At 63.1% G+C, this 57,671-nt stretch carries 54 protein-coding genes (2 of these 54 running past the window's edge); 21 read left to right on the top strand and 33 right to left on the bottom strand.

What is annotated here, in order from left to right:
- The 4 genes in view from tgt to VN934_11235 are tightly spaced (at most 30 nt apart) and all read left to right on the top strand, a layout consistent with a single transcriptional unit that may run on beyond the window.
- A protein-coding gene (gene tgt / locus VN934_11250) for a tRNA guanosine(34) transglycosylase Tgt (GenBank protein ID HXM19369.1) crosses the window boundary here: on the top strand, positions 1–239 show its final stretch. The gene continues 880 nt to the left of window position 1, outside the view; the window shows 239 of its 1,119 coding nt (coding positions 881–1,119); its start codon lies off the left edge, out of view; the stop codon is at positions 237–239.
- Positions 240–269: 30 nt separating this feature from the next.
- Positions 270–986 (top strand): YggS family pyridoxal phosphate-dependent enzyme, encoded by a 717-nt coding sequence (locus VN934_11245; protein HXM19368.1) that lies wholly within the window; start codon positions 270–272, stop codon positions 984–986.
- Between the two features lie 4 nt (positions 987–990).
- The gene (locus VN934_11240) at positions 991–1,401 is read left to right on the top strand and encodes a cell division protein SepF (GenBank protein ID HXM19367.1); all 411 of its coding nucleotides are present in this window, start codon (positions 991–993) and stop codon (positions 1,399–1,401) included.
- 22 nt (positions 1,402–1,423) lie between these two features.
- Complete coding sequence (locus VN934_11235) at positions 1,424–1,954, top strand: DivIVA domain-containing protein (GenBank protein HXM19366.1); 531 nt, start codon at positions 1,424–1,426, stop codon at positions 1,952–1,954.
- On the opposite strand, the gene VN934_11230 is transcribed toward VN934_11235, so the two are convergent.
- The 5 genes from VN934_11230 to VN934_11210 are packed head-to-tail and all read right to left on the bottom strand — an operon-like array spanning position 1,935 to position 4,632.
- Positions 1,935–2,219: a hypothetical protein gene (locus tag VN934_11230; GenBank protein ID HXM19365.1), complete on the bottom strand. Its 285-nt coding sequence runs from the start codon at positions 2,217–2,219 to the stop codon at positions 1,935–1,937. The genes VN934_11235 and VN934_11230 overlap by 20 nt on opposite strands.
- A 4-nt stretch (positions 2,220–2,223) precedes the next feature.
- Positions 2,224–3,021, bottom strand: a complete 798-nt coding sequence (locus tag VN934_11225) for a sigma-70 family RNA polymerase sigma factor (GenBank protein ID HXM19364.1) — start codon at positions 3,019–3,021, stop codon at positions 2,224–2,226.
- Complete coding sequence (locus VN934_11220) at positions 3,021–3,260, bottom strand: hypothetical protein (GenBank protein HXM19363.1); 240 nt, start codon at positions 3,258–3,260, stop codon at positions 3,021–3,023. Before VN934_11220 ends, VN934_11225 begins: the two co-directional genes overlap by 1 nt.
- Before the next feature lie 5 nt (positions 3,261–3,265).
- Positions 3,266–4,000: a flagellar hook-basal body complex protein gene (locus VN934_11215; GenBank protein HXM19362.1), complete on the bottom strand. Its 735-nt coding sequence runs from the start codon at positions 3,998–4,000 to the stop codon at positions 3,266–3,268.
- Positions 3,997–4,632: a flagellar hook-basal body complex protein gene (locus VN934_11210; protein HXM19361.1), complete on the bottom strand. Its 636-nt coding sequence runs from the start codon at positions 4,630–4,632 to the stop codon at positions 3,997–3,999. The genes VN934_11215 and VN934_11210 overlap by 4 nt, the downstream gene beginning before the upstream one ends.
- Positions 4,633–4,811: 179 nt before the next feature.
- On the opposite strand from VN934_11210, the gene VN934_11205 reads away from it, so the two are divergent.
- The 3 genes from VN934_11205 (at position 4,812) to VN934_11195 (ending at position 6,633) form a co-directional block, all read left to right on the top strand.
- The gene (locus tag VN934_11205) at positions 4,812–5,231 is read left to right on the top strand and encodes an antitoxin Xre-like helix-turn-helix domain-containing protein (GenBank protein HXM19360.1); all 420 of its coding nucleotides are present in this window, start codon (positions 4,812–4,814) and stop codon (positions 5,229–5,231) included.
- Positions 5,231–5,695 carry an RES family NAD+ phosphorylase gene (locus tag VN934_11200; protein ID HXM19359.1) on the top strand — a complete coding sequence of 155 codons (465 nt, stop codon included), beginning with the start codon at positions 5,231–5,233 and terminating at the stop codon, positions 5,693–5,695. Before VN934_11205 ends, VN934_11200 begins: the two co-directional genes overlap by 1 nt.
- 80 nt (positions 5,696–5,775) lie before the next feature.
- Positions 5,776–6,633, top strand: coding sequence for an SHOCT domain-containing protein (locus VN934_11195; GenBank protein ID HXM19358.1), 858 nt, complete (start codon positions 5,776–5,778; stop codon positions 6,631–6,633).
- On the opposite strand, the gene gpmI is transcribed toward VN934_11195, so the two are convergent.
- From gpmI to mfd, 11 genes are all read right to left on the bottom strand, one after another.
- Positions 6,634–8,157 carry a 2,3-bisphosphoglycerate-independent phosphoglycerate mutase gene (gpmI, locus tag VN934_11190; GenBank protein ID HXM19357.1) on the bottom strand — a complete coding sequence of 508 codons (1,524 nt, stop codon included), beginning with the start codon at positions 8,155–8,157 and terminating at the stop codon, positions 6,634–6,636.
- Positions 8,147–8,908 (bottom strand): triose-phosphate isomerase, encoded by a 762-nt coding sequence (tpiA, locus tag VN934_11185; GenBank protein HXM19356.1) that lies wholly within the window; start codon positions 8,906–8,908, stop codon positions 8,147–8,149. Before tpiA ends, gpmI begins: the two co-directional genes overlap by 11 nt.
- A complete protein-coding gene (locus tag VN934_11180) occupies positions 8,905–10,092 on the bottom strand; it encodes a phosphoglycerate kinase (protein HXM19355.1) in 1,188 nt (395 codons plus the stop codon). Before VN934_11180 ends, tpiA begins: the two co-directional genes overlap by 4 nt.
- On the bottom strand, positions 10,093–11,115 hold the full coding sequence (gap, locus tag VN934_11175; protein HXM19354.1) for a type I glyceraldehyde-3-phosphate dehydrogenase: 1,023 nt from the start codon (positions 11,113–11,115) through the stop codon (positions 10,093–10,095).
- A gap of 62 nt (positions 11,116–11,177) precedes the next feature.
- The gene (whiA, locus tag VN934_11170; GenBank protein ID HXM19353.1) at positions 11,178–12,038 is read right to left on the bottom strand and encodes a DNA-binding protein WhiA; all 861 of its coding nucleotides are present in this window, start codon (positions 12,036–12,038) and stop codon (positions 11,178–11,180) included.
- Between the two features lie 12 nt (positions 12,039–12,050).
- Positions 12,051–12,500, bottom strand: coding sequence for a GNAT family N-acetyltransferase (locus VN934_11165; protein ID HXM19352.1), 450 nt, complete (start codon positions 12,498–12,500; stop codon positions 12,051–12,053).
- A 2-nt stretch (positions 12,501–12,502) separates the two neighbouring features.
- Positions 12,503–13,663 (bottom strand): glycosyltransferase, encoded by a 1,161-nt coding sequence (locus VN934_11160; protein HXM19351.1) that lies wholly within the window; start codon positions 13,661–13,663, stop codon positions 12,503–12,505.
- On the bottom strand, positions 13,663–13,986 hold the full coding sequence (locus tag VN934_11155) for an RNA-binding S4 domain-containing protein (protein ID HXM19350.1): 324 nt from the start codon (positions 13,984–13,986) through the stop codon (positions 13,663–13,665). The genes VN934_11160 and VN934_11155 overlap by 1 nt, the downstream gene beginning before the upstream one ends.
- Complete coding sequence (mazG, locus tag VN934_11150) at positions 13,964–15,157, bottom strand: nucleoside triphosphate pyrophosphohydrolase (GenBank protein HXM19349.1); 1,194 nt, start codon at positions 15,155–15,157, stop codon at positions 13,964–13,966. Before mazG ends, VN934_11155 begins: the two co-directional genes overlap by 23 nt.
- 62 nt (positions 15,158–15,219) lie before the next feature.
- A complete protein-coding gene (locus tag VN934_11145; protein HXM19348.1) occupies positions 15,220–16,149 on the bottom strand; it encodes a peptidylprolyl isomerase in 930 nt (309 codons plus the stop codon).
- Positions 16,150–16,162: 13 nt separating this feature from the next.
- Positions 16,163–19,522, bottom strand: a complete 3,360-nt coding sequence (mfd, locus tag VN934_11140; protein HXM19347.1) for a transcription-repair coupling factor — start codon at positions 19,520–19,522, stop codon at positions 16,163–16,165.
- A 76-nt stretch (positions 19,523–19,598) separates the two neighbouring features.
- Between mfd and VN934_11135 the strand changes: the two genes are divergently transcribed.
- From VN934_11135 to VN934_11110, 6 genes are read left to right on the top strand one after another with little or no spacing between them, the layout of a single operon-like run.
- A complete protein-coding gene (locus tag VN934_11135) occupies positions 19,599–19,964 on the top strand; it encodes a hypothetical protein (GenBank protein ID HXM19346.1) in 366 nt (121 codons plus the stop codon).
- 3 nt (positions 19,965–19,967) lie between these two features.
- On the top strand, positions 19,968–21,125 hold the full coding sequence (locus VN934_11130; protein HXM19345.1) for a phosphopentomutase: 1,158 nt from the start codon (positions 19,968–19,970) through the stop codon (positions 21,123–21,125).
- The gene (locus tag VN934_11125) at positions 21,122–21,907 is read left to right on the top strand and encodes a sugar transferase (GenBank protein ID HXM19344.1); all 786 of its coding nucleotides are present in this window, start codon (positions 21,122–21,124) and stop codon (positions 21,905–21,907) included. The genes VN934_11130 and VN934_11125 overlap by 4 nt, the downstream gene beginning before the upstream one ends.
- Entirely contained in the window at positions 21,901–23,301 is a 1,401-nt protein-coding gene (locus tag VN934_11120; protein ID HXM19343.1) for an O-antigen ligase family protein, read from the top strand. Before VN934_11125 ends, VN934_11120 begins: the two co-directional genes overlap by 7 nt.
- Positions 23,298–25,043 (top strand): hypothetical protein, encoded by a 1,746-nt coding sequence (locus VN934_11115; protein HXM19342.1) that lies wholly within the window; start codon positions 23,298–23,300, stop codon positions 25,041–25,043. Before VN934_11120 ends, VN934_11115 begins: the two co-directional genes overlap by 4 nt.
- A complete protein-coding gene (locus tag VN934_11110) occupies positions 25,040–25,792 on the top strand; it encodes a hypothetical protein (protein ID HXM19341.1) in 753 nt (250 codons plus the stop codon). The genes VN934_11115 and VN934_11110 overlap by 4 nt, the downstream gene beginning before the upstream one ends.
- Before the next feature lie 35 nt (positions 25,793–25,827).
- On the opposite strand, the gene VN934_11105 is transcribed toward VN934_11110, so the two are convergent.
- From VN934_11105 to VN934_11045, 13 genes are all read right to left on the bottom strand, one after another.
- A complete protein-coding gene (locus VN934_11105; protein HXM19340.1) occupies positions 25,828–26,793 on the bottom strand; it encodes an NAD-dependent epimerase/dehydratase family protein in 966 nt (321 codons plus the stop codon).
- Positions 26,790–28,151, bottom strand: a complete 1,362-nt coding sequence (locus VN934_11100) for a UDP-glucose/GDP-mannose dehydrogenase family protein (GenBank protein HXM19339.1) — start codon at positions 28,149–28,151, stop codon at positions 26,790–26,792. The genes VN934_11105 and VN934_11100 overlap by 4 nt, the downstream gene beginning before the upstream one ends.
- Positions 28,152–28,215: 64 nt before the next feature.
- Positions 28,216–30,573 carry a hypothetical protein gene (locus VN934_11095; protein HXM19338.1) on the bottom strand — a complete coding sequence of 786 codons (2,358 nt, stop codon included), beginning with the start codon at positions 30,571–30,573 and terminating at the stop codon, positions 28,216–28,218.
- 68 nt (positions 30,574–30,641) lie between these two features.
- Positions 30,642–31,802 carry an acyltransferase gene (locus tag VN934_11090; GenBank protein HXM19337.1) on the bottom strand — a complete coding sequence of 387 codons (1,161 nt, stop codon included), beginning with the start codon at positions 31,800–31,802 and terminating at the stop codon, positions 30,642–30,644.
- Between the two features lie 32 nt (positions 31,803–31,834).
- The gene (locus tag VN934_11085; protein HXM19336.1) at positions 31,835–32,572 is read right to left on the bottom strand and encodes a sugar phosphate nucleotidyltransferase; all 738 of its coding nucleotides are present in this window, start codon (positions 32,570–32,572) and stop codon (positions 31,835–31,837) included.
- On the bottom strand, positions 32,569–33,582 hold the full coding sequence (gene rfbB, locus VN934_11080; GenBank protein HXM19335.1) for a dTDP-glucose 4,6-dehydratase: 1,014 nt from the start codon (positions 33,580–33,582) through the stop codon (positions 32,569–32,571). Before rfbB ends, VN934_11085 begins: the two co-directional genes overlap by 4 nt.
- A 10-nt stretch (positions 33,583–33,592) precedes the next feature.
- Positions 33,593–34,657 carry a class I SAM-dependent methyltransferase gene (locus VN934_11075; GenBank protein HXM19334.1) on the bottom strand — a complete coding sequence of 355 codons (1,065 nt, stop codon included), beginning with the start codon at positions 34,655–34,657 and terminating at the stop codon, positions 33,593–33,595.
- A 9-nt stretch (positions 34,658–34,666) separates the two neighbouring features.
- Positions 34,667–35,644, bottom strand: a complete 978-nt coding sequence (locus VN934_11070) for a class I SAM-dependent methyltransferase (GenBank protein ID HXM19333.1) — start codon at positions 35,642–35,644, stop codon at positions 34,667–34,669.
- Positions 35,641–36,879, bottom strand: coding sequence for a glycosyltransferase family 4 protein (locus tag VN934_11065; GenBank protein HXM19332.1), 1,239 nt, complete (start codon positions 36,877–36,879; stop codon positions 35,641–35,643). Before VN934_11065 ends, VN934_11070 begins: the two co-directional genes overlap by 4 nt.
- Positions 36,876–37,082 carry a hypothetical protein gene (locus tag VN934_11060; protein HXM19331.1) on the bottom strand — a complete coding sequence of 69 codons (207 nt, stop codon included), beginning with the start codon at positions 37,080–37,082 and terminating at the stop codon, positions 36,876–36,878. Before VN934_11060 ends, VN934_11065 begins: the two co-directional genes overlap by 4 nt.
- Complete coding sequence (locus VN934_11055; GenBank protein ID HXM19330.1) at positions 37,083–40,361, bottom strand: alpha-(1->3)-arabinofuranosyltransferase family protein; 3,279 nt, start codon at positions 40,359–40,361, stop codon at positions 37,083–37,085.
- Positions 40,358–41,083, bottom strand: a complete 726-nt coding sequence (locus VN934_11050) for a class I SAM-dependent methyltransferase (protein HXM19329.1) — start codon at positions 41,081–41,083, stop codon at positions 40,358–40,360. The genes VN934_11055 and VN934_11050 overlap by 4 nt, the downstream gene beginning before the upstream one ends.
- Before the next feature lie 106 nt (positions 41,084–41,189).
- Positions 41,190–42,041 (bottom strand): glycosyltransferase, encoded by an 852-nt coding sequence (locus VN934_11045; protein HXM19328.1) that lies wholly within the window; start codon positions 42,039–42,041, stop codon positions 41,190–41,192.
- Positions 42,042–42,133: 92 nt separating this feature from the next.
- Between VN934_11045 and VN934_11040 the strand changes: the two genes are divergently transcribed.
- Positions 42,134–45,721 carry an alpha-(1->3)-arabinofuranosyltransferase family protein gene (locus VN934_11040; GenBank protein ID HXM19327.1) on the top strand — a complete coding sequence of 1,196 codons (3,588 nt, stop codon included), beginning with the start codon at positions 42,134–42,136 and terminating at the stop codon, positions 45,719–45,721.
- Here VN934_11040 and VN934_11035 read toward each other — a convergent pair.
- Complete coding sequence (locus VN934_11035) at positions 45,651–46,781, bottom strand: glycosyltransferase family 4 protein (GenBank protein HXM19326.1); 1,131 nt, start codon at positions 46,779–46,781, stop codon at positions 45,651–45,653. The genes VN934_11040 and VN934_11035 overlap by 71 nt on opposite strands.
- Positions 46,782–46,809: 28 nt before the next feature.
- Positions 46,810–47,631 carry a glycosyltransferase gene (locus tag VN934_11030; protein HXM19325.1) on the bottom strand — a complete coding sequence of 274 codons (822 nt, stop codon included), beginning with the start codon at positions 47,629–47,631 and terminating at the stop codon, positions 46,810–46,812.
- Between the two features lie 304 nt (positions 47,632–47,935).
- Between VN934_11030 and VN934_11025 the strand changes: the two genes are divergently transcribed.
- The 7 genes from VN934_11025 to VN934_10995 are packed head-to-tail and all read left to right on the top strand — an operon-like array spanning position 47,936 to position 56,460.
- Entirely contained in the window at positions 47,936–48,682 is a 747-nt protein-coding gene (locus tag VN934_11025) for a class I SAM-dependent methyltransferase (GenBank protein ID HXM19324.1), read from the top strand.
- 31 nt (positions 48,683–48,713) lie between these two features.
- Positions 48,714–49,904 (top strand): glycosyltransferase, encoded by a 1,191-nt coding sequence (locus VN934_11020; GenBank protein HXM19323.1) that lies wholly within the window; start codon positions 48,714–48,716, stop codon positions 49,902–49,904.
- A gap of 1 nt (position 49,905) precedes the next feature.
- Positions 49,906–51,030 carry a glycosyltransferase family 1 protein gene (locus VN934_11015; protein HXM19322.1) on the top strand — a complete coding sequence of 375 codons (1,125 nt, stop codon included), beginning with the start codon at positions 49,906–49,908 and terminating at the stop codon, positions 51,028–51,030.
- Positions 51,031–51,060: 30 nt separating this feature from the next.
- On the top strand, positions 51,061–54,498 hold the full coding sequence (locus VN934_11010; GenBank protein ID HXM19321.1) for an alpha-(1->3)-arabinofuranosyltransferase family protein: 3,438 nt from the start codon (positions 51,061–51,063) through the stop codon (positions 54,496–54,498).
- Positions 54,482–55,237, top strand: a complete 756-nt coding sequence (locus VN934_11005) for a class I SAM-dependent methyltransferase (GenBank protein HXM19320.1) — start codon at positions 54,482–54,484, stop codon at positions 55,235–55,237. Before VN934_11010 ends, VN934_11005 begins: the two co-directional genes overlap by 17 nt.
- Positions 55,238–55,269: 32 nt before the next feature.
- Entirely contained in the window at positions 55,270–55,641 is a 372-nt protein-coding gene (locus tag VN934_11000; protein HXM19319.1) for a hypothetical protein, read from the top strand.
- A gap of 6 nt (positions 55,642–55,647) precedes the next feature.
- The gene (locus VN934_10995) at positions 55,648–56,460 is read left to right on the top strand and encodes a hypothetical protein (protein ID HXM19318.1); all 813 of its coding nucleotides are present in this window, start codon (positions 55,648–55,650) and stop codon (positions 56,458–56,460) included.
- 23 nt (positions 56,461–56,483) lie between these two features.
- Here the strand turns inward: VN934_10995 and VN934_10990 are convergent, their stop codons facing one another.
- Entirely contained in the window at positions 56,484–57,299 is an 816-nt protein-coding gene (locus VN934_10990) for a glycosyltransferase (GenBank protein ID HXM19317.1), read from the bottom strand.
- Positions 57,300–57,478: 179 nt separating this feature from the next.
- Positions 57,479–57,671, bottom strand: the end of a protein-coding gene (gene metF, locus VN934_10985; protein HXM19316.1) for a methylenetetrahydrofolate reductase [NAD(P)H]. 746 nt of this gene lie beyond the right edge of the window; 193 of the gene's 939 nt are visible here — the last part of the coding sequence; its start codon lies off the right edge, out of view; its stop codon occupies positions 57,479–57,481.

The following is a 57,671-nucleotide window of genomic DNA, read 5'->3' as shown; positions in this document are numbered from 1 at the left end:
TCTCACCGCTCGATCCCGAGTGCGACTGCTCGACGTGCGCGACGTTCACGCGCGCGTACATCGCGCATTGCTTTCGAGCGAACGAGATGCTCGCGCCCCGGCTCGTCAGCGTGCACAACATCGCCATGCTTTCTCAATTGAGTCGCGCCGCGCGAGCCGCCATCGTACAGGGGCGCTTCGGGGCGTGGCGCGAGGCCGTAGCCGCCAAGCTCGCGCAGGGACTCCCGAGCGAAGGATAAGCGGTCCGCAGATTGGAACGTATCGAACGCGTGAGTGATGCCGGAGCCCGTGATCGCGCCGATCGCGTGGCTGACAGGCTGGCGGCGGTGCGTGCGCGCATCGAACGCGCGTGTGCGCAGGCCGGTCGCCGACCTTCCGACGTCACGATCCTCGCGGTGACCAAAGGCTTTGGTTCGGAGGCGATTCAGGCGGCACTCGACGCGAGCATCGCCGACATAGGCGAGAACTATTTCCAGGAAGCGCAGGCGAAGTTCGCCGGCGTTGCGTGGCCGTCGTCGCCCGTACGGCGCCACTTCATCGGCAGTATCCAGCGGAACAAGGCCCGTCGCATCGCCGGGCTCTTCGACATGGTGCAGACCGTCGACCGCGCCGATATCGCCGAGGCTCTCGACGCCGGCGCCGAGAACGCAGGCAAGGTCCTCGACGTGCTCGTGCAGTTGAACGTCTCGGCCGACGACCGCAACGGCGTCAAACCTAGCGAATGCGCACAACTGGTCGCGGCAATCGAACGGCTCAAGCATCTGCGCCTGCGCGGCGTCATGGCGGTCGGACCACTCGATCCGTCGACGGTCGCTCCCGCGTTCGCCGACGCCGGCAAGATCTTCGACGACCTCGCCGCGCGCAAACCCGGCGTGGACACGCTCTCGCTCGGTATGAGCGAGGACATCGAAGAGGCGATCGCCGCGGGATCGACGTTGCTGCGGCTCGGCACAGCGCTGTTCGGGCCGCGCCCCGTTAAAGGATGAAGACATGGGTGTTTGGTCGAGCGTAACGAGTTTCTTGGGGTTCCGAGACTCCGACGACGAGTTCGATGAGGAATTGTTCGACGAGCACGGCCGCCCCAAAGTCGTTTCGTTCAATGATGTCAAGGGCGGGCGGAACAAGATCGGCGTTTCGGTCTTCCACCCGCGCCATTATGAAGACGTGACCGAGATCGCGGACAATCTGCGCTCGCGGCTGCTCGTGGTCCTTAATTTGGTCGGCGCCGATCGCGCGCTGAGCCAAAGGCTGATCGACTTCTTGAGCGGCGTCGTCTATACGCTGGACGGCAAGATGCAACGATTGTCGGAGGGGATCTTCCTCTTCGTTCCCAGTCACGTGCAGATCAACGCGCGTGAACCGGACGTGACCGCGGCGACCGGCACCTACGAGGCTTGGTAATGCAATGCGGAGGCCTGAGGACGTGAAGATCACCCCGGTCGATATCCAGCATAAACAGTTCAAGAAGTCGCTGCAGGGCTATGCGCGCGAGGAGGTCGACGCCTATCTCGATGACGTCATCGAATCGCTGGAGCACGAGATCGAGGAGCGCACGAAGCTCGAGGCGAGCGTCGCCGAACTCAAAGAAAAGCTGGCCCATTTCATAGCCATGGATGAAAGCCTACGGAACACGCTTGTGCTCGCGCAGCGCACCGCTGACGAAGTCAAGGCATCGGCGCACAAGGAAGTCGACCTCATCAAGCAGCGCGGCAAGATCGATCTCGATCAAGAGCTCGCGGACATGCGCCGGCGCATCGCCGACGCCAAGAACGAGATGCAGCGCGTCCTCGACCAGACGGCGTTGGTGAAGCAGGACCTCAAGGCATTTCTCGCGCGCCACCAGGCACTGGTGGAAGAGGCGGGCATCTCCCACGACGGCGCCACGGACCACTTGCTTCCGCGTCTTCCGATCGATTCCGAGAACGCCGCGGAGGCTAGCGAAGCAGCGGACTAGCCCCGAAACCGTAGATCCCCGCTTCGAACACGATCGTGCGGCCATTCAGCACGAGCCGCCGGCTCACGTTGAGAAGCGCGTTGATGATGAGCGCGCGCACGGCGAGCCCGGCGCGGATGAGCGCGCGTGCCCGCAAGCTCAGGTCGATGCGATCCAGTCCGCCGCGGCCGGCGACCGCGGCGACAGCCGCATCGAGGGATTCGACCACTTCGAGCGCCGCCAGCGGGCGCGTTTCCATGAGTTCGGCAGCGCCGCCCGGACGCATGTCGTTACGCTTCCAGCGATCGGCCGGTCAAGGCGCTTTTCAGATCGGATAGCGCCCGTGCGTGCAGTTGCGATACCCGTTGCTTGCTGATACCGAGCCGCTGACCGATTTCGCGGAACGTGATGCTGCGTCCGTAAAACGACGCCACGATGTAGCGCTCGCGGTCGGGCAGCTCCGTCACCGCGCGGCCGATATCGCCGCGCGTGATCCGCTCCGTCACCACGGCGGCCGGGTTCGGAGACTCGCACGCAATGCGGTCGCCGAGGCGCGGACCTTCCTCTCCCGGCTGCACTGAAGCGTCTAGTGACGCGGGCGCTGCGCTGCGCAGCGCCAAGTGGATGGAGGCCAGTCGCCGCTGGTCGAGTCCGGCGCCGCGAGCCGCAGCCTTGTCGTCGGGCGCCTTGCCTTCGCCTTGCGCGAGCCGCCAGCGCGCCGCGTCGAGCACGCGCGCGTCGCGCCGGACGCGCTCGGGCACGATATCCATACGCCGAAGACCGTTGAGCATCGCGCCGCGGATGAGCCGCGCGGCCCACGTCTCGAACGAGGCGCCGAACGAGGGGTCGAAGCGCTCGATCGCGCGGAGCAGACCGACGCAGCCGTCGCCGATGAGGTCGTCCGCAGTGAAATGCGTGGGTAGACGGCGCAGCAGACTCGTGGCCAGTCGCCGGACCAGAGGCATGGCGAGGTCGCAAATCCGTTCTCGCTCGTGCGGGCAGCGCGATTTGACGAAATGGAGCGCGCATGCTTCGAGCGTCGGGTCACGCGGAAACGGGGGCGCGGCCGGAGCAAGCCCGAGACCCATCAGCGCTCCAGCGAACGCGCGAGTTCGCGGCCGATTCCGAGGCCGCTGCCGCGAGCCAGCGCGCTAGCCATGGCGTCGACGAAAAACGCCTGCATGAGGTTATCGCGCGACGTGCCGTCCGCCGCGTCTTCGTCATCGGCGCCCATGTGCGCGCGCTTTCCGACGCCGGCCTCGCTTAGCAACTGGCGAAGCATGCCGGCCTCGAATTCGCGGCACGCGGCGGCGAGCGACACGTTCACCGGGCCTAGCCTCGCTCCAGGTTGTTGGCGAGCCGCAGCATCTCGTCTGCGGCCTGCACGCTTTTGGCGTTGGCTTCGTAAGCGCGCTGCGCGGTGAGCACCGCCATCATCGCGCCCACCACGCTGACGTTCGAGCGTTCCAAGAAGCGCTGCTTGATGAGACCGAAGCCGCCCGTGCCGGGCACACCGCGATAGAGCGCCCCCGCGCCAGGCGTGGCGTGGAAGAGCGAATCGAGACCGAAGCGCAGGCCCGGATTCTGCGCGAACGCGCAAAGCTGGATCTGGCCGGCTTCGACCGCGTCTTGCTTGCCTGCCACTTTAGCGCGGACGCGCCCGCTTGCGTCGACGCTCATCGACACCGTGCCGGGCGGAAGCTTCACATGCGCAAGAACGGCGCCGTTGCCGAGCCGCAAGTGCCCAGCGGCGTCCGGCGTGAAGTTGCCTGCTCGCGTGAACGCCGAACGTCCCCCGAAAGCTTCTACCTCGAAGAGACCCTCGCCGTCGATCGCCAAATCGTGCTCGTTGTTGGTCGAATCGAGCCGGCCTTGTACGAAAAGTTTTTGCGTCCGCTCCGCTGCGCTCGCGAGGGCGGCGCCATCGGGCGTGACGAGCGCGGCGAACTCGGGCCGGTCTGCGCGGAAGCCCGGCGTGTCGAGGTTGGAGAGATTGGCGGCGACGGCGTCGAGCACGGCTTGCTGTGCCGCCATGCCGGCCGCACCCGCCGCGAGCGCGCGGTTCACGGGCGCACCGCCGGCACGTCGGTGACGGCGCGTCGCAGCGATTCGTCGGCGCGCTGCGCGCTTTTCTGATTGGCTTCGTACGCACGCTCGGCGCCGACGAGCGCGGTCATCTCGGCGATCGGGTCGACCCCGGAATCTTCAAGGTAACCGGCTCGCACTTGCGCTGCGCCGCGCGTCAAAGGATGCCGCTCGTCGACGACTCGCAGCCGGTCGAGGACCTGACCGCCTCTGACGATCCGCCCATCTGAATCGACGTGGGCCCCGCGCGGAAAACGCGCCGGCCCGAGCGCTCCGAGCGCGCGGCGTCCGCGCGCATCGCACAGATAGCCTGACGGATCCACCTGGAGGCGGCCATCGCGCGAATACTCGACCCCTGAGGCGGCGGCGAACGCGAAGGCGCCTGGACCGACCAAGGCAAGATCGGTTGGCACGCCGGTCCGACGCAGGCCGCCTTGCGAGGTCGAAGCGACGATCGTGGATTCAAGCCGTTCGCCAAAGCCGGCGAGCACGGCGCGTCGCGGCCGATAACCGACCGTGCCGGCATTGGCAAGGTTTTCGGCGATCGCGTCGAGCTTGGCGCTTTGGGCGCGCATCCCGGTAGCCGCGCTGGCGAGGGCCTCGGGAACGTCCATCGCGTGCCTCCAAGATTTTCCGAGCTAGCGCTCGGAACGCTACATTTAATCGCGTGAAGAAGGGTGATATGGGCGACAGGCTACGCGCCGACCATTGCCGGCCCGCTTCTGAGATGTGTCCAAGACGTGAACGGGGGGTTTTGACAAATGGCTTTAAAGATGAGACAATTGTCCTTACCATGGCGCAGACGAAAGCACCGGCAATCTCCTGGCTGCTCGCCGGGAACAAGGCTAAGGATCTGAGCCAAGCGGCCCGCGAAGGGGTGTCTCCTCGCGCGCTCGAGCGGCTGGCGGAAACCGGCGGGCTATCGCGACAGGAACTCGCAGGCGCGCTGGGAGTTTCAATCCGAACCCTCGACCGTCATAAGCAAAAGGGTTCGCGGCTCGGCGCGAGTGAGTCCGATCGGGCCGTGCGCCTCGCGCACGTGCTGAACCACGCGTTCGACGTCTTCGGCAATCGCGAGAGCGTCGCCGATTGGCTCCACGGCAAGATCCGCGCGCTCGGTCATCGGCGCCCGGTCGAGTTCCTCGACACGCATGCCGGCATCACCGAAGTCGACCACATTCTCGGGCGCATCGACCACGGCATCATCGGTTAGTGCAGGTCTGGCGCTTGGTCCGCCGGCCCTACCTCGCCGACGCGTTCATCGGGGAGGGGGCGCGGCGCGAAGGCGGTCGCTGGAACAGCCTGGGTGTGCCGGTCGTGTACGCGAGCGCGACGCTGGCCCTCGCTCTGCTGGAGCATCTGGTACACGCGGGCGGCATACGGCTGCCGACCGACACGGTTGCCATTCCGGTCGACATCCCGGCGCGCATCAGCGTGGAGAGAATCGAGGCAGCGCGATTACCGCGGCATTGGCGGCAGGACTTCCCCATTCCAAAGGAACTGCAAGCGATGGGCGACGCATGGGTGAAACGCAAGATCTCGGCCGTCATGGAAGTTCCGAGCGCGATCGTGCCGAGCGAGCATAATTATCTCTTGAACCCGGCGCACCCCGACTTCAAGCTCGTCAAGATCGGGAAAGCGCAGTCTTTCGGCATCGACACGCGGCTGCTCTCGTAGCGTCGCGGGTCGGGAGGGTCAAGGGAGAGCCTCGCGCGACGTCGCACTTCCACAGACGCCGGAGGTGCTGTTAGCTCGCGATGATCGTTCTGCGCCTGATGGGATGGCTGTTCCTCATCATCGGTCTCGTCATCCTCGGCCTCATGCTGAACTCGGACATCCAGTACGCGGTGAGCGGACACGCCGCCGGCTGCGGATTCTTGCACGGCCACTGTCTACCCGGCCAGCGCGCCAATCTTTACACGTTCACGTTCATCGGCGCGCTCTTCGCGATCATCGGCTGGGTGTTCGTAGCCATCGACAAAGCGATGCTCAACGCCGCGCAGCACCGCGAGCATCTGCTGCATTTCGGCACGCAGGGCCAGGCGACGATCACCGACGTCCAAGACACGGGCGTCACCATCAACAATAGCCCTCGCCTGCGCGTCACCGCGCGTATCGAAGCGCAAGGCGAAGCGCCGTTTGAAGTCAGCAAAGCGATGCTGTTCTCGCGCGTCGCCTTTCCTCGCATCGGCGAAGTATGGAGCGTGCGCTTCGATCCCAACAACCATCAGGATTTCACCTTCGCACCGACCCAATCGTTCGTGACCGCGCCTGACGCGACGAACGCACCGCCGCAGCAAAATGTGGCCAACACGGTCAGCGCCGCGATCTCGCTGCGCTTCGCGCTCGGGGATCCCGCGCTCAAGGATCGCTTGCGGCAGGCGCACAGCGCGGAAGAAGCGCGCGAGATCCTGCGCTCGGTTCTCGGTCCCCAAGTGGACGCGATGAAGATCGGATTCCAGAGCAAAGATTCGGCGACTGCGGGCGCGGGCGCCGCGCCGAACGCGATGGATATCGTCGGTCAGTTGGAGCGGCTGACCATACTACGGGATAAGGGGGCGCTCACTCCCGAAGAATTCGAGACCGAAAAACGCAAGATCCTCGGCGAAACGTGATCAAGGTTTTAGGAGCGAGCGGCAGGTCATCTCTGCCGGCTGTTTGAGGTCCATGAGTGCGCAGATCGTGGGCGCGACGTCGCACAACTTTCCCCCGCCGTCAAGCCCGCGGCGTCCGTCTTTCGAAACCAGGATGAGCGGCACCGGGTTGGCGGTATGCGCGGTCAGCTCTTGGCCGGTCGCAAAATCGATTTTGGCTTCCGCGTTGCCGTGGTCCGCCGTGACCAGCATGATCGACCCTGCATCGAGCACTGCGCGTTCGATCCGGCTGAGGCACCCATCGACCACCTCGAGCCCCTCGATGATGGCGTCCCACTTGCCGGTGTGACCGACCATATCGGGATTCGCGAGATTCATGACGATGAGCGCGTAGCTCCGCGACGCGATGGCCTCAACAGCTTTCGCCGTGATCTCGCGCGCGCGCATGGCGGGCAGACGATCGTAGGTGCCGACGTCGCGAGCCGATGGCACGAGGACTCGGTCCTCCAGCGGAAACGGCTCTTCGCGCCCGCCGCTGAAGAAATAGGTCACGTGCGCGTACTTCTCCGTCTCGGCCAAGCGCAGCTGCGCCAAGCCCGCGTCGCTGACCACTTCGCCCAACGTGTGGGTCTCGAAGACGCGCCCGAACATCACGGGGTTCTTAAAGGTCTCGTCGTAGAGCGTCATGATCGCGAAGACGAAGTCGTTGAAACGCTTGACCGGAAACTCCGCGAAATCCGGCTGTGAGAACGCGCGCGTCAACTGGCGCGCGCGATCCGGCCGGAAGTTGAAGAAGAAGCAGCCGTCGCCGTCCTTGACGAGCGGCGCGGGCGCGCCGATGATGGTCGGTTTGACGAATTCATCGGACTCGTCGCGCGCATAGGCGTCCGCCAAAGCTTTCGTTGCGCTTGCCGCAGCCAGCGCTTTGCCGCTGACCAACGCGTCGTACGCCACCTGCGTTCGCTCCCAACGCTTGTCGCGATCCATCGCGTAGAAGCGCCCGCAGACGAGCGAGATCGCCGCGTCCGGCAACTCGCGGCACTTGGCCTCGACCTCTGCAAGGTATGCGCCGGCGCTGCGCGGCGGCGTGTCACGGCCGTCCAAAAACGCAGCGACGCGCACGCGCACGCCGGCGGACCTGGCCGCGTCGAGCACCGCATATAGATGCTTGAGCGACGAGTGCACGCCGCCGGGCGACACCAGCCCCATGACGTGCAGGGTCCCGCTCGTGCGCTTCACCTGCGCCAGCAGATCGACCAGCACGGGATTGGTGAAGAAGGCCCCCGTGTCGATGGCGTGATCGATGCGCGTGATGCTCTGATAGACCACGCGCCCCGCGCCCAGATTCAGATGTCCTACTTCGCTATTGCCTTGCTGGCCCGCAGGCAGCCCCACCGCTTCGCCGCCCGCGCCGATCTCCGTGTACGGATACGCGGCAGCGATGCGTCGATAGTTGGGCATGCGCGCAGCAGCGATCGCATTGCCGCGAGTCTCCTTGGTTATGCCGAAGCCGTCGAGAATGCACAGGACGACTTTAGCGGGCATCGACGCCCTTCAGGCCGTTGCCGACCAACTGCGCAAACGCCCGCGGATCCAAACTGGCCGAACCGACCAGTCCGCCGTCGATGTTCTTCTGCCGGCACAGCGCCTCGGCGTTTTCCGGCTTCATCGACCCGCCGTAGAGGATCACCGCATCGGCCAGCCCGCCTGCGGCATGTCGAATCACGTCGATCGTGGCGTTGGCCGATTCCGGCGTATCCGCTAACCCGGTGCCGATCGCCCAGATCGGCTCGTATGCGATGACGATGGAAGCGCGCTGCTTGTCCGACAGGTGTCCAAGGCCCGCGGCGATCTGCGCGTTGACGCGCTCCACCGTCCGTCCGGCCTGATTCTCCTCGAGCGTCTCGCCCACGCATACGATTGGGGTGATCTCCTGCGTCAGCAGCGCTGAGATCTTGCGCGCCACCATCTCGTCGGTCTCGCCGAACAGGCGCCGCCGCTCGGAGTGTCCGACGATGCAGTAGTCCACGAGCTGATGCAGCATGCGCGCGCTGACCTCGCCGGTGAACGCACCCTTGGGCTCCCAGTAGCAATTCTGCGCGCCGAGGCTTATATTATCGGAATCCTCCAACTCCTCGGCGAGCGTCTCAAGACACACGAACGGCGCGCACAACGCGATGTCCGCCTCTTCGCCCAATCCCTCCGCGAGCGGCAGGAACACGCGGGCGTAGTCCCGCGCGGTCTCGGGATCCAGATACATCTTCCAGTTCGCGGCGAAGAACGGCCCTCGACTCACGCGCGAGTGGAACTCCGCAGGGCAGCCACGCCGGGCAGTTCTTTGCCCTCGATGTACTCGAGCGTGGCGCCGCCCCCGGTCGAGATATGCGTCATCTTGTCGGCGAAACCGAGTTTGTGGGCCGCCGCGGCCGAGTCGCCCCCGCCGACGACCGACACCGCTCCCGAATCGACGATCGCCTGCCCCACCGCCTCGGTGCCCGCGGCGAACGCGTCGAATTCGAACACGCCCATCGGCCCGTTCCACAGCACCGTCTTGGCGCCGAGGATGACGCCGCGATAGTGCTCCGCCGTCGTCGGGCCGATGTCGAGGATCATCTCGTCCGCGCGGATCTGGTCCACGTCCGCGAAGCGAGAGTCCGCCTCGGCCGACAACTCCTTGGCCACCACCGCGTCGTCGGGCAGATGGACGTCCACCTTTGCTGCCTCGTGCTCGATTGTGCGGACGATGGCTTTGGCCGGCTCGAGATCGGCGTCGCGCAGAGATTTTCCGACGTCGAACCCTTGCGCCGCCAACAGCGTATTGGCCATGCCGCCGCCGAACACCAAAGAATCGCACAGCTCCATCAGCCGGGTGACGACTCCGAGCTTGTCCGAGATCTTCGCCCCGCCCAGCACCGCGACGAACGGGCGAGCGGGATGCTGCAGGATGCTGTCGAGCACGTCGAGCTCGCGCTCGAGCAGCGGGCCCATATAGGAAGGAAGATATTGGGTGACGCCGACCGTGGAGGCGTGCGCGCGGTGCGCCGTGCCGAACGCGTCGTTGACGTAGGCGTCGCCGAGCGATGCCAGTTCCCGTGCGAACTGCGGATCGTTCTTCTCTTCCTCGGGATGGAAGCGCAAGTTCTCGAGCAACAGGACGTCGCCGTCTTGCAGCGCGGCAGCGGCCGCTTGCGCCAGCGGTCCGATGCAATCGGGGACGGTTTTCACTTCGACCCCGAGCGCTTTGGAAAGTGCGCGCGCGACCGGCGCCATGCGCAGCGACTCAACGACCTTGCCATCTGGGCGGTCTAGATGCGACATCACAATCACGCGGGCGCCGCGCTCGCACAAGTTGCGCAGCGTGGGCACGGCCGCGGCGATGCGCGTGTCGTCGGCCACGGCGCCGTCTGCGAGCGGCACGTTGAGATCTTCGCGGACCAGGATGCGCTTGCCGCGGACGTCGAGCTCCGAAATGCCCCGCATCTAGCGCGCCGCGACCGGCTCTTTCTCGAGCACGAACTTCACGAGGTCGGCGATGCGGCACGAGTAGCCCCACTCGTTGTCGTACCACGCGACGACTTTGACCAGCGTCTCGCCGATGACCGTGGTGGACAAGCTATCCACGATCGAAGAGCGCGAATCGCCTTTGAAGTCGGTGGAGACGAGCGGCTCGTCGGTGACCCCGAGAATGCCTTTCATGCGTCCGGATTCGTACGTGCGGAACAGCGCGTTGAGCGCATCCTTGGTGGTCGGCTTCTCGACGAGCGCTACCAGGTCGACGATAGAAACGGTCGGCGTCGGCACGCGCAGGGAGAAGCCGTCCATCTTGCCCTTGACCTCGGGCACGACCAAGTGCAGCGCCTTGGCGGCGCCGGTCGAGGTCGGGATGATGTTGAGCGCAGCCGCGCGGGCGCGGCGCAGATCCTCATGCGGATAATCGAGGAGGCGCTGGTCAGTGGTGTAGGAGTGGATCGTGGTCATCGTGCCCTTGAGGATGCCGAGCTCGTCCTGGAGGATCTTCACCGGGGGCGCCAAGCAGTTGGTCGTGCACGACGCGTTGGAGATGATGTTGTGCTTATCCGGATCGTACTTGTCGTCGTTGACGCCCAGCACGATCGTGATGTCCTCATTCTTGGCTGGCGCCGAGATGATGACGCGCTTTGCGCCGGCGTCGCGATGCGCCTTCGCCTTAGTCGCGTCGGTGAAGAAGCCGGTCGATTCGATGACGAGGTCGATGCCTAAGTCTTTCCATGGCAAGCGCGCGGGGTCGCGTTCGGCGAGGTACTTGATGTTCCGGCCATCGACGGTGATCCGGCCCTCGTCGTGCGTCACGGTGCCTGGATATCTGCCATAGGTCGAATCGAAGCGGAACAGATGCGCTGCGGTTTTCGTGTCGGTCAGATCGTTGACCGCGACGATTTCGATCGCCGGGTGACGCTCGATCAGGGCGCGCAAGCTCTGCCGGCCGATGCGCCCGAAGCCGTTGATGGCGACGCGGGAGTTCACGAAGAAAATCCTCCAGGGACGTAGGGGCGGCGGTTTTCAATAAATGTGGAAGCGGACCTTTATCAAACGCGCAGAGCCTGGACTCTCTTTCCGGCGATCTGCGCGAGCGCGCGGAACCGATAGGCCATGCTCGCCTTGGTGACCGGCGGTCGGGCTCTTTTCGCGAGCTCGGCGAGCGTGCGATCCGGGTAAGCGATCCGCAAGCGCGCGGCCTCTCGCACCGCGGCGCTCAAGCGCTGCAGGCCGAGCCGGCGCACGACGCGCAGCGCGACGTCGAGCTGTCTCGCGCTTGACGTCGCGGCGCGCGCCGCATTAGCCGCCTCGCTGTTCACACGCCGCCGGATGGCGTTCTTGGTCGAACGCCGCGCCAGAAGATCCTCCAGCTCGAGCACCGCGCGCGCGGCGCCCAAGTGTCCGAGCAGTTCGGCGACGCTTGAGGCTCCCTTCACGTACACGAGAGGTCGTCCGCGGCGACGGGTCACGCCGGCGTCGACGCCGAGGGATGCAAGCGCTCTCGCTAGCGCGCGCGCATCATCATCGCGCCGGCAGAAAAACTCCAGATGATAGTCGCGATGCGGATCGGTGACGGAACCGCACGCGAGAAACGCTCCGCGAAGCCAGGCTCGCCGGCAGCAGAGACGCGACGGCTCCGAATTGTGGTCTGCGGAAGGCGTCACGCCGCCGACGACGATTTGGGCGTGCGCGCGGAAGCGCGCGCTGGTCGTATGCGATGCGTGCAGATCGAGACCGGCCGAGCGGGCCGCGCGCAGCGCCGCGCGCGCCACCGCGCTGCGTTCGGTTACGACGATGCGCGATGGGCCCCCGCCGGAGAAGCGCGCCAGCGCGCGCAAGAACGACATCGGGCAGCACGGCCGTTCGAACCGCACCGCGGCGATCTCGTCCTTAGCGTCACCGGAGAACATGGTTAAGGGGAGTCATCTTTCGACGTCGATGCGGTAGGTGATCAGATCCGTCTTCACCGCCACCTTATCGTAGAGGCCGCGCGCGCGAAGATTGTCCGGCGTGGTGACCCAGCGGATGTGGCTCCAACCGCGCGCGCGTGTGATCTCCGCCAGCTTGCCGAGCAATGCGCGGACCACGCCGCTGCCGCGGAATTCCTCGCGCACGTACAGGTCGTCGAGATAACAGGCCTCGTTGCCATCGAGCGTGCGTGGGAAGGGCCGGAAGATCGCAAAGCCGACCGCGCTGCCTTCGCGCTCGGCGAGCAGACATTCGACCCGGTGCGTGCCGTGCATGATCCATTCCCAGACGACGCGGGCGATCGGGTCGGTGACGGGGAGCTGCACGGCGCGCGCGTAGGCGCCGTACATCGAACTCCACGCGTCGAAATCGCCGGGAGCGGGCGCGCGCAGGATCAGCGACACGCCTACGTCGCTGCCGCGCGCCGCGGCGCGAGATCGAAGTAGCGGCGTTCGAGCAGGGCGGTGAGCGCATCGACCGAGTGCGGCGCGGCAGCGGCCTTAGCTGCGGTGCAGCGCCGGGCGCGCTCAGCCTCGCCGGCGGCGAGCAAAGCGAAGAGCGCCGCGCCGAAGGCGGTCGCGTGCGGTGGGACCAACGTGCCGGCATCTCCGCTCACGACCTCGCGCGAGACCGGGCAGTCCGTCGCGACCACGGGCACGCCGTGCGCCATGGCTTCGAGCAGCACCAGCCCTTGCGTCTCCGTCGTTGATCCGAAGACGAACGCGTCGGCCGCGCGGTAGTATGCGCCGAGCGTCGTCTGATCGAGGAGTCCGGTGAACTCGATGCGATCGGCGCACGGCAGCGCTGCGGCGTGCTCGCGCAACACCGCCTCATGCGGTCCGCCGCCGACGATGATCAAGCGCGCGCCGGGAATGCGCGCCGCCGCAATGGCGAAGGCATCGAGCACCAGATCGACGTTTTTCTCCTTGCCGAGCCGGCCGACGAACAGCGCGAGCGGCGTGCCCTTAGCACGAACGCGCGCGACGGTTGCATCGTTCGTGCCTTCGAACGATTCCAGATCGACCCCGGTCGAGATGATGTCGATCGGGCGCTCGACGCCGTAGGAGAGCAGCAGATCGCGGATGCCCGCGGTGGGGGCGATCACGCCGTCGCAGCGGTTGGAGAACTCGCGCGAGACCCACACCGCTTGGGCGCGCGTGAGGCCTTGATGCTGCGGCAGGTAGTGCGCGTACTCGGTCCAGCGCGTGTGATAGGTGAAGAAGAGCGGCGCCTTGCGGAACTGGGCGAGATATGCGCCCAAACATCCGATGAAGAACATCGAGTGCACGTGGACGACGTCGAACGGCATGCGCGGCAGCGTAGCGACCAACTTCGCGGGCAGCGGAAACGCCATGCGGAACTGAGGATAGAAAGGGAACGGCGCTGAGCGCAGGCGGAAAACATCGTCGCTTTCGGAAGCATCCTCGTGCGCCGGCGCCACCACGATCACACGGTGTCCTCGGCGGCGCAGGGCGCGCGCAGTGCCCACGATCGACGTCACCACGCCGTTGATCTCGGGCAGATACGAGTCGGTGAACATGCCGATGAAAAGCGGGCGCGCGAGCATCACGAATTCCGGGTTTCGCCGGGACCGCCGCTTTTGACGTCCGTTGTGTAGTGCCGGGGCTTTAGCCCCGGTTTGACGTCGGACAAGAGCGTATAGAGCGACTCGGCACGCACGCGCGCGCCCGGCCGCTCCGGCACCGCCTCGATGCGCACCCTCACGTCGCGCGATGCGTAATGGATGAGCAATTCGTCGCCTACCTTCACCTGATGCGACGCCTTCACCGGCCGGTCGCCGCACTCGATGCGCCGGGCGTCCAGCGCCTCTTTCGCTTCGGTGCGCCGCTTCGCGAGGCGCGAGACTTTAAGGAACTTGTCCAGCCGCATGATCCTTCGCGCGCTTCCACAGCACGTCGAGGTCTTCGAGGCTGCGACCGGCCAGTGCCGTGGCGCCGCCGCCTGCCATGCGCTCCATCTCAGCAAAGCGCTCGCGGAACTTGACGTTGGCGCCGCGCAGCGCGGCTTCTGAGTCGACGCCTAGCCGCCGGCTCAAATTGACGATGGTGAAGAGCACGTCTCCCAACTCTTCGCGGATGTGCGCGGATTCGCCGCTTTCCACCGCGGTGTCCAACTCGTGCAGCTCTTCAGCCACCTTCTCGACCACGCCGTCGGTCTTCGGCCAATCGAAGCCGACCGTGGCCGCCTTTTCCTGCAGCCGCTGCGAGCTGAGCAGCGACGGCAGACTCTTAGGGATGCCGTCGAGGAGCGACTCGCGGTGCTTCATGGCCGCCTCTTGCGTCTTGATCAGCTCCCACGACTTCATCTGTTCTTGCGACGTCGAGATGCTCGCGTCGCCGAACACGTGCGGATGACGCCGGATCATCTTGTTCGACAGCGCGTTGATGACGTCGGCCACCGTGAATTGACCTTTCTCGGCCGCGATCTGCGCGTGAAAGACGATCTGGAGAAGAAGGTCGCCCAGTTCCTCGCAGAGTTTTTTAGGGTCGGTCTCATCGACCGCCTCGACCACTTCGTGCGCTTCTTCGATGAGGTACGGCAATAGCGTCTGGTGCGTCTGTTCGCGATCCCACGGGCAGCACGCGCGCAGCCGGGTCATGATCTCGACCAGTTCATCCCAGGTGTGGTGGATGTCGACCGGCGGCAACGGCAAAAGCGGCGACGCCGCGGCTGCGGAGAGCGCCGCGCGTGGCATGCCGGGGATGAGCTCGATCAGGATCTGCCGCTCGTCGAGCGCCCGCAGCAGGTGTGGGAGGCCGGGAAAATCGAGCATCGGATGGCCGGGGACGCCGAGCGCCGCATCGCCCTCGGCGGCGTAGTCGACTGCAGCCTCCACCGCCTCGGGCACGCCTCGCAGGAGCGCGCCGCCGTCGAAGGGCGTGTCCTCGACCGGCACGCCTTTGCTCTTGAGATGTTCGGCAAGCGCGGGCGGCGCGCCGCACAGCACGACGCGCGGCGCGGCCGATAGCCGCCGCAGCGCACCGAGCGTCAACAGACTTGCGTCGCTCGGCCCGAGACCGACGATGGCCAGCGTGGGCATGCAAAAAAATTCGCGAGCGGACCCGGAAGGTCCGCCCGCGCGTCGTTTCGGCCCGGCGTGCGCTATTTAGGCTTGGTGGTCGCGGGAGCGGCGGTCACCGGGGGTGCAGCCGGAACCACGGGCGCCGGTGACGGGAACAGATCCGAGAAGCGCGGGTCGTCGATCTCGATCTTCGCGCTCGTGCGCAGCGTCTGGAGGAACGGCGTCATCTGCAGCGACTCCTGTTGCTGCTTCACTTGGTCGATCACGTTCTGCTTCGTCAAGGGCTTTGTCTCGATCACCTTGATGACGTGCCAACCGAAGGGCGTCTGGACCGGATCGCTTATCTGCCCGGGTTTGAGTTTGAAGGCCGCCGCTTGGAACGCAGGCACCATCTGACCCGGACCAAACGTCCCGAGATCGCCGCCCTTGGTCTTGCTGCCCTTGTCCTGCGAATACTGCGCCGCCAGGGCCGCGAAGTCGGCGCCCTTTTTGAGCTGCGCTTCGATGGCGTCGGCCTGAGCCTTGGTCGTCACGAGGATGTGCGCCGCGTGCACCTGCGCGGTTTGCCCGAGCGTGAGCTTGTTGGCCTTGATGTAGTCGTTGATCTGCGCGTCGGTCACGTTGATCTGCTGATCCACCGCCGCTTTCACGAGCAGTTGCTCGCGGATCACTTTATGCGCGTCGTCCAAACTCATGCCTTGCTGTTTCAGCATGGTCTCGAACTGGCCGGCGGGGAAATGGGAACGGATCTCGTCGAGCTTTGTCTCGACGTCTTTGTCCGCAACAACGATGTTATGCTGTGTGGCGTATTGGAAGATCAACTTCTGTTGGACGAGTTGCGCAAGCGTGTTCTTGCCGACCTGACCCTCGAGCTTGTCGTCGAGCTCACCCTTAGTGATCTTCTCACCGTTCACCACTGCGATGGCTTTGGAATCGCCGCACGCCGTCACGAACAGCGCGGCGCTGAGCGCCAACGCGAGCGACGCGAGCGTCGCAAACCTGAACTTCATGTATCCTCCTAGATTAGAGCGCCGCCACGACTTCACGAACCGTCGTCAGCAGCCCGTCGCCCGTCTGCCCGTGCGCGGGGAAGTGTGCCACAATCAAGCACCCTTTAGTGAAACGGAAGTTTCCTTGAGTGAGGGACGTCAGAGTCGGAAGAGCACTTTCAGAGAGTGAAAAATGGCGCCCGACCTCGAGCGTCAGTTGACGATGTTCGAGCGACAGTTTTTCCACTCCTTTCGCGGCGGCAAGCACGCGAAGTTTCGTCAGCTCGAGCAGCGCGGCGACCTCTTTTGGATGCGCGCCGAAGCGATCGCGCAGTTCCTCGGCCACCGCGTCGACCTCAGCGGTGCTGCGCGCCGCTGCGAGCCGCTGATAGAGCGCGAATTTCTGACTCGCGCCGCGCACATACTCGCGCGGGATGTACGCGCTCACACGGACGTCCAGCACCGGTGGATTAGTCTCTAGCCCCCCTCGATGTAGTGCCGGGGCTTTAGCCCCGGATTGTTCTGATATCGCTTCTTGCAAGATCTGCGTGTAGGTGTCAAAGCCGACCTGCGCGATGAAGCCGCTTTGCGCGTGGCCGAGCAGATTGCCGGCGCCCCGTATCTCGAGATCGCGCATGGCGAGGCGCAACCCCGACCCGAGATGCGCGAACTCGCGGATCGCTTCCAAGCGCGCCTCTGCCTGTTCGCTGAGCGACCGATGCGGCTGGTACAGCATGTACGCGTAGGCTTGGTGGGCGCCGCGCCCCACGCGACCACGCAGTTGGTACAGTTGCGCGAGCCCGAAATGGTCCGCGTTGTTGATCACGATCGTGTTGGCGTTGCGGATATCGAGACCGTTTTCGATGATCGTGGTGGAGACGAGCACGTCGAATTCGCCTTCGACGAACGCGATCATCACGTCCTCAAGCTCGCGCGCCTCCATCTGACCGTGGCCGATGCGGATGCGCGCGCGCGGCACGAGCTTGGCCAACGCGTCGCGGACGCCGTAGATCGTCTCGATCCGGTTGTGCACGAAAAAAACCTGGCCGCCGCGATCGAGTTCTTGTTGGATCGCGGACGCGATGAGCGCGTCGCTCGTCGGCGCGACGACCGTCTTGACCGCGAGCCTGTCGGCCGGCGGCGTTTGGATGAGCGACAGATCGCGCACGCCCACCATCGACATGTGCAGCGTACGCGGGATCGGCGTGGCTGAAAGCGTGAGCACATCCACCGAACGGCGCAGCTCTTTGAGTTTCTCCTTGTGCGCGACGCCGAAGCGCTGCTCTTCGTCTACGACGACGAGGCCGAGGCGCTTGAAGCCGACGTCGCGCTGCAGCAGGCGATGCGTGCCGATGACGATGTCGACGCTGCCGTCGAGCAGCCCGGCCAAGGTCTGTTTCTGCTCGCTTGGCGAGCGCAAGCGCGAGAGCATCTCCACGCGCACCGGGAACGCGGCGAAGCGCTCGGAAAATGTGCGGAAGTGCTGCGCGCCCAGCACCGTGGTCGGCACGAGCACGGCTACTTGGCGTTGATCCATGACGGCCTTGAACGCGGCGCGCATCGCGACTTCGGTCTTACCGTAGCCCACATCGCCGGCGACGAGCCGATCCATCGGACGAGCCCGCTCCATGTCTTCCTTGACGGACAGCACGGTCGAATGCTGATCGGGCGTTTCATCGTAGGGGAATGATTCCTCGAGCTCCGCCTGCCACGGCGTGTCAGGAGCGGAGGCGTGGCCTTGCGCCGTTTCTCGCTCGGCGTACAAGCGCACCAAACCCTCGGCGATCTTCTCGACCGCGTCGCGCACTCGGGAGCGCGTGCGCTGCCAATCGCTGCCGCCCATCTTCGAGAGCCGAGGACCGGCACCGTCGCCGGCTTGATAACGGCGCACCAAGTGCATCATCTCGACCGGCACATAAAGCCGGTCGTCGCCGGCGTACTTGAGCGCAAGAAAATCGCGGCCCACGCCCTCGACCTCGATGTGCTCCAGGCCGAGATATTGCCCGATGCCGTGGTGGGCGTGGACGAAATACTCGCCGGCGACGAGATCAGCATCGGTGATCGGCACGCCTTCTTTCGCGGCTCGCTGCTTTTGGCGGCGCGCCGCATGGCCGAAGAGCTCGGCATCGCCGAGCACGGCGAGCCCGAGAGCGGGGCTAGAGAAACCTTCGTCGATGACGCCGTCGGCCACCACCACCCGGCCGCCGTCACCTCGGGCCCAGTGCGCCGGGACCGGCCCTACAGGGACGTCATGCTCGTCGAGCACCTCTTTGATCCGGCGATGGCCTACCGAGACGACGGCGATCAACTCGCCCGCGGCGACGCGCTTTCGCACGTCCTCCACAAACCTGTCCATGCTTCTATTGAAGAGGGGCGACGCTTGCGTGGGGATCGCGACCGTGAGATCAGGTTCGCGCGTGACGCGCACGCCCAACGAAGCGAAGTTGACCACGGCGTGCGACTTCAAGCGCTCGGCGATCGCGTCGAGGGAGAAATCCGAGCTGGGGCTCGGAACGCTACCTCCGAGCTTCGCTCGGAACGCTACATTTGGGTCATCTTCGGGGGCGTCGGCGGCGGCGACGGTCGAGTCGTCGCGCTCAACGTTCAGCCCTTGATCCACCGCGCGGATCAATTCCGGATCGTCCACCGCAAATATCGCATCGTCTGCATACACGCCGATGAAAGCTGCGTCGGCCGCAAGCGCCTCTTCGTCCCACGGCTCGATGACGATCGAATCCACCGCCGCGATCGAGCGCTGGTCGGAAAGTGCGAACGTGCGCGCTGACTCGAGCTGGTCGCCGAAAAATTCCATGCGGATGGGTGCATCCGCGGTGGCGGGAAAACAATCGACGATGCCGCCGCGCACCGCGAACTCGCCGGCCGCCGCGACCATCTCGACCCGTTCGTAGCCCAGCGCCACGAGCCGCTCGAGCAACAGCTCCCACGCCATGACGCCGCCGGTGCGAAGCGTCAGCGCGCCATCGCGCCAACGCGCGGGTGCCGGCAAGCGCTGACGAAGGGCCGCGTGCGAGACGCAGAAGATGCCCGGCCGCCCTGCCGCAAGCGCCGCAAGCGTTTCGATCCGTTCGCTGCGCTCCGTCGGGCTCGGCGACGCATCGGCGCGCGCGCGCGGTCGCAGCACGTTCACCGCGCCGGGCGCGTCTTCCAAATAGAATGCCGCGTCATTGGCGACGCGATCTGCGGCATCCGGCGTGGCGGTCCATACGATCACTTGTCCGCCGCTATTGCGCCACAGCGACGCCAACACGCAGGCGCGCGCGCCGCTGGAGGTCTCGCGCATGTCAAGCGCCGCACGCGCGCGCAGCGCGGCAGCAACAGGACTTAGGGATTCCGTTCCACCGATGAGGCCTGAGATGAGGGGACCGAGGGACACGGGCAACCAATTACCTCCGGAAAGCGTTCGTGGCCGGATCGCGCTGCGACCCGGCCCTTTTGGGTAGAATACAGATATGAATTTCGCTGCGGCCGGTCTGGTCGCCTCGCTGCTCGTGGCCATCGCGTTGCCGCCGGGCGTCATCGAAGCGTCCGACCGGGACCCGGTACGCATCACATCCGTGTCGCTTTCGGCGCAGACGCTGCATTCCGGTGACGTCGTCGTGGCACACGTCGTCACGACCAGCAATGCCGCCGCCGTCACGGCGCAAGTCGGCACCTTCCGCGTGCTGATCCCGAAAACAAAGCCGGGGATCTTTGAATCAGCGATGGTCGTGCCCCGCGTGCCGTTCATCTTTCGTACCACGCACCAGATCATCTTCACGGCGATCCGCACCGACGGCGCCAGCGTCTCGCGTTCTCTTTCGATCAAGCTGCGTTAGCGCGTGGCAGGTCCGTCCGCCATCGTTGTGGTCATCGACTCCGGCGGCGTCGGCGCCGCCGAAGACGCCGCGAAATTTTCCGACGATAGTCGCGTCAACACGCTTGGCAATACCGCGACCGCGGCGCACGGTCTCAAACTGCCGACGCTTCAACGCCTTGGGCTCGGCTGCCTCACGCGCATCGCCGGCGTCGAGCCGACGCAGTCGCCGCTCGCGTCGTGGGCGCGCCTTCGCGAAGCGAGCAACGGCAAGGACACGATCACCGGTCATTGGGAGATGATGGGCATCGTGGTGCGCAACGCTTTCCCGACGTATCCGAAAGGTTTTCCGGCGGACGTGATCGAGCGCTTCGAAGCGATCGTAGGTCGAAAGGTGCTCGGCAACAAGACCGCGTCGGGCACCGAGGTCATCGAAGAGCTTGGTCCGGAGCACATGAAGAGCGGCCGGCCCATCGTATACACGTCGGCGGACTCCGTCTTCCAGATCGCGACGCACGAGAGCATCGTGCCACTGCCGATGTTGTACGAATGGTGCATCGGTGCGCGCGGGATCCTGACCGGGCCGGATCGGGTCAATCGCGTCATCGCTCGGCCGTTCGCAGGTGAGCCGGGACGTTTCGTTCGCACCGCCGGACGCCGCGACTACGCCGTGCCGCCGCCGAGCCCCAGCATCCTCGATTTGCTGACGCAAGCGGGTGTGCCGACGAGCGGGGTGGGGAAGATACAAGACATCTACTGCTGCCAGGGTATTGCAGCGGGGGGCCGAACTGCGGACAACCAGGAAGGAATCGCCAAGACCGTCGAGTGGCTCAATGCGGGACAGGGCGGTTTTTGCTTTACCAACCTCAACGACTTCGACTCCAAATACGGCCACCGACGCGACCCCGACGGCTACGCCAAGGCCCTCCTCGCGCTCGACAAAAGTTTGCCGGAAATCTTGAATAGATTGAAGACTGGAGACCGCCTGATCATCACGGCCGACCATGGATGCGACCCCACCGCTCCAGGCTCGGACCATACCCGTGAATTCGCGCCGTTGCTCGATTATCGGCCCGGCGTCAAAAGCCAAGCTTTGGGGGAGATCGATTCGTTCGCACAAGTCGGCTGGCGCGTCTTGGAGACGTTCGGATTGCCGCGACCTGCGGAGCCGCTGTTCGTATGAACATCGGGCCGTTGGCGCGCAGCGACGCGGAGCGCGCGCAGCAGATGTCCGCACTGGCCGCGCTCGCAAGCAGCGCGCAGTCCGGGGCTAAAGCCCCGGCACTACAAAACGTTAACGGACACGTCAGCAACGGTGCGAGCCGCAGCGCCCACTGGCTCAACGCCGAGCGTCGTGTGCCGGCGGCATGGCATGTCTTCAAGCGCGTATCCGACATCGCGTTGAGCGTGGCGATGCTCGCCGTGCTTTCACCGCTGTTCGCGGTGATCGCCCTTGCGATCAAACTGTCGTCGCGCGGGCCCGTCCTGTTCTCGCAGACGCGCGTCGGCAGATCCGGGCGTGAGTTCCGCTTCTACAAGTTCCGCACGATGGTGGACGGGGCACACCTGTTGCACGATCACGCCGCGCACCTGAACGAACGCGACGGCCCCGCGCTGAAGATCTCGAATGACCCGCGCGTGCACGATGTCGGCTGGTTTCTGCGCCGCAGCAGTCTTGACGAACTGCCGCAGCTCTGGAACGTGCTGCGCGGCGACATGAGTTTTGTCGGTCCCCGCCCCGGATTGCCCAAAGAGGTCCAAAGCTATCAGCCGCATTACTTGCAGCGGCTCACGGTGCTGCCCGGCATCACCGGCCTGTGGCAAGTGAGCGGGCGCGCGAACGTTTCGTTCCGCCGCTGGATGGCGATGGACGTTTGGTACGTGCGGCACTGGTCGCCGCTCGTCGACTTTTGGATCCTGGCCAAGACGGTGCCGGCGGTCATCCGCGGGGAAGGCGCGTGGTAAGCTTACTCCAGCTGCTCCCCCCCGTCGTCGATCAGACTCTCCAACGCACCCCTCTTACGGCACTCTCCGCTATCGTGTTCGCGCTGGTGGGGCTCGGCGCGCTCTACGTCACCCTGCGGCGGCCGCCGCTGGCGCTCGGACTGCTCGCCTTCGCGATCCCCTTCGCTTTTTATCGCGACATCGGCAGCGTCACCACGCTGACCGCCGAGAAGATGATCGTGCTGGGCGTCGCGATCGGTCTGCTGATCAAGGGTGCACCGCTCGCGCCGAAATCGCCGGCGGTCAGACGCATCCTGCTGGCCGGTCTGCTGGTATTGGCTGCGATCGCGCTGTCCGCGACGCACGCAACGTTCATCACGCCCGTCGTGCGCGAGACCCTCAAGCAACTCGAGTATCTGCTGATCTTCTGGTGCGGCGCGAACCTGGCGCTCATGTACAAAGAGTCCGGGACTTGGTTCGAAGCCGGCGTCGTCGGTGCATCGCTCCTGGTCGTAGGAGTGGCGGCGGCGCAGGCGATCTTCGGCGGCGCGCCGTCGGGCATCATCGTCAACAATCACGCGTTGCCCCGCGTGGCGGGCACGTTGGAAGGGCCCAACCAGCTGGCCGGTTTTCTGGAAGTCGGGCTGCCCGTGCTGTTCTTATCCCCGCTGCTGATGCAAGACAGGCTGCGGGTCGTGCGCTGGATCGCAATCGCCCTTGCGGTCGCAGTTATGATCCTCACGCAATCGCGCGCGGGCATGGCCATCGCGCTGTTGGTCTACGCGGCGCTGTGGCTGATCGATCGGCGCGCGGCGCGCGCCACGCTTGCGCCCTTTGCCATCGGCGCGCTCGCCGGGCTCGGCGTCGCGCTGTGGTGGTATTGGGGGGTCGCGCATGACATCGCCTCCGCGCTGTTGCGGCTCGTGCTGTACATGTGGCCGCAAGATCCCGGCGGCGTCGGCACGCGCAACGAATTGTGGCAGGCGGCGATCACGCTGTTCCAAAGGCAGCCGGTGTTCGGCGTCGGCGCGGGCAATTTCGAGCTGCTGCTTCCGACCGTTGGGTTGAACGGCGTGCAGACGCATGCGAACAGCCTATGGTTGCAGACCTTGGCCGAACAGGGCGTCGTGGGGCTGGCGGCGTTCGTCGCGTTCACGATCGTCGCGCTGCGCGAGTGGGTCATCGGCATGAGCCAATCGTGGCTCGCGCGCGCCGCGCTGCTCGCGACGGCCGGCCTGCTGCTGCACCAGGTCTTCGACTACCTGTTCTTCTTCCCGAAGGTCGGATTGCTGTGGTGGCTGCTGCTGGGAGTCGCCGCCGCGCACGTGACGGCGCTTCAGAGTCAGACCGCGCCCGCGCACCGACCCGCACCGCAAACGCAGGCGCTGGAAAAACAAGCCGACCCCGTCGCATGACGCGAGTCATGCTTGCCGCCGCGGTCGCGCTTGCAGCGCAAGCCGCGACGAGCGTTCTCGCTGCGCAAGAGCCGCAACCCCTCACGTCCATGCCGATCGCGGTGTCGGCCGCGCGCGTCGAGTACTTCGGCGACGCCGCCATCATCCAAGCACGGGGTCACGTGCAAGTGAGCATGGGCAACGGCGTGCGCGTCGAGGGCGATGCCTTCTCCATGGACTTGTCGCTGCATCGCTTCTTGGTGGTCGGGCACGTGCGCTTGACCACGCCCTCGGGGGAGATGGACGGAGCCGCCTACGCCGCATTTCTGCCATTCCGGCGCGAGTACTTCGTGCCGCTCGACCCCGCCGCCGATCGCTGGACGTTCTTCAACGGCGACTACGCGAACCCGTCCAAGGGGCGCGTGATGCCGGGCGACGCATTCTTCCTGCCCGACCTGTCATCGCAGCGGCCGTACATCGTCGCCGATCAAGTGACGATCGACCCGACCGCCTATGCGAAGTTCTCGCCGGCTACGTTCCGCCTGCTCGACGGGGCGCTGACGACGATCCCGCTGCCGCCGTACGTCTACAATTTCTCGCAGAACCAGCATTTCGGCATCAACGCGCTGACCGGCGCGAGCATCGACGTGCCGTACAACTTCGCAGGCTCAGCCTCGTCGCTGGACGCCGTGCATTTCCGCTATGATCCGCAGCGTAAGTCGTATGGCTCGTTCGAGCATCACTCGGTGTTCGGCGCCGGCTACGCGGTGTTGAGTCTGAACCCGGCCACGCAACCCTTCAAACAGTGGAACCTGCTCGCGTACGACCGATCGAGTCCGGCCAGCGCGATCTCTCTGGAGACGCAACTTTTCACCTATCAATACGGGCTGATCCGGCCGCTGGACTCCAACGGCTTCGCCGACGTCATCTACACGCAGGCGCTCCGGCAATCATCGGCTCGGCTGGAACTCACGCAAGCGTACTCGAGTCTGCTGGCGCAGCCGGCGCTCGGCTATTACGGCGATCCATCGCACCCATGGATACCAAATCATCCGTTCACGGCAGGCGTGGAATGGTCGGGCTTCGATCAGCACATCGGTCGAACGGGATTATCGTATCGCCTCACGTCGGGACTTGGCATGCAGCACGACGTCTTCGGCATCCGCAGCACCGGCGCGAAGCAAGCCACGTCGGAGTATGTCTCCGGCGCGATCTACACACCGACATATCCGGGGCCGTTCGGCACTGGTCTGAACGCGCGTTACCAAATCGCGCATGCCTGGCTCAGCTTTCCCAACACGATCGACGAACAGGTCTTCACCGGCACGATCAGCCGCCGTCTGGCGCGCAATCTGGTATTCATCGGCTCGACGGTCATCGACTCGAGCAGCACGCGCGATCCGAACGCGACGTTCATCTCGCCCAACGCGTCGACCGGATTGGCTCCGCAGCCGTTTTCCACGTCTGGGTTGCCGTTCGTCCTGAACGAGGCCCCCGGTTCCCCGGGGGCGACCAACCGCGTGTACGGCATGACCTTCGCGTTGACGCCGTCGCCGGATTTCCAATTCACGTTCGGCGCTTCGAAGTCGGCGTTCTCACCGGTGCAGACCCAGTTCAGCAACGCCCCGCCCCGCTATCAGCTCACTGGAGACGTGCGCACGCGCATCACGCGCACGTTGTTCATCGACGTCCAGCGCGGCTACAACTTCGGGTGGTCCGGTTTGTGGTGGACGCCATACACGTTCGTGGTGAGCGCGCAGTGATACAATACGCGATCCTCATGCTCTTCATGATCCTACCGACGCCGATACCGCAGCCTTCGCAGACAGCGCCGCCGGACATCGTAGCGCCCACGAGCACTCCGGTGCCGCTGCTCGTCAACGGACAAGTGATCGACTTCGAGCGCGGCTACATCGTCTTCTCGAGCGGCGATGCGTTCAAACTCGCCGCAAACGTCAGCCTGGTGGACGAAGCCACGGGCGCTGCGCCCTCATACGCGATCGCGCCCGGCCTGTTCGCCGTCGCCTATCTGGATACGGAAAGCGCGTCGGTCACGTCGGTCCACTTCGCGCGCAAACCCTTGCCGCAAGGCACGCCCGCGGCGGACGTGCCTCGCAAATATGTCGCGCAACTCTCGCCGTCGCAGCCCAATCCGGACCTTGCGCCGCGCGCCGCGACCTTTCAGAGCAAGCTCTCCAAGGACACGCTGGTGCGCATCACGGTCCAGGTCCCGCCGAACACGCCATTCACCGATGACGTGTACATCACAACCGACACGAGCGGCTGGAATCCGCAAGCCATCAAGATGCAAAAGGCCGACGGGCTGCACTACTACATCGAAGTGCGCTTGAAGACCGGGACCGAGTTCCACTTCTTGTTCACGCGTGGCTCTTGGAAATCGGCGGAGCGCGATCGCGCCGGGCTCGAGCGCAAGCCGCGCAGCCTGGTCATCGAAGGCGCCGATGCGATGCGCGTGGATCCGACCGTCTATCGCTGGGCCGACTTGAACTAGGCCTATGTGGTATGCCGGACTTCAGTCTGGCCTGATTATGTGGTATGCCAGACTTTAGTCTGGCCCTTTGTGAACGCGATCGTCGCGCGCAAACCGTCCTCGAGCGAGACGTGGGGCTCCCAACCGAGCAGCTCGCGCGCCCGGCTGATATCCGGGCAGCGGCGCGCCGGATCGTCCAGCGGCAGCGGCTTATTGACGACTTTGAGCGGAACGCCGGCGAGCCGGCTCACGATCTCCGCGAGCTCGCGCACGTTGCGCTCGTCCGGATTGCCGAGGTTGACCGCAATTCCGCTAGTCAGTTCGGACGCGGCGCACCGGACCACACCCTCGACCAGATCATCGATGTAACAGTACGAGCGCGTTTGCGAACCGTCGCCCTGAATCGTCAAGGGCTCGGCGCGCAGCGCCTGATCGATGAAAGTCGGTACGACTCGGCCGTCCTTGCGCCGCATGCGCGGCCCATACGTGTTGAAGATGCGCACGATACGGGCGTCGAGACCGCGCTCCCGGACATACGCCATCACGAGCGCCTCTCCGAAACGCTTCGATTCGTCGTAGCAAGAGCGCGGGCCGAGCGGGTTCACGTTGCCCCAATACGACTCGGCTTGCGGATGCTGCAGGGGATCGCCGTACACTTCGGAGGTCGATGCATAGACGAGCCGCGCTTTCATCGCTAGCGCCGCGAGGCAGCAGGCCTCGGTGCCGCGGCTATTCACCGCCAGCGTCTTGAATGGGTTCGTCGCATAGTCGACCGGGCTAGCGGGCGATGCGAAATGGAGAACGAGCTCGGCGCCCCCGTCCGGCTGCATGAGTTGGGGGTCCCCTGACGCGACGTCACCTCGCACGAATCGAAAGCGCGGATTCTTGCACGCACCCCGCAAGTTGTCTTCGCTGCCGGTCAACAGGCTATCGATACCAAGCACTTCGGCGCCGTCGCGCAGGTATCGGTCCACCAGATGCGAGCCGACGAATCCGGCCGCGCCGGTGACCACCACGTTCACGGCATGGTTCGACGGATCGAAGTGCCGTCGACCTGCGCCTCGGGTTGGGCGTGGAACGGAGCGGCGCGCCCGATGCCGCAATAGACGAAGCCTTCCGCCACGACCTTGCTGGGTTCGTAGATATTGCGCGCGTCGAAGATGACGCGGCCGGCCATCAGTTTCCGCAACACCGCGAAATCGAGCTGCTTGTATTCGTTCCAGTCCGTCGCGATGACGAGCGCGTCTGCGTCGCGGGTGGCCTCGTAATGAGCGCTCGCATAGCGCACGGAGTCGCGCAGCACCGCCTTCGCCTTGGCGATCGCGACCGGATCGTGAACCGTCACCGTCGCGCCCTGGGCGACGAGCCTCTGCGCCAGCGCCAGCGCGGGCGACTCGCGCACGTCATCGGTGTTCGGCTTGAATGACAGGCCGAAGAGCGCGATGCGTTTGCCCTTCACGCCTTCTAAAAGTTCGTTCAAGCGCGCCATCACGCCATCGATCTGGGCCGTGTTGGTCTCGAGCGCGGCGCGCAGCATGCGCGGTTCGACGTGGGATGCCTCGGCGATCTGCCGCAACGCTAGCACGTCCTTCGGGAAACACGAGCCGCCGAAGCCGAGCCCCGCGTTCATGAACGCAACGCCGATGCGTTTGTCGCTGCCCGCCCCGAGCACCACCTCCTTGACGTCCGCGCCGACCTGCTCGCAGATGTTCGCGATCTCGTTGATGAAGGAGACCTTGGTCGCCAAAAAGGCGTTGGCGGTGAGTTTGATCATCTCGGCGGTGCGCGGGTCGGTCACGATGATCGGCGCCTCCAGCGGCGCGTAGAGGTCGCGCAGTTCGGCTTCTGCCCGCTCGTCCTCGACGCCGATGACGATGCGGTCCGGATGCATGAAGTCGGCGATCGCGCTGCCCTCGCGCAAGAACTCCGGATTGGCGACGATGGTGACCTTATGCTTCGAAGCCTTCGCCTCGTCGATGACGGCGGCGACGACGTCTGCGGTCTGCACCGGCACGGTGGACTTGTTGACGACGATGACGGGCCCATCGAGCGACAGCGCGATGTCGCGCGCCGCGGCGTGCACGCTGCGCAGATCGATCTGGCCGTTTTCGAGCAGCGGCGTGCCCACCGCGATGAAGATCATCTGCGCGCCATGCAACGCCTCCTTCGGCGCGTCCGAGAACGTCAGCCGCTCGGCATGCTGGTTGCTTAGCACCATCTCCAGCAGACCGGGCTCGAAGAAGGGCAAGCGTCCCTGACGCAGCGCTTTGATCTTCGAAGGGTCGATGTCGATGCACACGACGATGTTGCCCAACTCGGCAAGACACGTCGCGGTCGTCAGGCCGACGTAGCCCGCGCCCAGCACCGCAAGTCGCCGCACCGCTTAGGCCTTCGTTGAAAATGTAGCCACGGACCTTTAGCACGGACCTCGTAGGCACGGACCTTTAGGTCCGTGTCGGCTTCGGCGTCCCTTGGAGAAAAAGGCCGGCGAGGAGCGAGAGCCACGTGAGTAGCGCGATGGCCGCGAGCGCTGCATAGACCGCGAGCGGAGCGTATCCAATAGAAAGATGTGATGGGGACGACGTAGCCGGCAGCATCCAGCCGGTCGCGTATCCGTCAACGAACACGGGCAGCCCCAGGCGGCGGCCGTCGATCGCAGCTCCCCAATTCGCGGAGTAGCCCTCGCGCAAAATGAGCAGACCGGCAGCGTGCGCGGGCAGTATTGCCTCGTAGAGGCCCCACGTTCTGTCGCTGCGCTCCGCTGGAACCTCCGTTTCAAGGGGTGGTTGTAGTGCCGAGGCTTGTAGTGCCGGGGCTTTAGCCCCGGAAACGGCCTCGGATGACTCCGGCAGGGTCGCTGATATCGCGACGATGTGCGCACCATCGCCGGACAATGTATGATACCCGGCCGATATCGGCAGCGAAAGCCATTGCGCGCTCGCTTTGATAGGCGTATTATTCAGCCGCGCTCCGCCCGGCGCGTAGATCAGCGCACGGCCCGCAGCCATGCTCATCCATTCATATGGCACCAGTGAACGCGTGAACAGCACCGGCCAGCGCGGTCCGGCTAGCGCGGCGTCTAGCTCGGCCCAGCGTTCGCCTTGCACCCAACCGCGGTTCGGCGCGTCGAGCGAGGTTTGCGGATCCTCAAGGGGCAGGAAGAGCGGCGCGGTGCCCGAGCAGCGCACGTATGCGACGTCCGGCTTCATCGCGGATCGCAGGTCGGGCTCGCAGGCTGGTTGGGTGCCGTAAAAAGCGAGCGGTCCGGCATTAGCTATGATCTGCGCCGGCCTCGCAGGTGGCATGATGAGCCCGCCGGCCGGCCATGCAACAGCCATGAGACGACGGCTGACCACGCGATTGCGCGCAACGATCATTCCGATGCCGAGGCGGCGCGCAAACGCCGGCGGCAGAGCGCCGGAATGGTCCGTCCGCGCTGCGGCGTACGCGAACAATCCCGCCGCATGGTAGGACTGAGCGGACGGATGGCGCCCAGTCCCATACTCGAATGGGTCGGCGCCTCCCGGAGTGCCGAGCGGACCGAGCGGTACTGCCGTAGGCAGCCACAGAATCCGGTCGTCGCCGGGCAGCGCCGCGGCCGTGTCCACCTCGGCCTGCCACTGGCGCGGATCGGACAGCGGCACTAACGCCGCGCATTTCGCGGAAAAAGCCGGCCACATCGCGATCCCGAAAATCGCAGCCAAGCCTGCGATTGAAGCGAGCAGAACGGGTCTTCGAAGCGGACCCGACACGAGATACTGAATCGCGACGGCCGCGCCGCCGGCCACGACGAGCGGTACGAGCGCGAGGAGGTCATACAGCTCGCGAAAGACCGAGAGCGCGGGGACATGCGCGAAGAGCCGCACGAGAAGCGGCGCGAGCGGTCCGGTGGCGCCGGTGGCAAGCGCGCCGAGGACGATCGCGGCAAGTGCAAGGCGGCGCGACGTTCCTGCCACGAAAAGAGCGACAAGCACACAGGCTGGGCTTAGCCATTGCCACGCGATGACGCTCGTGTCTCCCGCCGCGCTGCCGAAATAGTTCGCAAAATAATATGTGGCGTCGAGCACCCGGTTCCACGGAATGCTCTCGTCGCGCAACCACGTCGCGAGTTGAAGCTCGGTGGCGAGTCCACCGCCGCGATACGCGGAGATCGCAGCGAAGACCGGAGGCGCGAACGTCAACAGAGCGACGACCCATATGCCGAGCCAATGCCAAGCCCTCATGCGTCGCCACGCCAGCACCGGCAGCAGCACAATCAGTATCAGCCCGACTTGCACTTGCGCAAACGCAAGCGAAACGCACAGGGCGGCTGCGCACCAGGCCCGCAAACCCCGCGTCGGAATCGCCATGAACGCCACAAGCCCGAACGGCACCAATGCAGCATCCAGCAAGAAGAAGTAATGACCGCTCGCGAGCTTCGTCGCGAAAAAGGGTGAGCTCAAATAGAGTAGGCCCGCGGCAAGCCGCGCCATGGGCGCGCTAGCGCCGAACAAGCGCGCGGCAGCGATGTCCGCCCCCACCGCACCCGCGAAAAGAAACAGCCATAGCGCGGCGCGCAGCACCATATCCGGCGCGAAGTAAGCCGCCAGGTATAGAAGCGCAGCAAGGGGATTGGCATGCGGCAGCGCGCTTGGCTGCCCAAGGTTGCGCTCGATCCAGGGCGACAGATGATAGGCGAGCAGATGACGCGCCTGTTCGGGAAAGCATGGAAAGCTCCAGTCATGCAGGCCGAAAGCGCATGCATGCGGACGCGCGAGAAGGGGCACCAAGAGCAGCGTCGCGAGAAGCGCGTATGCAGCCAACCGCGCGCCGATGTGAAGTTTCAGCGTCGCAGTCTCCCCGCGTCGTGGTACGGTGTCGCGCTCATTCGTTACGTGGCGCCGCCGCGGGGGAGTGGCTGAAGCGTTCCCTTGAGCGCAACGCCGTCTTCATAACGAAAACGCGCATGGGCCCATCTGATGAGCGGATGCTCGAAGAAGCGCCAAGAGAGGTCGGCGAGGCCGAAGGCTAGCGCGAGCGACAACAGTGTCACGCCAAAGGTCGGGAAGCCGGTGATCACCGGGGCTGCTTTGAAAAACACGTTGTGCAACAAATAGAGCAGCGGCTGGTGAAAGATATAGACGGCAAACGAAACCTTTCCGACATAGCGCAAGATCGGGGATGACAGCACGCTCCGTATGAGAGGAGACGCTCCGGTCACGACGATCATCAGGCCCGTCCAAAAGAGAAGCCCCCAGCCGGTCCCCAAGATCGTCCGTTCGAGGAATCCCTGGCCGAGGAATCCTTTGACGCTGAGGTACCCATCCAGCGCGAGCAGCCCAACGAATCCGGCGATGAGAACGCTTTGCTTCGACAACAGCCATTCCCACGCGCCTCGTTCCCGCACGATGATCCCGGCGAGGATGCCGAGGGCCAGGTCATCGGCGCGACACCACGTGAGCATGCTTTGCGCAAACCAATTAGCGCCATAAGAGAATCGGAAGATCGGTGCCGCAACGATTGCGGCTAGGCACAGCCATAGGAGTGCCGTGCGATTTAGGACGCGGATCAACAACGGAACAGTCGCATAGAATTGCTCTTCAATAGCAAGCGACCACGTCACCGTGAGCCAGCGCGGTCCGAAATCGTGAAGATGGGCCGACGCGACATTCTGAAGAAACACGGCGTACCACCAAGCTGGTATCGTTGGCGCGAAGACATCCCGGGCTGACGGCAGCCAATTGAGGATGCCGCTCGCGAGCAGCACCAAATACAACCCGTACCAATCAAAGTACAATGGGAAGATGCGAAAGATTCGCCGGCCATAGAAGGCAGCAAAATATGAGGTTGATCCTCTGGCATCCAAGAGGATGCCGCCGATCAGGAAGCCGGATAGAACGAGGAACAGATCGACGCCGATCGATAGCGACCTTAGAGGGACGATCGGGAACCACAGCAAGGTGTACGGCTTGGCAGGCACGATGTTCCCGAGATAGTGGTATACCAGCACCATGAGGAGTGCGATGGCTCGAATGCCATCGAGTTCCGGCATCCTGCCCGCTATGCGCGGATTGTGCCAGCCGGTCAAGCGCCGGGAGGGCGCCAGCCGCGTCGTTCCGCGACCAACTTGTTGGCGAGAAAATAGCTTTCGAACGTTCCGGCGTCTGTCCACCACCCGTCGAGCACGTCGAAAGCAAGATCGCCCTGCTTGATGTAGGCGTTGTTGACGTCCGTGATCTCGAGTTCGCCGCGCGCGCTTGGAGTGAGCCCGCGGCAAAAATCGAAAACGCGCTGATCGTACATATACACGCCGGTGACGGCGTACCCGCTTTGGGGTCGCGAGGGTTTTTCCTCGATGCGCACGATGCGACCATCCCGTATGATCGGCACGCCGAAGCGCTGCGGATCGGGCACTTCTTTAAGCAGCAAGCGCGCGCCAGACGGCTGTTTTTCGAAGGCGCGGACGTGGGATGTAATATCTTTTTCCAAAACGTTGTCGCCGAGTATCACGACGACACGTTGTCCCTCGGAGAAATGTTCGGCGAGTTTGAGGGCGTCGGCGATGCCGCGATCGCCCTCTTGATACGTGTAGAAGATATCCTTGAGTCCGAATTCTTTTCCATTGCCAAGCAAGCGCAAGAATTCGCCTGCGCTATTGCCGCCGGTGACGAGCATGATATCGGTGATGCCGGAGCGTACGAGCGTTTCGATCGGATAGAAGATCATCGGGCGGTCGTACACCGGTAAGAGATGTTTGTTCGACACGCGCGTGAGCGGTAACATGCGGCTTCCCGTACCGCCAGCCAAGATGACGCCTTTCATTGAGACTCCAGCGTCGAGTATTGCCGACGGTAGTACGAGGCGAACTCGCCCTCCACGATCGGCCGCCACCACGTCTCGTTGGCGCGATACCAAGCGACCGTTTGTGCAAGCCCGCTCGCGAGCTCCACGCGCGGCGACCAGCCGAGCGCGAGCAGCTTGGAACAATCCAGCGCGTAACGTCGATCGTGGCCGGGCCGATCCGGCACGCGGCGCACATACGGTCCTGCGTCGAGGCCGAGCAAGGCGAGCAGCCGCTGCGTCATCTCCAAGTTCGTGCAGCCCGCGTGCGGTCCGACGTTGTAGACCTCTCCTCGGACGCCGTGCAGCAGGGCGTGCTCGATCGCGCTGCAGTGATCGTCGACGTGCAGCCACTCGCGTTCGTGAAGGCCGTCACCATAGAGCGGCACCGGCCTGCGATCGATGAGGTTCGTGACGAAAAGCGGCACGAGTTTTTCGGGGTGTTGATACGGCCCGTAGGTGTTGGAGCCGCGCGTGATGATCGCCGGCAGGGCATATGTTTCGACGTACGCGAGCACGAGAAGATCTGCGCCCGCCTTGCTCGCTGCGTACGGGCTGCGCGGCGCCAGAGGCGCGCCTTCGGGCGTGCGCCCGTGTGGGACGCTCCCGTATACCTCGTCAGTCGACACTTGAACAAAGCGTCCGACTTTGCATTCGCGCGCCGCCTCGAGCAGCACGTGCGTGCCGAGGACGTCGGTCCGCAAGAACGCCTCCGGGCTCGTGATGCTGCGATCCACGTGCGTCTCCGCCGCGAAGTTCACGATCGCGTGGACACCTTCGCCGAGGCTCGAGCGCACGTCGGCCGGGTCGCAGATGTCGCCGTGCACGAAGCGGTAGCGAGTGTCACCTTCGACGTCGCGAAGATTGCGCTCGTTTCCCGCGTAGGTCAGCGCGTCGAGGTTGACGACGCTCCAATCGGCATGCTGCTTGAGCGCCGCGCGGATGAAGTTCGAACCGATGAAGCCGCAGCCGCCGGTGATCAGAAGGCGCATCGTCGTTTTTTTATCGAGGCTCTGCGGGCCGCAAGACGAAGGCGGCTTGATCGCCGTCGTGGCGCACGTTCAGCAGCCAAGACCGCACATTCCAGGGGATGCGTCTTAGCGATTGTGCGAGCCCGCGCAGCGTCAGCATACGCCCCTGCGATTTGGGCGACTGGCCACGCATGTACCCCTCGCTTGCCCAAAACTGATACGCATCCGAGTCGTACGTCATGCTGTCGATGCTAAGTCCGACACGGGCGGCGCAATCGAGCAGGCCGCGTTTCGAGAAAAGCGTGAAGTGGCGCGGCGCATCAAACCGGGCCCAGCACCGGCCGTACCGTCTCCATGCATACCCCAGCACCGGCACGCGAACCACAATTCGTCCGCGAGCGGCCAGGCGATCCTTGGCGGCCGTGAGCTCGGCGCACGGATCTTCAACGTGCTCGAGGGTGTGGTTGATCATGATCGCGTCGAAGGTCCCTTGCAAATCCTCGGTGCGTCCGCGGAGCAGCCGGAGCGAGCCGGACTTCCCGTTTCTCCCAATCGCATCGAAGGTGGCATAAGGGTCGACGCCCGTGAGATCCAAGAGTCCAAGATCGCGCAGGCGTATCAGAAAGCGCCCGCTGCCGCAACCAATGTCTAGGACACGGACGTCGGCTGCGGTCGCACCGCGCAAGCCGATGCTCCATCGACCCGTAAGCGGGGAAACGACCGGGACCAATCGATCGTACATGACGCGCGCCGCCTTCACGAGAGGCCTGAGCCGCTCGGAAACGCCTGCTTCGACATGCCGGTAGTAATGAGCGGGGTAATACGGAGCAGCATCCGACGGCGGGTTCGCGAGCGATAAAGAGCCGCAATCGGCGCACTCGCGATACGTGAATTCGCCGCCCATTTGGAACAAAGTCTCCGACGCGGCGTGCGTAGCGCGAACGGCGGCAGAGCCGCAAGCGCGGCATGCGGACGCCGCGGCACCCGAAGATGGCATGATGAAGACTTTCTCGATGAAGAGCGTGGCATCTTTTTCGCGAGCGCGCCGATCCCACGCAGCGACTTCCTGGTGGCGCTCGGCCCCAAGCCGGTGCATCGTCGTTTCTTATCGAGGCGCGGGCCGCAAGACGAAGGCGGCTTGATCGCCGTCGTGGCGCACGTTCAGCAGCCAAGCACGCACATTCCAAGGGATGCGTCCAACCCATCGTATGAGCCAGCGCAGCGTTAGCATCCCCGCCTCTGCTCTGGGCGACCGGCCACGCATGTACCCCTCGCTTGCCCAAAACTGATACGCGCTCGAGTCGTACGTAGTGCTTTCGATGCTAAGTCCGGCACGGGCGGCGCAATCGAGCAGGCCGCGTTTCGAGAAAAGCGTGAAGTGGCGCGGCGCGTCAAGTTGGGCCCAGCACCGGCCGTACCGTCTCCATGCATACCCCAGCACCGGCACGCGAACCACAATTCGTCCGCGAGCGGATAGGCGATCCTTGGCGGCTGTGAGCTCGGCGCGCGGATCTTCCTCGTGCTCGAGGGTGTGGTTGAACATGATCGTGTCGAAGGTCTCTCTCAAATCCTCGATGCGTTCGCGCAGCAGCCGAAGCGAACCGGACTTCCCGTTTCTCCCAATCGCATCGAAGGCGGCATAAGGGTCGACGCCCGTGAGATCCAAGAGTCCAAGATCGCGCAGGCGCATCAGAAAGCGCCCGCTGCCGCATCCACCGTCTAGGACACGGACGTCGGCTGCGGTCGCACCTCGTAAGCCGATGCCCCACCGCCCCGTGAGCGGGGAAACGACCGGAACCAAGCGATCGTGCAGCACGCGCGCCGCTTTCACGAGAGGCCTGAGCCGCTCGGAAACGCCTGCTTCGACGTGCCGGTAGTAATGAGCGGGGTAATATGCAGCAGCATCCGACGGCGGGTTCGCGAGCGATAAAGAGCCGCAATCGGCGCACTCGCGATACGTGAATTCGCCGCCCATTTGGAACAAAGTCTCCGACGCGGCGTGCGTAGCGCGAACGGCGGCAGAGCCGCAGGCGTGGCATGCGGACGCCGCAGCGCCCGATGCCGCCGACGAGTCGGCCGTCACGTGGCCTCGAGGGTATGGTGTCGGGCGCGCGCCGGTTCGCGCCGCATGGGTGGCATGGCCAAGACTTTCTCAATGAAGAGCGTGGCATCTTTTTCGCGAGCGCGCCGATCCCACGCGGCGACCTCCTGACGGCCTTCGGCCCCAAGCCGGCGCCGCAGCTCTTCGTCCGACAGCAGGCGCACGATTTGTCGTGCAAAGGCAGCTTCATCGCCGATAGGCGCCTTCAACGTGCCGCGTGGGTAGGCGACCCGCAGCGGCGGAAGGTCGAAGGTCACCGCCGGCAGACCGCACGCGAGCGCCTCGGCGGCGGCCATGCCGCAGTTGTCGTAGACGCTCGTATGCAAGAACACACGCGAACGCTGCAGCAGCGCGTATTTTTGCGGCCCTTCGAGGAACCCGATCCACGCAACGGAGTCCTCGATGCCGAGTGTGCGGGCGAGTTGGCGCAAGCGCCGCTCGTAGGCCGGCTCGCCGACACCGACGATGGCCAATTTAGAACCGGGCAGGTCGGCCAGAACGAACTTCCAGATTTGCAAGAGGCGTTTGCAGCCTTTTTGCGGATGCAAGCGCCCGACAAAGGCCGCATCGTAGAGCGGCGCCCCTTCGTGCGCGCCTATGTGATCGAGGTTGACGACGCCGTACACCGCGTGCACGCGCTCGCGCGGGTAGCCCCGCTTGACAAACTCCTCGGCGTCGACATCGTTAGCGATCATGTTGCCGTCCGCGGTCAGCGCCGTGGGAAGAACGGTAAGGCGCTGGTATGGATAGAAGGCGGCAAGGCGCGGGTCGAAACTGCCGAAAAGCTTGTGGCTATAGTGACCCTCGTATCCGTACGCTGGATGCGGCACGAACAGATACAGGCAGCCGATCCAACGTGACGCGAGGCCTTCATCGCGGAGGCGCCTAGCTAGTATCAGATCCGGAATAAAGTCGCTGGCGGAGTAGGACGCATCAAAACGCCCAACTCCGAGCTCGGCCGAACGGATCTCGCGCCACAGTCGGTTGTGCGCCCTCACGAGCCCGGAGCGCGAAATGCTTTCCTGCGAGACGATTCGAAAACGCACGCCGTCCACACCATATTCACGAAATGAACGCTCGCCGTCGGCTGTAGTGAAGACGCAAACGTCCATGCCGCGCTCCGCCCACGAGCGCGCGAATTCGAGCGCGATTTTGGTATTGCCGCCCATGCTCCCGGGAGGCGAGATCATGGTAGCGGCGAGGGCGATACTTTTCACGCACTGCCCCGCATACGACGTATCGCGCCGACAACGAACGTGATCGCCCAATCGTCGGCTTGTTGCGGCAACAGAGCCGCCGCTACCACGAACACAAAGGTCCAATTCGCCCACGCTTCGGCCACCGGCTCGTTGCCGACGCCGTGCAGGGTGATTGCGACCACCAGGATCGCGAGCGCGATGCAAGCCAGCGCGGCGCGCACCTATGGTCTCCTTCGTAGCCGCAGCCCGAGCGCGGCGATCAGCGCGGCCGCCGCGAGCAGGCTGACGTATTGGAGCGGCACCCCTAGGAAGAAGAGCATCACCGCGCTTCCAGGCGGCGCGATAAACGCGTTGCGCCATCGGTCGGCCGACATATGCGGCAAGAGGCTCGGGCGCAGGCCCCGCCACGCGATTCCGGTCCAGGCCGGGTCGTACTGATCGGTGAGAGTGATCAATCGCGGCCCGTCCGCGGGCACGTGCACGACCAATAAACCTTCTTGCTCTACGGACGCGACAGGTGCGTCAAGGCTTTCCCTGACCAGTACCCGCCCCAAGGCCGCGACCGAGAGCGAGCGCGCGACACGTTCGATCGAAGCCGCGACGTCACCCGATATCGAGCCCTGGACGACGGATTGCACGACCGAGCCGGCGGCGTCATCCGCTTCGATGCGCCTGCCGTCGACTCTTGCGATCAGCTTCAGTCCTCCGCCTCGCGCCGACGCCGCTCCTCGATCAGTCCAGCCGATGCGAACATTTGAAAAAGCGATCGTCCCCTTAGGCTGCCATTCCCACGCACTGGCGACCACCTGCACGCCGAGAACGCGAATCGCCGCGAAGTCGTTCGCCGTGACCTTCACTCCTGCTTGCGCCAGCGTTGCTTCAATAGCGTCGACGGTGCTTGCGGGAGTAACCGACACGTTCGTGCGCTGGTACACCGTGTAGCGCTTGCTGCGAACTTCCACCAGCCACACCACTCCATAATTGACGCGCGCATTGGGGTCCTCCCTCGCCGAAATGGAGACCCAAGGTTCGTCGGCAAGAGTCAGAGCGAGCGGAATTCCGCCGAGACTGACGAGCGGGTGCTTCGGATCAAAAGCGATGCTTCCAGTATCGGGCCGTGGCAATCGAACGAAAAACTGCGGGCACGCGACGTGCACAGCCCCGAGGTTCTCTCCGCCCTCGTAGGCCGGCAGGCGTTCCCCGCCTCGTCCGGGTTCAGATCCAAGAACCAGCGATGTTTCTCCCGGCTGTATCCGCACGCTCTGAAATTCGAGCCAAACGGGAAATCGGCTTGCTGCCAACGCCCGCGAGGCCCGGCCGTCGCCATATCTCAAGGCATACACCCGGTCAGCCTGAGGTCGAACGAGGATCGCTAGGGTCGTCTTAATCGGATAAAACGACGCGTTGAACACCCGATACGAGCGCACATCTGCGTCAAGGTCGTGGAGCGCCTGGAAGACCGCGACGCACCCGATAGCGTGGCTCCAAGCGAGCGGTTTCAACCGGCTCACCACCACTTCACGCCGTGCAAAATCGGATCCAAGAAACGACGCGGCGAGGCGAGTCCTCGTTCCGGTCAAACGACCGGTCACGGAGTTGTGCACGCTGACGAGCCGGTCGGAGCTCGCCGAATCGTCGATCGATTCCACCAGCGCCGGCGACCATAGCGGCGTACTTGCGGATGCGCTCAGACGCGGCAGCGTCTCCTCGAGCGCGCGCAGTTCGAGCTCGTCTCCAGCCTCAAGGGAACGCCCAGTCTGCTCGATCCAGCGCGCAGACATGTTGACGCGCGGACGATGCGGGAACGTGAAGACCGCCAACGGTCCGAAGCGTCGCTCTTCTGCTCGACCGAGTTCGGAGCGCAGCGCGTCACGCGACACAAGATCCCGCGGATCGCCAACGACGTCGCCGCGGTACAGGACGTAACCGATCCCCATGTCGCCGAGCATGCGCCCGAGCAAGGGCGAACCCGAGAAGAGCGCAGTCCGAATGCGGGAATTCAACGCTAGCCGCTGGGGCGAGATTGAATACAGGTCCTGGCTGACCAGACGATCGATGGGCTTGTTCAGGAGCGCGGTCGTGATGCCATCACTCCCATAAAACCACCCATAGTTCACCTGATAGTATGAAACGGGTGGGAGCATGAGGATTCCCGCGAAGTCTGGCTGCGCATTGAGATAGTCAATGGCGTCGAGCCAGTAGCCCGGAACGCGGGTGTAATGGGATCGTATGTCGTCCGTCGCGTCTCTGTCCCTAGTGACGGCAGGGTACGCCGACAGGATCAGCGGTACGATCAATGCCGTGGCGAGCACAAGGCGACCGGCAGCTCGGCGTATGCGAGCTGCGACTACGTCGTAGCATAGTGCTAGCCCGACGCTCGCGAAAATCAAACCGATGAGCGGCGCTTTGCTAGTCGGTTCGCGGAACAGGAACATCCCGGGCACCTTGTAGAGCAACTCGTTGAACCACGTCGCCGGCGGATGCAATCCCTTGGAGATGATGATCGCGGCGGCCACCATGAGGGCGCTATACCTAAGGATTCGTCTCTGCTCGCCGGTGCTAAACGCTAGTGCGAGACACAGTGCGGCGATCGACGCGAACTCGGCCGCATACAGCAGCGGAGAGCCATCGACGACAGGCGCGTATGGCGTGTAGCCCGACCTCCACTGCCACATCGGAGTCCATCGCAAGTTGTTGAGGATCGACGATCGCGCGATCACCCAGGACCAGGCGCTTGGCGAAAGCACGAAGGTATGGAGGCTGTCCAGATATTGCCAACAGATAGGAAGGAGCCACCAGGCGGCGGCGACCAGAGAGAGTCCCAGCGTGCCCAGCATCCAACGGGTGAATTCACGCCGGTGAAGCGACAGCAGAAATGCGAGGCCAGCGAGCGATGCGAAGCCGAAAAGCGCCAGCAGGATGAGTGCCGGGTTGACCCCCAGCGGGGCGCACGGTATCGCAACGAGGAGCACGAAGCAAAACGAGAGCACGCGCGCGCGCGGGGGGTTGAACCGCAGCGCCAAGACACCCGCGATCGGCAGCAAGATCATCAGGATTTCCAGTGCATAGTTGAAGCCGAAAAACTGGATCGACCACTGGTTGAACACGTAGAACGTTGCCCCAATCGCGGCGGCCCCCGCGGAGGCCCGTAACTGCCGGAGAAATGCTTGCATTCCTAACCAAGCGCCCGTCTGGAGGAGGCTTAGAGCGATAATCTGCGCGAGACTGCTGCCGAACATGAGCCTCAGCACGCCGAGAACGAGTAGGAACGGAGCCGACGCGCTTCCCCCCGATGCGGAGCCCAAAATGCTGGGGGAGTGATTCCACGCAGAGAAACTCACGAGCAGTTGGTGGAACGGATCCGGCGGATAGACACTGTCGCCGCCGCTGATGGTATAGCCTGGGCGCCACCAATGGAAAGCGACAGCGAAGATGGCAACGACCGCCAGGCCTGCATAGAGCCGCTCGGCGCCCATGGCTGTGATTCGGCGAAGGATCATCCCGGTTTTAGAATGAGCCCCTGGCCGGTGGGCAGGGAGAGCACCTCCACGCCGACTCGCTGAGCGAAATGATCAAACGCGACCTTTTGACGCCAAAAAAGACGATCACCGTAGTCGTCGAGCACGATGATAGCGCCCGGCACGAGAATATCCCAAAAATGCTCGGCGGCTGCAATCTCGGGCCCGGCATCATTCATGTCGATCGCCAGGAAACAGACCTTCGCGGGTGTGACCATCGGAAGGGTGCCCGGGATCCGCCCGCGCACGAGCCGCACATTTGGGAAGTCGCGGAATGTCCTGATGACGTCCTCGTAGAGGTCATCACCGGAGCCACTAGGGTCGGAGTCAGCAAACAGGTCCAGCAGATAGAACGTCTTCGGCAATCGAGCAAAGTCGAGATAGTCGACGATCGCGCGTGCGTTGGCGCCACGATTGACGCCACACTCCACGAAGTCCCCCTCGAGGCGCGCGGCGTGGGAAGCAGCCCAACAGCACACGTATGCGCGCCATTGAACGTCCACCTCTCCCCACGATTTCGTGGCCGCACCCGCAGCATAAGCGCGTCTGAAGCGCGCTTCGGCGAGAAAGTCGCTCGAATGGCGGGTCGCCAGGCCGTCCTGGTGATACGTGAGCACGCCCGGCCATATCTCGATGAGTGAGCGGATGAATCCCTGTACCGGCGAGGGCAGAGCGCGGAAAAATCGAGCGAGCGAAGCGTTCATTCGCGTTTCCGCCCAAAGACACCGATCCAATGGATCTTTTGAAGCAAGCGTGAGCAAGTCGAGTTACAGTTCAGCTGCACTCGCTTCCAGGTCGGCGGGTTCACGGCTAAGCCTTGCGGTACACGGCGTCGCTCGAGCGAACGCGTCCATCCAGCATGCCGAGAAAACCGCCGGTCGATTCGACCATCTTTATCACCACGAGGCCGCATCCGAGCACCGGATTCTTGAAGATATGAAAGAAATTGCGAAGCAGCGCGCCCCGAAACGGGTTGAGCCGGCATAGAGCGCTTGCGCCGTGTTTTCGGATAAATCGAGGCATGCTTCTGCCGTAGTAGAATTTTCTCACAAAGAGCGATCCGAGCGAATGCCGCCCTTCATCATGAAGGATGCGCGTCTGCGCGAATACGGTCGCGGGACTGCCGCACACGCGGATCGACATGTCCCAATCCTCGGGGCCGGTCAGCGATTCATCGTATCCTCCGAGCGAGACAACTGTTTCACGGTCGAAGAATCTCGCAGCGGTGACGATCCCGTCGTTCGTGTAAAATGAGCGCTCGAGGATCTTGCACGCGCCCCAAAAGCCTTCGCCGAATGAGAACTCCGGGACGACGACACCCGCTGCATTGCACTGCTTGGCTGCCGCAACCGATTCGGCGACCACGTCGGGATCAAGGACCATGTCCGAATCGAGCACGAGCACCCACGCACCGCGCGCCTCGCGGATGCCGATGTTGCGCTGTGCCGACCGCTCTGGGCCGCCCTGCACGACGGAATCGGCAAATTCGCGGGCAATGCGCATGGTGTCATCGGTCGAGTCATTGTCGACCACGATGATTTCGACATCCGGATATGTCTGCCCGCGCGCGCTCGAAAGGCACGCGCGCAGCGTGCGCTCCGAATTCTTGGTCGTGACGATGATCGAAACGAGACCCGCGTTCACCGACCGTACTTTACCCATGCTCAGCAGCGCATCCCTCTCATGCTGGAAAACCGCAAGCTCACCGCGAATCGCCGTCGCGTGCGCTTTTCAGTAGAACTGAAGCTGAGCGAGTGACGTTTGTCGATCGCTTGCGAGCGATGGCGATGCCATACGGCATCGTCGGCGTGACTCTGTTTCTCGCAGCCTTCGGTGCGTTCCACCGAAACGGGCTCATAGCGCTGGGCGACTTGTGGCCGGGCTACGCCATTCCCGGCAACCAGCATCTTGCCTATGCCCTATCGTTGTGGTCGATCTCCGTCAGCGGTCTTGGTTCTACCAGCTTCAATCCCGAAGGGATACTGCCGGCGGCGCTGTGCGGACTCCTGGCCCACATCGGATTCCCCCCGCCGCTGCAGCAGTTCACGTTCTACACCGCGTTGCTGATCTTTGAAGGCATAGGCACCGCGTATTTCGTGCGGGGCCTTTTCCCCGAGCGCCCGGTCGTCGCGTTGATCGCCGGCCTCGCGCTGCCGCTATCATTGTACAACGCGACGACGTTTCTCAACTACATCGACGCATTTGCGATCGGGTTTTTCCCGCTTGCCGCCGGTTGGCTCGTCCGGCGACTGCGCCAACCCATCTCGCCGTTACGATTCGCGGCCGAATGCGGGCTGATGAGCCTCGGCGTCATGATGATCGCGGGCACGCCGCCGATCGCCGCGTATTTCTTGGCGTGGGCTGCGGGATGGATCGTCGCGGGCTGGGTGGTCTGGCGGACATTCCGGCAAACGGCCGTGGGCCTGGCTCTCGGCGTGATGTTCAGCCTTGCGATCAACGGTTGGTGGGCGTACCAGGTGATCGTCACGCTCGGCGGTGGCGGCGCGGCGTCGCAGACTTTCGAGGGTCCCATAGGGTGGGCATGGGTCGACCGGCGCGCGAGCCTGTTGAATCTGCTGTCGATGAAAGCCATTTGGTCGCTCGACTACCGCGAGTATGCTCCGTGGTTCTGGATGTACGAGCGCGCGCCGCTTCGGGAGCTCGTCTTCGCGCCGCTTGTCTTCGCGCTTGCGTCGGTGTTGAGCCCATACCGGCGTCGCCTTGCTGCGTTGTTCGCGGTGCTCGCCGTGTCGGCATTCCTGGCCAAAGGCTATCACGCACCCTTCGGTGAGGCGAACGCTTTCTTGTACCAGCACATCCCATTCTTCTGGCTCCTGCGCGATCCACTCGTCGAGGCCGGCATCACCCTGTACTTGGCGTTGTTCACGTTGGCTGCGCTCGGCCTGGTCGAGGTGGTGTCACGCATCGGCGGTATGCTCGCCCGCGCGCAGATTCGGGCACGCCAGACGATCGAGAGGGTCGCGGCATTCGCGTTGCTCGCGTTGTTGATCGCGAGCGGCGTGCCTTTTGACGTCGGAGCCACGCTGTCCGACGAGTGGCTCAATGGGCAGGCGCGCACGGTCGTGGACATTCCGCAATATTGGTACGACGCAGCGGCATTCTTGAACCGGGGCGCGGGCAGCGAGCGTGTTCTCATCATGCCGAACGACGATTTCTACGCAATGCCGTACGACTGGGGTTATTACGGCGCAGACGGACCGCCGCGCACATTGATCCACGCAGCGGTCGTCCTCCTCGCGTCGGACCCCTATGGGTATTTGGCAATTTCTCCCGCGGCGCGTAGCATGCTCGGCGGTATCTTGGAGAGCATTCAAAGCAGGCCTGACGCTCCGATGGCGCCGGCTCTGCGGGCGTCGGGCATCGGCTGGATCCTGCAGCGCAACGACATCAAAACGACGATGCCGTTCCGGCACATCTTGGGTGCAGCGTATGTCGCCTCGTACCTCGCACACCAGCCGGGCATCCGCAAGGTGATCTCATTCGGCAAGCTCGATGTGTATCGCGTGCAGGGCGCGGAGGCGTTCATCTCGGCCTATGACGGCGCCGGCCAATGGCTCTCCCCCGACCCGCCCGATCTGGTGCGCGCCGGCGCGCTCCTACCCGGCGAGGCGGCATGGCTCGACGCATCGGACGACACGACCGGCTCGCCGCGTGCGCTCGGTTTTTCCATCGGTTCCGGGGAGCACCGATCTGCATACTCGTTGGATAAGCTGGGTAAGGCTTGGCTGACGCCGCGAACCTTTGCGGTCTCGGCACGGCTCGTGTCGCCGCGCACGCTGAACTTGCACTTCGAAGGTCCTCGCGTCGAAACCAGCGGCGCGCCCCTGGTCTGGGCTCGCGACGTCGTCATTGCGCTCACCGCGCCGGCGCGCGCGGAAATCGCAATTCGCATCGGCGATGATTACTATGTCGCGGCACAACCGATCTCCACCGACGCGCGGATGGATCTCGGGGTCTACACGGCGCCGCGGGATGCGCCCCTGAAGATCGAAGTCTACCAACTCCAGCCAAACGTGCTCGAGGGCGAAGGGTGGACGCTCGTCGCCGATTGCAGGCAGCCGCTGACCGAGCGCATGAGTCAGCCCAGTGCGGCACCTCTGGGGCAGGGGGTCTTGCGCCTTGTCACCGGTATCGGCTCAAGCTGTGCCAGCATCGCGTCGCGCGGATCGTTGCCGCGCGACGACAAGCTGCTGGCAGAGCTGGAGTACAAGAACGTTCGGGGCGCCGAGCCGGCGATATCCTTCGCGGCCGCGGGAGCATCGATCGATGACGACGATTTGCTGTTCGGCGAGCGATGGCACCGCTGGCAGCGAGTGATCAACGCCGCAAGCGGACGACCGGCGTTGGCGGGGTACGCGTTCAAGACGGCTGCCGATCCTACGATCAACGAGTATCGCCACGCCGGCGTGAGGCGCATGCGGCTCATCGGTGAGGGGTCGTTGATCCAGTCTGACCTCATCGCGCCGGTACCAGCAGGGCGGATCCGATTGGAACCCGGCGTCGACGGTCCCGGCCTGCTTCGCGACCCGGCGTTTGAGCACGGGCTATGGGGTCCGATCATCAACCAGGAGACGCGACGGCCGCTTCCTCAAGCCCAAAGCCGCGAGAGTTATTCCATCGAGCCAGGCGGCGTTTTGGAACTGCGCGCACGCCAAGGGCACCTCAGCGAGCGCCAAACCATCTTCGGCGCGTCGGGCCTGATCGTGCGCGTCAGACTGGAAGCGCGCTCGCTCAAGGGGCAAGAACCGGTGGTGCGCCTCGCCGGCAGCGACGGCCAAACCCTGTGGGAAAGCGGCTTTCACGCCGGCGACAGCTGGCAGACCGTGCAGGCGGACGTGCACGTCGGAGCCGGCAATGATGCCGTCGCGCTGGAACTGATCGGCGCTGCAGATTTCGTTCCGTCAGTGGTTCAGTTCAAGAACATCTCGCTGCGAGTAGTGCCGAACCGGACCGGGGACGTCGTGGCCGTCGCCGGCAAAGCGCCGCGCATCATGCCCGTGCACTGGATTGGAGACGTGGATCGCTACACAGCACGGCTGCCGCAGGGGACGCGCTTATTCGTATTGCGAAACAGCTTCGCCGAGGGCTGGCACGTGGCCGCCGCCGGCAGGGATCTGGCGTGGAGGCACGTCACCGTCGACGGCATCTTCAATGGTTGGATCGTGCCCCCGCATGCGCTGCGCGACATTGACGTCTATTTCAAACCGAGTGTCTTATTCAGGCAGCTTCAGGCTCTTGCTGTCGCAGGGATCACGCTGTGTCTCGTGCTGCTTTGTCTGACGGCGTTGCGCCCGCGCGTTGCCGGGCCAGCGTTTCGATAAGACAGCCTTCAAAAGCGCTCACGGTCGCGTCCCACGTTAGCGTCTTTGACCATGCCATCGCGCGCTCGCGAACGCGTTCGTAGCGAGAAGGGTCCGCCACCGCAGCGAGCACAGCCGCTGCCAAAGCCTGGGGGTTCGGAGGACAAAGCCAACCAGTCTCGCCGTCGATAACGGCATCGCGGAGACCGTCGACGTCGTAGGCCACAGCCGGCGTCCCCACGCGATTCGCCTCGGTCACGACAAGGCCCCAGCCCTCTTTCGCCGACGGCACGAGCAGCAAATGGCTGTGCTTTAAAACGCTGCGCTTGGTCGCTTCGTCGACAAAACCGCGCAGCATAACGCTAGAGTCCAGGCCGCGCCGCTGCACGAGCGCGCGGAGGCGCTCGAAGTAGCGAGGTTCTCCAGGCCCAAGTATGTCCAGCGTCGCGGGCGTCGTGCGCCGGATGACGACGAGTGCTTCAATCGCATCTTCCGGCCGTTTCGATGAAACGATTCGGCCTACGAAGGCGAGCCGCAGCGGCGTGACCGTCTTCGATGTGAGTTCGTTCTCGGGCACGATGTCCACCGCGACCGGGATGATGCTGACGCGTTTCCCGACCTTGTGGCGACGCAGGTCCTCGGCCGAACTCTTCGAGATCGTCACGACATCGGCGTTGCGGTAGTAAAGGAGGTAGAGCGGCTCGGCAGCGTACCCGAAGGCGTTCAGCGGAAACGGCGCCTCGTGCCACCACACCGAGCGCGCCAATTGATTGAACCATGTCAATACCGGAACCCGCGAGAATCGCCGTGCGAAAAACGGCAGCGTGTTGACCTGCTCGACCACGACGTCCGGCCGCGGCGCGAGGCTGCGATACAGGCCCGCTGCCCGAGCGATCGCCTGCAATTCAGATCCGAGTCCGCGATACGTCACGCTGCTTCCACCCGCATCGTGACCCCCGCCACCCCATGTGACTGAGTGCCCTTTGCGAACGAGACCCTCAGCGATCCGCTGCGTCAGATGCTCCGCTCCTCCCGCACGCGGGTGCGTGGGCAGCCGCCAACTGAGGATCAGAACGTTCATTGACGTAGCAACGGACCTTCAGGTCCGTTCAGGGGCCGACGAGATCGGTCTGCGTGATCTCGACCGCGGGCATCCCGTATGTGCGCGGATCGAGATCCACGGGCTGGCGATCGTAGTAATGAAGGATGTGCATGCGGTAGAAGATGGCCAGCGTGTCTTTCAGGACGTCGATGACGTCGTGCATCTTCACGCGCCCGAATTTCCGGCTGAACGTGAGCGTGACCGGTGCGTCGACGATCCGATAGCCCAAGCGGTGCGCGTTGGCGAGCACCTCGATGTCGAACGCGAAACGCTTGACCAGCACTTTCGCGAAGACTCTGCGCAAGAGCTCAGCTTTGAAAAGTTTGATGCCGGTTTGCGTATCTTTGAGCGGCAAACCGAAGAGAAGCCGCACGAGCCCGTAGTACACGGTGCTGTACATGCGGCGCACCGCCGGATACTCGACGCGCGACTCGCGATGGAACTTGCTGCCCACGACGGCGTCGGCGCTCCGTTCCTGCATGATTTGGAAAAAGCGCGGCAACTGCCGCGGATGGAGATCCATATCCGCGTCGAGGAACACGATGTACTCGCCGCGCGCATAGCTGAAGCCGCACATCAGCGCGTTGCCTTTGCCGAGGTTGCGGTCGTAGCGGATCACGCGCAGGCGCGTGGGACTCACGGCGATGGTCTTGGCGGCTTGGAGATAGGTCAGGTCCGAGCTGCCGTCGTCGACGAGAATGACCTCGAAGTCGCAATCCATGGCGGAAAGCGTCTCGACCGTTTCGCGCAGATTGCCGGCGATGTTGCGCGCCTCGTTGTACGCCGGCATTATGACGGAGACGCTGCCGTCGAAGGTGGCGTCGTTCACAGGCTCTGCTTCTTGAATCACACTGTCGATTCCTGAAGGAGACCTCGTGACTAGGGCGTTTTGGCTGCGTCCACCCACGAAGTGCGATGCCTTTAGGGCCAAGCAAGGTTCCGGGCGTCCTACCCGGAGAAGGCGCGCTGAAGTTTGACCGAATAAGATGGGTGGCGCATGCTCGCTGAGGCGCATGAGCTTTTTCGGCAAGCGAAATACTACACATCGTCCCGCAACGCCCGTGTCGCGTAGGCCATCGTCGCCAGCCCTGTGGCGATAGACACGTGCGGATCCAGATGGGACCAGTAGCGCAATGAAGACGCCCACTCTCTTCCAGAAACTCGTGCGCCGGAGCGGCGAGATGACGTATACTGCGCCGTCTCCTGGTAGGCCGCCGGATCCACCTTTGCGACTGCTCCGCGCAGCGCAATTGGTTCAACAGCACTTGCGCGGCGGAGCAGTACTCGACGTGGGGTGCTGGGAGGGCGAACTGGCTCGGCAATTGCCGCCCGACCTGCACCGCTTCTATACCGGCGTCGACATAGCGCCAGCCGCTCCGGCAGTCGAAACCGCAAGGCGATTGGTCCCTGGAGCGAACTTCGCGGTGGTTCAATCAGTTTCGGCCTTGCCCTTTTCGGACGGCTCGTTCGATGTCGTGGTGCTGACCGAAATTATAGAGCACGTGCCCGTCGGGAGCGAGGGCTTATTGCTCGCCGAGGCCGCTCGGGTTCTTAAGAAGCACGGGAGCATCATCCTCAGCACGCCTGTCGCAAACCTGTTGAACCCGCTTGACCCCAGTTGGTTCTTCGGGCATCGACACTACTCGGTCAATCGTCTAGAGGAAATCGCGCGCGCGCAATCGCTCAGTGTCATGGATGTTGAGTTCACTGGAGGTCTTTTCACAGTGCTCGACACGAACTTCTTCTATTTCCACAAGCATGTTCTCCACCGGCCGTATTCAGGCATGGCCTGGCTGAAGAGACAAATGCTACGCGAACATATCCCCTCGGCGCGTGGGGTGTTCGCCAGCAATTTGTGGTGCAGACTAATACGTCCATGAAAGGTCCGACCACCTGAGCAAGACCGTCACGATGCTGACGCCGTACTGCCTTGAAGGTGGCCCGGAAATGTCCGGCGGCGGTGACTCGGCGCTGAACTGGTACAGCCGCCGCCTAGCGCATGAACTAGCATCGGCGGCCGTTTCTGTTAGCATCGTCGGCCCGCGCGCCACCAACGGCGGTGTGCAAATGTGGAACGATGGGGGGATCCCGGTCTATCCGTCATTCGTTCGCGGATCGTCTCGTGCCATCGGTCAGGCGCTCGTACGAATACAGGAGCTGGGAGCCCCGATCGTCCACGTTCAGCACGAGCTTTTCGCATACGGCGGCCTCTTGAATGCGATCTTGTTGCCTTTCGCATTGGCCTATCTGCGCATTCGCGGTTACAAGATCGTGACCACGATTCACGGCATCATGCCGCTCTCGGAGGTGTCGGATGAATTCGTGCGCGCGAACCGGATGCCAGGAAACGCTGCAGTTACGCGCATCGTGTGGCGGACATTGATTCGCGCCGTAGCCCGGTGCAGCGACCGAATTCACGTGCACGAGACATTTTTGCGCGATTTGCTCGTGAAGGAATACGACACGAAGACGCCCGTCACGGTCATCCCTTTGGGCGTCGAAACCGTCTCGAAGGCCCCAGAACGTGGGGAAGCGAGGCGTCGTTTCGGATTACCCGCAGAGGCAGAGGTAGCGCTCTTTTTCGGTTATCTGGCGGCTTACAAAGGTATAGAATATCTCCTCGCGGAGTTGCAGAGGATGTTGCAACGCCGTCCGGCTTTGCACCTAGTGATCGCAGGCAGCATTCCCGAACGGTTGCGCGGTAGTTTGGATCCAGAAACCGTCTTGACAAGGCTGCCGGTCGAGCGCGACCGAGTGCACTTTTTGGGCTTCGTCCCAGACGCAGCAATCCCAAACCTTTTCGCCGCTGCCGACGTCTTGGTTTTGCCCTACACGATTGCGATGTCGTCGAGCGGTCCATTGGCATTGGCGATCGGCTATGGCTTGCCGGTGTTGCTCTCCGCTGCATTCCAACGTTCATTCCCCCACGCGCCGACGTTTTTTAAACTCGAGCCCGGCGCTCTAGCCGAGTCCCTCGACGCATTTTTCGACAACGAGGATGGTCTTCGGAGCCGCTCGTGCGCCTTTCTGTCCGAACTGCGGGAGCGCAGGGCGTGGCCAAACGTTGTAAAGGCTCTTCGAGAGGTCTACGAGACGCTCTAACATGCGCATAGGCATCGACGGCCGTCTCCTGAGAGTGCCACGCGGGATCGGGACCTCGATAGCAGGCCTGCTAACCGGCCTTTCACGCCTCCCCAAAGAGCACGAGTACTTCATCTACGTGGATTCGCCGCAAGCGGTCAAGCTGATTCCCGCATGTGACGCGTTTACGCCGCGCTTGATCTGGCCCAAATTCTACCCGGTGTGGGAACAGTTGACATTTCCCATGCAGCTTCGCCGCGATCGAATAGACGTCGTCCACTGCCCCGCAAATACGGCGCCAATCACGCCACTGGGTAGGACTCGGCTCGTGCTCACCGTCCACGACGTTATTTTTCTCGCAAAGGAGTCCGGCGGCACCGGCGCGCTTTCGGCGTCGCTCCGCGCACAGCGTTTGTATTATCGGCTTTGCGTGCCGGCTGCCAGCATGCGCGCGAGCGCGATCATCACCGACTCGGAGTTTTCTCGCCGGGATATCCTCAAGTACGTAGACGTGTCGCCGTCCAAAGTTCGATCGGTCGCGCTAGCGGCCGGAGAGCATTTCCGAGAATTGCCGGACGCCGAACGCGACGCGGCGAAACAGCGCTACCGAAGCGATCGTTATTTTGTCGCGCCCGCCGCCGCTGATCCGCGCAAGAATACGATACGCGTCATCGATGCGTTCGCGCGATGCGTACGTCGTACAGGCGCAACGCACCAACTCATATTGTTTGGTTTGGATGACTCCGCGCGTGCCAGGTTTGCCTCTTACAGTCAGCAGCTCGGGATTGGCGACCGTGTGCGATTGTTGGGGTTTGTAAGCGAAAAGGACTTAGTGGAGCTGTACAACGCAGCAGAGGTGATGTTGTACCCCTCGCTTTATGAGGGCTTCGGCCTTCCGATTCTCGAAGCCATGTCCTGCGGCGCGCCGGTTGTGACCTCGGCGACGACCTCGTTACCCGAGGTCGCCGGTGATGCGGCAGTGCTCGTCGACCCCCTCGATACTGAAGGCATAACTCATGCGCTCATTGATCTAATCGAGAATCCGGGGAAGCGAGAAGCCTTGCGCGCAAAGGGGCGTGCCCGAGCACATGCGTTTTCTTGGGAGCGTATGGCTGCGGACTGCGTGGCCATTTACCGAGCCGCATAATAGAGCGAGCCACCTCCAACGGGAGCCAGATTGAATAGCTTCCGCCGAATCTTCGCAGACAAACTCTCATATCTTATTGTGGGAGCAGTCGTTCTTGTCGTCGTGAGCATTTCACTACCTGCTCATGCGCTGATCACTGGCGCGGATGCGATGACGCCGGAGTTGGATCCCTCTCTCGCACTGCACCGCCTCCTCTCCAGTTGGAACTATGCGGCTGGTTTAGGCGCGGAAAGCGCTTTTCAGCGCCCACTGCTCGTCCCGATCATTTTCGTGGACTGGCTGCTGCGCAATCTCGGACTGTCGGCGCTTGCAGTGAACCACTTCTGGATTTACGTCATCGCGCTGATGCAGTCGCTCTTGACGCTGCGGCTCTTTCGGCAGCTTTTCCCAGACAATCGCGCATTGCCCGCAGAGGTATTCGTCGGCGTCGCCGCCGTCGTCAATCCATTTTTCTTGATCTGGATCCATGGTCTGTTTCCAACGACGCTTCTTGCGTGCGCAGCGTTTCCGGGCATCGTCGCAGCGTTTCTTCGCTACGTTCTAACCGGCAAGCCGATGGCGGTAGTGGAATTCTTCTTGTATAACGTTGTGGCGTTGTGCGGGTGGGTCAATCCGGCCGTCTTTATGGTACAAATTCCCCTGATGGGAATGATTGCACTGCTGTTCGCCTTTAGGAGGTTCGATGCGGCGACGCTACCTCGGCTCGCGCAACTCGGGCTTTTTTATGTCGGCTTGAACATGATGTTCGGATTGCCGATCGCGCTTGCAACGCGCCACGCACTCTTGGGCTTCGTCAGCGCTCAAGCGCAGTATTCACTCGACACGTTGCACGTTACATCGCTGTTCAGCTCGCTGGGCAATTCGGTTCGGCTCGTCGGCGAATACACGTTCTTCAATAAGGTCGGCCCGCAGCTATTTCTTCCGGAAGGACCGTCATACGTGACCAATCCGGTGGTTATCGCCGGCACTTTGGCATTGCCGATCCTCGCGCTCTCTTCGCTTTTCTTTCAGCGCTACCGAAAGCGTGCCATTATCATCCTGTCGGTGATCGCGATCGCTCTGTTCTTTGCCAAAGGCACCGCGTGGCCGGCTGGGAACATCTTCGCATGGCTATCCGATCACGTTACGCTCTTTCAAGCATTCCGTAATTCGTTCGATAAGTTCGAGTGGCTGGTCGCCATCGGGTATGCGCTCCTGGCTGGCCTTACGCTGTCCAGTATTCGCTTGAGGACTTCGAGAATGAGCATCCCCGTCGCTGCGGGCAGCTTCATTCTTCTCGGCATCGCAGCGTATCCGATGTTCACCGGCGATCTTTTTTGGCGCCAGCTTTACGTGAAGATCCCTGCGAGTTATGTTCGCGTCGCGAACTTTCTCAACGCGCAGCCTGGAGACGACCGCGCACTTCAATTGCCGGTAGCGCCGGTGCTTTGGGACACCTATCAATGGGGATACGTTGGCGCGGGCATACATGCGAATCTCGTGGGTCGGCCGCTGCTGACTCGCTTGTATGACTCAGGACTCCAGGGGAACACCGCAATCGACGACGCGTTTCAGCGCTTCCGGACTGGCATCGGTGATTCGCAAGTTTCAGACGTCCTCGGTCTTTACCACATTGGTTTTGTCGTCCAAGACGACTCCTTCAATCTCGATTTTTTCGCCCCGGGATTTTCCGACCAGCTTCGCGTTGCACCGCGCGGGCTAAAAGCAGCGCTGAACGAGGGCAGCCTTCACGTCTACCAGATTGACGCTCAGTTTGTGAACCCATTTATCTATGCGCCGGCCCGCGTAGTGACGGGGCCGACGGACGTTCCACAAATCGGTATGGCTTGCCGCATCATCGGGTCGTGTAAATCTGTGGCGTTCGTCGCTTCAGATTCGACCCGCAGGCTGGGTAGCAACTGTTGTACGACGTTCACTTTTGACACGGCCGCATCTTTTCCAGCGACCGCGAAGTCTTTTGGCATCTCGGCAGCCACCTGGGAAAGACCATCGATCGTTTCCAAGGCGATCGCCGTTCCGCGCCCGTTCAATCGACCGGGCGAGCTGACACTGTTTGATTATGGCAACCAGTCTGTGGATGTCGCGACCCCTCTGGCCCCGTCCGCGTTACTTTACGGCGATGCGCCGCCGGTTCGTATCGATCTTCGTGCAGTAGATAGATGGAATACACCGCAACGGCTATGCGCCGATCCCTACGGAGTGCTGGTAAAACGATTGCCGCTCGACTCAGCGCAACTGCGCAAGGGTATCAATATTATTGCTGTTACGTACAGCTCGGACGCCGCGTTGCCCGCCCTAAAGCTGCTGAATGACGTGAGCGGCACGAAGCGCGGCTTCACCGTCGCGCTCCTTTCCAACACGCAAAACACCACCTATATGCGGCTGTTCCAACCGAGCCCGGAGGACAGGTCACTCGCCCTGTGGCTGTTGGTAAAGGGCACAGATCGCCCCGGATGCGTGACGTTTACGCGGATCATCGTGGCCAACGCTGTCGGCTCCCACGAGTGGAAGTTGCTTGGCGACCCCGGGCGATTTTACCCGACCTCACCGTACTTTGCTGCGAACGCGGACATTCTTGCCAAGAATGCTACGCAGCTCGCTGCGATTAAAGCAGTAACGCCCCTCGACACTCGTTCCGCAGTATCAGCTATATCAGACGTCTCCGCGGTGTGGGAGGCCCCAGAGCCCGTCGGCGAGCCGCCGGCCCGCGTTTTCGGCGTACGTGCCGACCGACTGCGTTCCCCAAACGGCCGAGAGTATTTTCACATAGAGACCAAAGCCTCGGGTTGGGATGTGCGATCGCATTTTTCGCATCTTTTACCGGCTGCGACATACGAGCTGACGATACCCCTTGTGCGCACCCGCGGCGATAGCGCGACGGTGGCGGTTAACTCGGACACCGGGCAACGACTAGCGACAGCATTTGTTGCCAGTCGACAAGGTCTGCAGATGATCCGAACGCAATTCCAATTACCCGAAAACGTAGAGGGCTTCGACGCCTATTTTTACACAGGTACGGAGAATTACGAGGACACGTCGACAGATCTCGGGGTTGCGACGCTTGAGATGCTTAACGTCTCGCCGACATATGTTACGCGGCTTACAAATATGAAGCTGTCCACGCCGCAGCGCATTACAACGCGTCGGGCGGGATCGACTGATTGGATAATCCATGTCCAACGTGCGCCAAAGGAGTTCATGCTCGTTATGAACTCGTCGTTCAGCGAGGGTTGGAAGATCAGCGCGCCTCCCGGCGTCCACGCGACGCACGTCGAAGCGAACCTCTTCGAAAACGGGTGGGTGGTTAGCGGCATCGGGACCTACGACTTGCGGCTTTCGTATGCCTGGGGAAATGACGGTCGCGCTGCTTTGCTAGCGGGGCTTGCTCTTTGCTCGATTGCTGCAGTGTGGATCCTCCTTGCGTCCCGCCCCAGAATTCTTGGAGTTGTGCGTGGCAATCGGCGATAGCTATCATAAGCTGATCGAGCTGCGCCGCGAAGGCCTCCGAAAGTACAGGGCTCAAACGGTCTTCGACGTGTGCGCACCCCCGTTTCGCGTGAGCTTTCCGACGATTGGGCTGCGCCAACCCGACATGCCGTATAAGAAATTCGGCCCGGTGTATGTCGGCGACAATCCCCCGATCCTCGCGGTCGTCGAACGATGCGTGCGGGCTAGCACGCGCGCGCTTACCGTGCTGGAGATCGGTCCCGGCCCCGGTTCCCTCGCATTTTTTCTCAAACGTCGATACGGTGCTCGTATCGCGCGCTATTTCGCGCTAGAACGCGACGAGGCGGTAGAAGGTCCTTACGATCGCATCCCGTCACCAGAGGCCGTCCCCGCGGGCGTTGATCTCCTCATCGCCAGCGAAGTCGCTGAACACATGACGGCAGACGATTTCTTTGGCGGCATTTTGGCGTCCGTGCTGCGGAAGCTCGCACCGGACGCAGCGATGGTCTTGGGAACGCCGAACGCTCTTTCGCCAGGGGCCATTTTTCGCGACGTGACGCACGTTCAAGGCTACCCATGGTACGATCTCTACGCGTTGATGCGCTTGTCATTTGCATCGGTCGACATCTATCGGATGCATTATGCGACATCGGAAACTCACATCCTCGGATTGATTCCGCGAATCGTCATGACCGCGCCCCTCGACCTTGATTGGTGCGAAAACCTGGTGTGTCACGCGCGCCAGCCGATCATTCAGTGAGGGCTTGTAGTATTCTGAAAGCTACGATTTCGGTGGCGCTTCTGATGCTGACTGGTTGCGCTCGCGATGCTGCAAGTGCGCCGTATGCGACCATCCTCTCTACGAATATCGATTCAAATACCGGCGTTGTGAACTCGATCACTATTCACGAAGTGAACCCAACCAGAGAGGAATTGGAAGGGGACTTTCTGCTGCTCGACGACTCCCTGGCCCTCTCCAACTGGGACCCAAAGCGCACCTTTGCGGTACTGCGAGCCAACGGAAGTCAGGATTTCACGCTTACGCCGAATTCACTCCGGCCATCTGCGTTTGCAAACGACTCGATCGTGATCTACTTTCAGGAGCGCGCTACTGGAAAACAGACGCGGTTGCTTTCGGCGACATTAACCCATGCTGGCAGGTGATTGAATTTGCGCGGTTTGATTCAGCGCACTTTGCGATTTATTGCCGATAACGGCGGCGCGCACGCTCTCGATTTGCTGCGACACTATAGAAAAAGTCGCGAACTGCTTCATCTACAGCACCTCAATCGTTATGAGAAGTCAATTTATTCACAAAACGGGGAAGATGGCATTATTAAAGAGCTCATCTTCAGGATCGGCGTCCAGCATCGCTATTTTGTAGAGTTCGGCGTTGGCACAGGGGAAGAATGCAACACCGCCTTGTTGGCCCGCCAGTACTCTTGGCAAGGTTTGATGCTTGAATCTGACACTGTCAAGTACGATTGTTTGAGCCAACTTTACAAGCATACGAAGGTAACGACCCTAAATCGCACAGTCTCGGCTGACAACATCGAGAGCATTTTTCAGGCAGCGCTGGTCCCGGTAGAGCTCGATTTGCTCTCGATAGATATCGATGGTAATGACTATTGGGTATGGGCAGCATTGACTAACCATCGTCCACGCATCGTTGTGATCGAATATAATGCCGCCATTCCTCCCCCCGAAGAGTGGGTCATGCCGTATGACAACCCCACAGCCATAGAAAGAATGGCGTTTGGCGCCAGCCTTCAGTCGCTCAAACTGCTTGGAGATCGGTTAGGTTACGCATTGATCGGCACCGAGAGTCGCGGTGTGAACGCATTTTTCGTCAGAAGAGATGTTCTAAAACGCGTCAATTTCCCTGAGCTAACAGCCGCTGAGGCTTATCATCGTCCTCGTTTTGCATTTTTTGGTCTCGCGAGTGACAAGAGACCGCCTCCCCAACAACAATCCCAAGGCTGAATCCGACTGGAAGCGATGAGTGACTATGCGCGGTCTAATGTCGACCAGATCACGAACATATCTCGAGCGGTGCTCGGGATACGCTTAAGGAGCCCAAGTCGGGGCGCCCGGTTTTCTCGCACTTCAACGGGCAGCTCACGCATCTTAAGACCCGCGCGTTGACACCTCAGCACAAGCTCAGTATCGAACACCTCGCGCTCCGTGCGGCACTGAGATACGATATCAACAACGCGCGATCTTCGGAACGCCTTCATGCCATGCGTATCGGTACCTTCAAACGCGAACGCAGCTCTCAGAAACGTGTTGAACGACCACGTGATGAAGCGCCGCAGGGGCGGTCGGCGATCGACCGACGCAGGGTGCCGCTTCGAGGAGATCACTAGGTCAAAGCCGTTCTGCAAGAGCGACACTGCGTCACGGAAAAAACGCGGACACCACAAGTCGGCGTTGAAAATTACGACGAGGTCCGCATGGGCCTCTAAGATTCCCATCTTGATCGCGGCGCCATAGGACGGTTTATTGATGGTTACGAGGCGAACGTTTGGGGTCTCCGCGACGAGGTGATTGGCAACGTCCCGGGTGTGGTCGAGGCTGCCGTTCTCACACAAGAGGAGTTCCGTTTCAAACGGAAGGGCAGCGCTCTGTTCCCGAAGCGTCTTTACCAAGTCGACGAGGATTTTTTGTTCGTTATAAAGCGGAACGATCACTGACACAAATGGTGCGGAAGGCCGCTTCAATCCATCCGGGCGCTTCGAACGGTCAGGCTCGCCAGTTTTGGGGCGATGTCCGAAGACGCCGGTTTTCGTGTACGGGCCGCGGACAAGCGATCGGTCGTGCATCGCCAGAAGTCCCTACAAACCCCATGTCTTGGGGTCGCAGACGCTTTGGCTGAACGCTGCGACCTCAGAGCGCCCCGGTTGCCCTCATTTTAGCACCGCGCAACGCGCAAGACGTGGTACTCCTGTGCACAAAAAGACGAAATACCGCCCGACCCTGAACTATTTTCGGTGAAACCGTCCTAACTGGGAATTTTCTTCGGCATCGTGGGGCGCTCGCTCTCGTAACGGGTGGCGCCCGACGTCTCCCAGGGACGGGCGGCGAGCAGCGCGGACACGACCGCGCGTGCGGCCGGCGATTTGTTCAGCGTATAGAAGTGTATGGCCGGGGCGCCGCGCGCGAGCAAGTCCGCGCATTGCAGCGTGGCGAAGGCG

Origin of the sequence: Candidatus Tumulicola sp., from assembly GCA_035601835.1 — a bacterium.
GTDB lineage: Bacteria > Vulcanimicrobiota > Vulcanimicrobiia > Eremiobacterales > Eremiobacteraceae > DATNNM01.
Note: the sequence above shows the minus strand (reverse complement) of the source record. Positions and strands in the feature narration are given on the sequence as shown.

What these genes read in the sequence shown, in the direction of transcription:
- VN934_11240 (HXM19367.1), top strand. Translation starts at nt 991, where the DNA reads ATGGGTGTTTGGTCGAGCGTAACGAGTTTCTTGGGGTTCCGAGACTCC.
- VN934_11230 (HXM19365.1), bottom strand. Translation starts at nt 2,219, where the DNA reads ATGCGTCCGGGCGGCGCTGCCGAACTCATGGAAACGCGCCCGCTGGCG.
- VN934_11225 (HXM19364.1), bottom strand. Translation starts at nt 3,021, where the DNA reads ATGGGTCTCGGGCTTGCTCCGGCCGCGCCCCCGTTTCCGCGTGACCCG.
- VN934_11210 (HXM19361.1), bottom strand. Translation starts at nt 4,632, where the DNA reads ATGGACGTTCCCGAGGCCCTCGCCAGCGCGGCTACCGGGATGCGCGCC.
- VN934_11205 (HXM19360.1), top strand. Translation starts at nt 4,812, where the DNA reads ATGGCGCAGACGAAAGCACCGGCAATCTCCTGGCTGCTCGCCGGGAAC.
- VN934_11195 (HXM19358.1), top strand. Translation starts at nt 5,776, where the DNA reads ATGATCGTTCTGCGCCTGATGGGATGGCTGTTCCTCATCATCGGTCTC.
- gpmI (HXM19357.1), bottom strand. Translation starts at nt 8,157, where the DNA reads ATGCCCGCTAAAGTCGTCCTGTGCATTCTCGACGGCTTCGGCATAACC.
- VN934_11180 (HXM19355.1), bottom strand. Translation starts at nt 10,092, where the DNA reads ATGCGGGGCATTTCGGAGCTCGACGTCCGCGGCAAGCGCATCCTGGTC.
- whiA (HXM19353.1), bottom strand. Translation starts at nt 12,038, where the DNA reads ATGTTCTCCGGTGACGCTAAGGACGAGATCGCCGCGGTGCGGTTCGAA.
- VN934_11160 (HXM19351.1), bottom strand. Translation starts at nt 13,663, where the DNA reads ATGCTCGCGCGCCCGCTTTTCATCGGCATGTTCACCGACTCGTATCTG.
- VN934_11155 (HXM19350.1), bottom strand. Translation starts at nt 13,986, where the DNA reads ATGCGGCTGGACAAGTTCCTTAAAGTCTCGCGCCTCGCGAAGCGGCGC.
- mazG (HXM19349.1), bottom strand. Translation starts at nt 15,157, where the DNA reads ATGCCCACGCTGGCCATCGTCGGTCTCGGGCCGAGCGACGCAAGTCTG.
- VN934_11145 (HXM19348.1), bottom strand. Translation starts at nt 16,149, where the DNA reads ATGAAGTTCAGGTTTGCGACGCTCGCGTCGCTCGCGTTGGCGCTCAGC.
- VN934_11135 (HXM19346.1), top strand. Translation starts at nt 19,599, where the DNA reads ATGAATTTCGCTGCGGCCGGTCTGGTCGCCTCGCTGCTCGTGGCCATC.
- VN934_11125 (HXM19344.1), top strand. Translation starts at nt 21,122, where the DNA reads ATGAACATCGGGCCGTTGGCGCGCAGCGACGCGGAGCGCGCGCAGCAG.
- VN934_11115 (HXM19342.1), top strand. Translation starts at nt 23,298, where the DNA reads ATGACGCGAGTCATGCTTGCCGCCGCGGTCGCGCTTGCAGCGCAAGCC.
- VN934_11090 (HXM19337.1), bottom strand. Translation starts at nt 31,802, where the DNA reads ATGCCGGAACTCGATGGCATTCGAGCCATCGCACTCCTCATGGTGCTG.
- VN934_11085 (HXM19336.1), bottom strand. Translation starts at nt 32,572, where the DNA reads ATGAAAGGCGTCATCTTGGCTGGCGGTACGGGAAGCCGCATGTTACCG.
- rfbB (HXM19335.1), bottom strand. Translation starts at nt 33,582, where the DNA reads ATGCGCCTTCTGATCACCGGCGGCTGCGGCTTCATCGGTTCGAACTTC.
- VN934_11075 (HXM19334.1), bottom strand. Translation starts at nt 34,657, where the DNA reads ATGCACCGGCTTGGGGCCGAGCGCCACCAGGAAGTCGCTGCGTGGGAT.
- VN934_11055 (HXM19330.1), bottom strand. Translation starts at nt 40,361, where the DNA reads ATGATCCTTCGCCGAATCACAGCCATGGGCGCCGAGCGGCTCTATGCA.
- VN934_11050 (HXM19329.1), bottom strand. Translation starts at nt 41,083, where the DNA reads ATGAACGCTTCGCTCGCTCGATTTTTCCGCGCTCTGCCCTCGCCGGTA.
- VN934_11045 (HXM19328.1), bottom strand. Translation starts at nt 42,041, where the DNA reads ATGGGTAAAGTACGGTCGGTGAACGCGGGTCTCGTTTCGATCATCGTC.
- VN934_11035 (HXM19326.1), bottom strand. Translation starts at nt 46,781, where the DNA reads ATGAACGTTCTGATCCTCAGTTGGCGGCTGCCCACGCACCCGCGTGCG.
- VN934_11025 (HXM19324.1), top strand. Translation starts at nt 47,936, where the DNA reads ATGAAGACGCCCACTCTCTTCCAGAAACTCGTGCGCCGGAGCGGCGAG.
- VN934_11020 (HXM19323.1), top strand. Translation starts at nt 48,714, where the DNA reads ATGCTGACGCCGTACTGCCTTGAAGGTGGCCCGGAAATGTCCGGCGGC.
- VN934_11015 (HXM19322.1), top strand. Translation starts at nt 49,906, where the DNA reads ATGCGCATAGGCATCGACGGCCGTCTCCTGAGAGTGCCACGCGGGATC.
- VN934_10990 (HXM19317.1), bottom strand. Translation starts at nt 57,299, where the DNA reads ATGCACGACCGATCGCTTGTCCGCGGCCCGTACACGAAAACCGGCGTC.